Annotated in this window: 50 protein-coding genes, 2 riboswitches and 1 other annotated feature (1 of these 53 running past the window's edge); of the genes, 43 read left to right on the top strand and 7 right to left on the bottom strand. The window is 48.8% G+C overall.

Annotated elements, in window-relative coordinates; translation table 11 throughout:
- The 9 genes from B5E64_RS10725 to B5E64_RS10690 form a co-directional block, all read left to right on the top strand.
- A protein-coding gene (locus B5E64_RS10725) for a DegT/DnrJ/EryC1/StrS family aminotransferase (protein ID WP_087168515.1) crosses the window boundary here: on the top strand, positions 1–17 show its 3' portion. Its footprint begins 1117 nt before the window's first position; the window shows 17 of its 1134 coding nt (coding positions 1118–1134); its start codon lies beyond the left edge, outside the window; it ends in the stop codon at positions 15–17.
- 13 nt (positions 18–30) lie between these two features.
- A complete protein-coding gene (locus B5E64_RS10720; protein ID WP_087168514.1) occupies positions 31–1041 on the top strand; it encodes an acyltransferase in 1011 nt (336 codons plus the stop codon).
- A gap of 10 nt (positions 1042–1051) precedes the next feature.
- On the top strand, positions 1052–2098 hold the full coding sequence (locus tag B5E64_RS10715; RefSeq protein ID WP_087168513.1) for a polysaccharide biosynthesis protein: 1047 nt from the start codon (positions 1052–1054) through the stop codon (positions 2096–2098).
- On the top strand, positions 2098–3294 hold the full coding sequence (locus B5E64_RS10710; RefSeq protein ID WP_087168512.1) for a capsular polysaccharide biosynthesis protein CapF: 1197 nt from the start codon (positions 2098–2100) through the stop codon (positions 3292–3294). Before B5E64_RS10715 ends, B5E64_RS10710 begins: the two co-directional genes overlap by 1 nt.
- A 103-nt stretch (positions 3295–3397) precedes the next feature.
- Complete coding sequence (locus B5E64_RS18050; protein WP_158099232.1) at positions 3398–3571, top strand: hypothetical protein; 174 nt, start codon at positions 3398–3400, stop codon at positions 3569–3571.
- A 1-nt stretch (position 3572) separates the two neighbouring features.
- Complete coding sequence (locus B5E64_RS10705) at positions 3573–3842, top strand: hypothetical protein (RefSeq protein WP_087168511.1); 270 nt, start codon at positions 3573–3575, stop codon at positions 3840–3842.
- Between the two features lie 13 nt (positions 3843–3855).
- Positions 3856–5034 carry a UDP-N-acetylglucosamine 2-epimerase (non-hydrolyzing) gene (gene wecB, locus B5E64_RS10700; protein WP_087168510.1) on the top strand — a complete coding sequence of 393 codons (1179 nt, stop codon included), beginning with the start codon at positions 3856–3858 and terminating at the stop codon, positions 5032–5034.
- Between the two features lie 362 nt (positions 5035–5396).
- Entirely contained in the window at positions 5397–6650 is a 1254-nt protein-coding gene (locus B5E64_RS10695; RefSeq protein ID WP_087168509.1) for an ATP-binding protein, read from the top strand.
- Positions 6651–7083: 433 nt separating this feature from the next.
- Positions 7084–8703: a phosphotransferase gene (locus B5E64_RS10690; RefSeq protein ID WP_087168508.1), complete on the top strand. Its 1620-nt coding sequence runs from the start codon at positions 7084–7086 to the stop codon at positions 8701–8703.
- 80 nt (positions 8704–8783) lie between these two features.
- On the opposite strand, the gene B5E64_RS10685 is transcribed toward B5E64_RS10690, so the two are convergent.
- From B5E64_RS10685 to B5E64_RS10675, 3 genes are all read right to left on the bottom strand, one after another.
- Complete coding sequence (locus B5E64_RS10685) at positions 8784–10016, bottom strand: MFS transporter (protein ID WP_087168507.1); 1233 nt, start codon at positions 10014–10016, stop codon at positions 8784–8786.
- Positions 10013–10897: a zinc dependent phospholipase C family protein gene (locus B5E64_RS10680; RefSeq protein ID WP_087168506.1), complete on the bottom strand. Its 885-nt coding sequence runs from the start codon at positions 10895–10897 to the stop codon at positions 10013–10015. The genes B5E64_RS10685 and B5E64_RS10680 overlap by 4 nt, the downstream gene beginning before the upstream one ends.
- A gap of 92 nt (positions 10898–10989) precedes the next feature.
- On the bottom strand, positions 10990–12777 hold the full coding sequence (locus B5E64_RS10675; RefSeq protein WP_087168505.1) for an aminopeptidase P family N-terminal domain-containing protein: 1788 nt from the start codon (positions 12775–12777) through the stop codon (positions 10990–10992).
- A 154-nt stretch (positions 12778–12931) separates the two neighbouring features.
- Between B5E64_RS10675 and B5E64_RS10670 the strand changes: the two genes are divergently transcribed.
- From B5E64_RS10670 to B5E64_RS10645, 6 genes are all read left to right on the top strand, one after another.
- Complete coding sequence (locus B5E64_RS10670) at positions 12932–13750, top strand: MurR/RpiR family transcriptional regulator (RefSeq protein ID WP_087168504.1); 819 nt, start codon at positions 12932–12934, stop codon at positions 13748–13750.
- Positions 13751–13809: 59 nt separating this feature from the next.
- Positions 13810–13928: riboswitch (FMN riboswitch) on the top strand.
- Positions 13929–14019: 91 nt separating this feature from the next.
- The gene (locus B5E64_RS10665) at positions 14020–14643 is read left to right on the top strand and encodes an ECF transporter S component (protein ID WP_087168503.1); all 624 of its coding nucleotides are present in this window, start codon (positions 14020–14022) and stop codon (positions 14641–14643) included.
- Complete coding sequence (locus tag B5E64_RS10660) at positions 14633–15427, top strand: creatininase family protein (RefSeq protein ID WP_087168502.1); 795 nt, start codon at positions 14633–14635, stop codon at positions 15425–15427. Before B5E64_RS10665 ends, B5E64_RS10660 begins: the two co-directional genes overlap by 11 nt.
- Positions 15428–15490: 63 nt before the next feature.
- Positions 15491–15752 (top strand) — a binding site (T-box leader).
- Between the two features lie 69 nt (positions 15753–15821).
- Entirely contained in the window at positions 15822–16928 is a 1107-nt protein-coding gene (locus B5E64_RS10655) for an NUDIX domain-containing protein (protein WP_087168501.1), read from the top strand.
- A gap of 65 nt (positions 16929–16993) precedes the next feature.
- A complete protein-coding gene (tyrS, locus tag B5E64_RS10650) occupies positions 16994–18214 on the top strand; it encodes a tyrosine--tRNA ligase (RefSeq protein WP_087168500.1) in 1221 nt (406 codons plus the stop codon).
- A 1-nt stretch (position 18215) separates the two neighbouring features.
- Positions 18216–18971 (top strand): ZIP family metal transporter, encoded by a 756-nt coding sequence (locus B5E64_RS10645; RefSeq protein WP_087168499.1) that lies wholly within the window; start codon positions 18216–18218, stop codon positions 18969–18971.
- A 62-nt stretch (positions 18972–19033) separates the two neighbouring features.
- Here B5E64_RS10645 and B5E64_RS10640 read toward each other — a convergent pair whose 3' ends face one another.
- A complete protein-coding gene (locus tag B5E64_RS10640) occupies positions 19034–19546 on the bottom strand; it encodes a GrpB family protein (protein WP_087168498.1) in 513 nt (170 codons plus the stop codon).
- Positions 19547–19811: 265 nt separating this feature from the next.
- Here B5E64_RS10640 and nadA point away from each other — a divergent pair, with 265 nt between their 5' ends.
- From nadA to B5E64_RS18410, 10 genes are all read left to right on the top strand, one after another.
- Positions 19812–20720 carry a quinolinate synthase NadA gene (gene nadA / locus B5E64_RS10635; protein ID WP_087168497.1) on the top strand — a complete coding sequence of 303 codons (909 nt, stop codon included), beginning with the start codon at positions 19812–19814 and terminating at the stop codon, positions 20718–20720.
- A gap of 16 nt (positions 20721–20736) precedes the next feature.
- A complete protein-coding gene (locus B5E64_RS10630; protein ID WP_087168496.1) occupies positions 20737–22044 on the top strand; it encodes an L-aspartate oxidase in 1308 nt (435 codons plus the stop codon).
- The gene (gene nadC / locus B5E64_RS10625) at positions 22041–22895 is read left to right on the top strand and encodes a carboxylating nicotinate-nucleotide diphosphorylase (protein ID WP_087168495.1); all 855 of its coding nucleotides are present in this window, start codon (positions 22041–22043) and stop codon (positions 22893–22895) included. The genes B5E64_RS10630 and nadC overlap by 4 nt, the downstream gene beginning before the upstream one ends.
- Positions 22896–22925: 30 nt before the next feature.
- A complete protein-coding gene (locus tag B5E64_RS10620) occupies positions 22926–23468 on the top strand; it encodes a transcription repressor NadR (RefSeq protein ID WP_087168494.1) in 543 nt (180 codons plus the stop codon).
- Positions 23469–23514: 46 nt separating this feature from the next.
- Complete coding sequence (locus B5E64_RS10615) at positions 23515–24021, top strand: flavin reductase family protein (protein ID WP_087168493.1); 507 nt, start codon at positions 23515–23517, stop codon at positions 24019–24021.
- 104 nt (positions 24022–24125) lie between these two features.
- A riboswitch (TPP riboswitch) is annotated at positions 24126–24239 on the top strand.
- Positions 24240–24374: 135 nt separating this feature from the next.
- Positions 24375–24671 carry a thiamine-binding protein gene (locus B5E64_RS10610; protein ID WP_087168492.1) on the top strand — a complete coding sequence of 99 codons (297 nt, stop codon included), beginning with the start codon at positions 24375–24377 and terminating at the stop codon, positions 24669–24671.
- Complete coding sequence (locus tag B5E64_RS10605) at positions 24640–25413, top strand: ABC transporter permease (protein WP_087168491.1); 774 nt, start codon at positions 24640–24642, stop codon at positions 25411–25413. The genes B5E64_RS10610 and B5E64_RS10605 overlap by 32 nt, the downstream gene beginning before the upstream one ends.
- A complete protein-coding gene (locus B5E64_RS10600) occupies positions 25414–26415 on the top strand; it encodes an ABC transporter substrate-binding protein (protein WP_087168490.1) in 1002 nt (333 codons plus the stop codon). It abuts the gene before it with no gap.
- Between the two features lie 12 nt (positions 26416–26427).
- Positions 26428–27177 carry an ABC transporter ATP-binding protein gene (locus B5E64_RS10595; RefSeq protein WP_087168489.1) on the top strand — a complete coding sequence of 250 codons (750 nt, stop codon included), beginning with the start codon at positions 26428–26430 and terminating at the stop codon, positions 27175–27177.
- 446 nt (positions 27178–27623) lie between these two features.
- Positions 27624–29054: a polysaccharide deacetylase family protein gene (locus B5E64_RS18410; protein ID WP_158099233.1), complete on the top strand. Its 1431-nt coding sequence runs from the start codon at positions 27624–27626 to the stop codon at positions 29052–29054.
- 73 nt (positions 29055–29127) lie between these two features.
- Here the strand turns inward: B5E64_RS18410 and treR are convergent, their stop codons facing one another.
- Positions 29128–29853 (bottom strand): trehalose operon repressor, encoded by a 726-nt coding sequence (treR, locus tag B5E64_RS10585; RefSeq protein ID WP_087168487.1) that lies wholly within the window; start codon positions 29851–29853, stop codon positions 29128–29130.
- 164 nt (positions 29854–30017) lie between these two features.
- Between treR and treP the strand changes: the two genes are divergently transcribed.
- Together treP and treC are read left to right on the top strand one after the other, a co-directional pair.
- A complete protein-coding gene (gene treP / locus B5E64_RS10580) occupies positions 30018–31997 on the top strand; it encodes a PTS system trehalose-specific EIIBC component (protein ID WP_087168486.1) in 1980 nt (659 codons plus the stop codon).
- A gap of 15 nt (positions 31998–32012) precedes the next feature.
- On the top strand, positions 32013–33680 hold the full coding sequence (gene treC, locus B5E64_RS10575; RefSeq protein WP_242960147.1) for an alpha,alpha-phosphotrehalase: 1668 nt from the start codon (positions 32013–32015) through the stop codon (positions 33678–33680).
- Between the two features lie 132 nt (positions 33681–33812).
- Here the strand turns inward: treC and B5E64_RS18760 are convergent, their stop codons facing one another.
- A complete protein-coding gene (locus B5E64_RS18760) occupies positions 33813–35852 on the bottom strand; it encodes a Maf family nucleotide pyrophosphatase (protein ID WP_162610177.1) in 2040 nt (679 codons plus the stop codon).
- 302 nt (positions 35853–36154) lie between these two features.
- On the opposite strand from B5E64_RS18760, the gene rplM reads away from it, so the two are divergent.
- From rplM to B5E64_RS10510, 13 genes are all read left to right on the top strand, one after another.
- The gene (rplM, locus tag B5E64_RS10565) at positions 36155–36583 is read left to right on the top strand and encodes a 50S ribosomal protein L13 (RefSeq protein ID WP_087168485.1); all 429 of its coding nucleotides are present in this window, start codon (positions 36155–36157) and stop codon (positions 36581–36583) included.
- A 26-nt stretch (positions 36584–36609) separates the two neighbouring features.
- Positions 36610–37002, top strand: a complete 393-nt coding sequence (rpsI, locus tag B5E64_RS10560) for a 30S ribosomal protein S9 (protein WP_087168484.1) — start codon at positions 36610–36612, stop codon at positions 37000–37002.
- Between the two features lie 440 nt (positions 37003–37442).
- Positions 37443–37607, top strand: coding sequence for a hypothetical protein (locus tag B5E64_RS18170; RefSeq protein WP_015535538.1), 165 nt, complete (start codon positions 37443–37445; stop codon positions 37605–37607).
- A gap of 146 nt (positions 37608–37753) precedes the next feature.
- Positions 37754–38602 carry an AAA family ATPase gene (locus B5E64_RS10555; protein ID WP_087168483.1) on the top strand — a complete coding sequence of 283 codons (849 nt, stop codon included), beginning with the start codon at positions 37754–37756 and terminating at the stop codon, positions 38600–38602.
- Positions 38556–39527, top strand: coding sequence for a ParB/RepB/Spo0J family partition protein (locus B5E64_RS10550; protein ID WP_087168482.1), 972 nt, complete (start codon positions 38556–38558; stop codon positions 39525–39527). Before B5E64_RS10555 ends, B5E64_RS10550 begins: the two co-directional genes overlap by 47 nt.
- Before the next feature lie 278 nt (positions 39528–39805).
- A complete protein-coding gene (locus B5E64_RS10545) occupies positions 39806–44035 on the top strand; it encodes a SpaA isopeptide-forming pilin-related protein (RefSeq protein ID WP_087168481.1) in 4230 nt (1409 codons plus the stop codon).
- Between the two features lie 189 nt (positions 44036–44224).
- Positions 44225–44467 (top strand): hypothetical protein, encoded by a 243-nt coding sequence (locus B5E64_RS10540; RefSeq protein ID WP_087168480.1) that lies wholly within the window; start codon positions 44225–44227, stop codon positions 44465–44467.
- On the top strand, positions 44460–44696 hold the full coding sequence (locus B5E64_RS10535) for a hypothetical protein (RefSeq protein ID WP_087168479.1): 237 nt from the start codon (positions 44460–44462) through the stop codon (positions 44694–44696). Before B5E64_RS10540 ends, B5E64_RS10535 begins: the two co-directional genes overlap by 8 nt.
- Positions 44697–44698: 2 nt before the next feature.
- Positions 44699–45322 carry a hypothetical protein gene (locus B5E64_RS10530; protein WP_087168478.1) on the top strand — a complete coding sequence of 208 codons (624 nt, stop codon included), beginning with the start codon at positions 44699–44701 and terminating at the stop codon, positions 45320–45322.
- Positions 45319–45957, top strand: coding sequence for a hypothetical protein (locus tag B5E64_RS10525; RefSeq protein ID WP_087168477.1), 639 nt, complete (start codon positions 45319–45321; stop codon positions 45955–45957). The genes B5E64_RS10530 and B5E64_RS10525 overlap by 4 nt, the downstream gene beginning before the upstream one ends.
- Positions 45957–46913 (top strand): hypothetical protein, encoded by a 957-nt coding sequence (locus B5E64_RS10520; RefSeq protein WP_087168476.1) that lies wholly within the window; start codon positions 45957–45959, stop codon positions 46911–46913. Before B5E64_RS10525 ends, B5E64_RS10520 begins: the two co-directional genes overlap by 1 nt.
- On the top strand, positions 46910–47455 hold the full coding sequence (locus B5E64_RS10515) for a hypothetical protein (protein WP_087168475.1): 546 nt from the start codon (positions 46910–46912) through the stop codon (positions 47453–47455). Before B5E64_RS10520 ends, B5E64_RS10515 begins: the two co-directional genes overlap by 4 nt.
- 10 nt (positions 47456–47465) lie before the next feature.
- Positions 47466–47774, top strand: a complete 309-nt coding sequence (locus B5E64_RS10510; protein WP_015535527.1) for a hypothetical protein — start codon at positions 47466–47468, stop codon at positions 47772–47774.
- A gap of 549 nt (positions 47775–48323) precedes the next feature.
- On the opposite strand, the gene B5E64_RS18165 is transcribed toward B5E64_RS10510, so the two are convergent.
- A complete protein-coding gene (locus B5E64_RS18165) occupies positions 48324–48653 on the bottom strand; it encodes a hypothetical protein (RefSeq protein WP_204247060.1) in 330 nt (109 codons plus the stop codon).
- On the opposite strand from B5E64_RS18165, the gene B5E64_RS18160 reads away from it, so the two are divergent.
- The 3 genes from B5E64_RS18160 to B5E64_RS10495 form a co-directional block, all read left to right on the top strand.
- A complete protein-coding gene (locus B5E64_RS18160) occupies positions 48640–48993 on the top strand; it encodes a TnpV protein (RefSeq protein WP_204247059.1) in 354 nt (117 codons plus the stop codon). The genes B5E64_RS18165 and B5E64_RS18160 overlap by 14 nt on opposite strands.
- Before the next feature lie 2597 nt (positions 48994–51590).
- On the top strand, positions 51591–55496 hold the full coding sequence (locus tag B5E64_RS18755) for an LPD11 domain-containing protein (protein ID WP_343284061.1): 3906 nt from the start codon (positions 51591–51593) through the stop codon (positions 55494–55496).
- A gap of 575 nt (positions 55497–56071) precedes the next feature.
- Positions 56072–57671 (top strand): reverse transcriptase domain-containing protein (locus B5E64_RS10495; protein WP_087168554.1); only part of this gene is annotated, 1600 nt, incomplete at its 3' end.

The raw sequence follows: 57671 nt of genomic DNA, 5'->3' as shown, positions 1-57671 counted from the left end.
TAAATAAAAAGAGTTGAGGAAAAGTTTAAGATGAATCAAAAAGCTAATAGATATGCACAAATAGATGTACTAGAATTTGTGTTTGCTATTTTGATTGTATGTTTGCATATATCTGGGAATGATCAGGAAAGCATAGTATATTTAATTGGACAATATGTTGGACGAATAGGGGTTCCGTTCTTTTTTGCGGTCTCAGGGTTTTTTGCATATCAGAAAGTAAAAGATGGATCTCCGCTAGAGTATTTAAAAAGACAGGAAATAAAATTACTTCGCATATTTTTAATATGGACTTTAATTTATTTGCCTATTACTTTTCATGTTGCTTATATTAATCATGGCAGTAACGTGTTAGTTGGTATTTTAGCATATGTGAGAGAACTGGTTTTTCTGGCTCCTGCATATATGTGGTATCTGGTTGCTTTAATAATAGGTCTGATTCCATTCGTTTTATATGGAGTTTCGCATCTACCCCAATATACAATAGGGGCAAGTTTATTTTATATTTTGGGTACTCTCTTGAATGGTTACCGGACTATTACTGGTTTAGACTCTTTTGAGTTCTTTTATGATTTCTTTTTGACAAGTAGAAATGGTGTGTTTTTTACACCAATTTTTTTATCTGTTGGAGCTTGGATCAATATCGCATATAAGAAACAGATAATAAGTAAATGGAGTCTTACTTTTATAATAACATATATTATATTTGTTGTAGAAGTTACTTGCGTAATACTTCATGTTCCAAAAGGGGAAGACTGCAGTATGTATTTTTCATTGCCTTTAGTAATTGGAACGTTGCTAGGAATAGTTTTAAATATTTCTGTTATAAAAGAGAACCAGATGACTAATTTTTTGAAAAGCGCTAGTTTAATTATATATTGTTCACAATATGGCTTCATTAATGCGTATAAAAAATTAATAGGAGATATTAATGAAGTGATACTATGGATTATGGTTGTGATTTCAGGATGTATATTAGCGTACAGTATACAAAAACTAAAAAAAGAGTTGAGAAAATTAACTATAAAGCAAAAAGGGAAATAGGAGACGAATCATGACACAATTCAACAACAAAACACTTTTAATCACAGGCGGTACAGGCTCGTTTGGAAACGCAGTTCTGGACCGTTTTTTAATGACGGATATTAAAGAGATCCGCATTTTTTCAAGAGATGAATTAAAACAGGACAACATGAGACATTTCTATCAGAGGGAGTTCCCGGAATACAGCGATAAGCTGAAATTCTACATAGGCGATGTCCGGGATATCAATTCTGTGAGAAATGCGATGCATGGAGTAGACTACATTTTCCACGCGGCAGCATTAAAGCAGGTTCCGTCCTGTGAGTTCTTCCCGATCGAAGCAGTGAAGACGAATGTCCTTGGTACAGAGAATGTTCTGACCGCAGCGATCGAAGAGGGTGTGAAAAAGGTCATCTGTCTTTCTACCGATAAGGCAGCTTACCCGGTAAATGCGATGGGTACAAGTAAAGCAATGATGGAAAAAGTAATTGTAGCCAAATCCAGAACTGTTGATCCGGCTAAGACATCCATCTGCTGTACCAGATATGGAAATGTTATGTGTTCCAGAGGCTCCGTGATTCCGCTGTTTATCAGCCAGATCAAAGAAGGAAAGGACCTGACATTGACAGAGCCGACCATGACCAGATTTATCATGAGTCTGGAAGAAGCAGTAGAACTTGTTGTATTTGCTTTCCAGAATGCGGAGAGTGGAGATATCATGGTGCAGAAAGCTCCGGCCTGCACGATCGAAGTGCTTGCAAAGGCAGTTCAGGAACTGTTCCATGCGAAGAATGAGCTGAAAGTCATTGGTATCCGTCATGGTGAGAAGATGTATGAAACACTGCTGACGAATGAAGAGTGTGGACATGCCATCGACATGGGTAATTTCTACCGGGTTCCGGCGGATAAGCGTGATCTGAATTACGATAAATATTTTAAAGACGGAGATGTTGAGAGAAATCCATTAACAGAATTCAATTCCAATAATACAGAACTTTTAGGAGTGGAAGCGGTCAAAGAAAAACTGCTTTCACTTTCTTATATTCAAAATGAATTAAAAGAATGGGAGAATCAGTAATGAAGATTTTAGTTACCGGAGCAAAGGGATTTGTAGGAAAAAATCTGGTTGCTTCTCTGAAAAACATTCGTGATGGAAAAGACCGGGTACATCCGATCAAAGGACTGGAACATCCGGAAGATCTGACTATCTATGAGTACGATATCGATTCTACATTGGAAGAACTGGATGCATACTGTAAAGATGCGGATTTCGTCTTTAACCTTGCAGGAGTCAACCGTCCGAAAAATCAGGAAGACTTCATGAAAGGAAATTTTGGATTTGCTTCCACACTTCTGGACACATTAAAGAAGTATGGAAATAAAGCGCCAGTCATGCTTTCCAGCAGTATTCAGGCAAGTCTCACCGGACGTTTTGCGGGAAGCGAGTATGGAAAGAGTAAACTGGCAGGGGAAGAACTGTTTCAGAAATACAGCGGGGAGACGGGCGCGAAAGTGCTGATTTACCGTTTCCCGAACCTGTTCGGAAAGTGGTGCCGTCCGAATTATAATTCGGCAGTGGCGACATTCAGCAACAACATTGCCAATGGTCTTCCGATTACTGTCAATGACAGAAGCACGGAACTGGAGCTTTTGTACATTGATGATCTGATTGAAGAAATGATTCTGGCACTGAATGGGGAAGAGCATCGGGATGAGCAGGGATTCTGCATCTGTCCGGTGACTTTCCATGTTACACTGGGAGAAATTGTGGATCTGTTATATCAGTTCAAGGAAAGCAGAAACGATCTGTCTGTTCCGGATATGAGCGATGGGTTTACAAAACGCCTGTATGCAAACTATCTTTCCTATCTGCCGGCAGATGGATTTTCTTATAAGTTAAAGATGAACAAGGATGACAGAGGAAGTTTTACAGAGATCCTGCGGACCGCAGACCGTGGACAGGTGTCTGTCAACATCAGCAAGCCGGGGATTACGAAGGGGCAGCACTGGCATCATACAAAGAATGAAAAATTCGTAGTGGTATCGGGAAAAGGCTTGATTCAGCTCCGCAAGATCGGTGAAGATGAAAATGGAAATCCGTATCCGGTTGTCAATTATGAAGTAAACGGCGATGATATTACGGTAGTGGATATGATTCCAGGGTATACCCACAATATCATCAACCTGTCAGAAACAGAGAATCTGGTGACGGTCATGTGGGCAAATGAGCCGTTTGATCCCAAGCATCCGGACACCTTTGGCGAGACGGTATAATAAAATCATTATCACTCGGAAAGAATAAAAAAGAACAGCATCTGGAATCTTTACAATCTGTTTTACGGGTGTTATACTTGGAAAAACAGAAAGGAGGATTATCATGAATTATGCTCGCATTTCAGACCAGCCTTTTGTTACATCAAAGGATTTAACTGTCAGAAAGCCATTGTCAAAAGAGGCAAAAGCGAGAAGAGAGTATTTTAAGACTCATAAAATCTCTTTTGGTGTTAATCCTTTGACTCAGAGGCCGGAAGCAATTATTACAAAGGAGTAGTATGGCATATAATCAGATCAATGTTGTTCTTTACGATGCCAGCTATCAGAAGCTGGCATCATCTTTCCATTCAGGTAATGAATATCTCGATCAATTCTTAAAAGATTCCATTTCATTAGATAATAATTTTGGAAAAACTTATGTACTTTTAACAGATGATAATAAAAAATTTGTTGGATACTATAATTTAGGTGTTGGCTACATTGAACAGACTGAATATGGGATAAGGCGGAAGAAGGCTGTATTCCCATGTATTATGCGATTGATGTAGAATAGGAGAAAATATGAGAACAGATTATTTAGATATTCATTTTAAAGAAAATGGAAAATTAAAATTATTAATTATCGTTGGAACCCGCCCGGAGATTATCAGGCTTGGCGCGGTGATCAACAAGTGCAGGAGCTATTTTGACTGTATTCTGGCCCATACGGGACAGAACTATGATTACAACCTGAACGGCGTCTTTTTCCGTGATCTGAAACTGGATGACCCGGAAGTTTATATGGACGCAGTGGGGGATGATCTGGGAGCGACAGTTGGAAATATCATCAACTGCTCCTACAAGCTGATGAACCAGATCAAGCCGGATGCGCTTCTGATCCTTGGAGATACCAATTCCTGTCTGTCTGCGATTGCGGCGAAACGGCTGCATATCCCGATTTTCCATATGGAAGCAGGAAACCGCTGCAAGGACGAGTGTCTGCCGGAAGAGACAAACCGCCGGATCGTGGATATTATTTCCGATGTAAATCTGGCCTACAGTGAGCATGCAAGAAAATATCTGCATGAATGCGGACTGCCAAAAGAGCGTGTTTATGTAACGGGAAGCCCGATGGCAGAGGTACTGCATCAGAATCTGGAAGCAATTCAGAACTCAGACATTCTGGACCGGCTTGGACTGGAACCGGGCAAATATATGCTGCTTTCCGCCCACAGAGAGGAAAATATCGATACGGAGAAAAACTTCCGTTCATTATTTACAGCAATTAACAAACTTGCAGAAAAGTACGACATGCCGATTCTGTATTCCTGTCATCCGCGCTCCAGAAAGCGTCTGGAAGAATCAGGATTTGAACTGGATCCGCGGGTAGTACAGCATGAGCCGCTTGGATTCCACGATTATAACCACCTTCAGATGAATGCATTTGCGGTTGTATCAGATTCCGGAACTCTGCCGGAGGAGAGTTCTTTCTTTACCTCCATTGGAAATCCGTTCCCGGCAGTCTGCATCCGTACATCTACAGAACGTCCGGAGGCTCTTGATAAGGCGTGCTTTATTCTGGCTGGTATTGATGAGAATTCTCTCCTTCAGGCTGTGGACACAGCAGTTGAAATGAACCAGAACGGGGATTATGGAATTCCGGTTCCGGATTACATCGAAGAAAATGTCAGCACCAAAGTAGTCAAGATCATTCAAAGCTATACCGGTGTTGTAAACAAAATGGTCTGGAGAAAATTCTAACCTCCAGACCATCCAGCAGACTTTAGAAAATTTTCACTTCCCGGCATCTTGGCTCTGCCGATTCTTTATGTTACTTTATCATTATCCGAAAGGCAGTCTGCCTTTCGAGTTTCAACGGTGTTCGCCGAACGATTCAACTTATTTACAAACAGAATACGGCAGAGACATTTGTCAGGGAGAGTATGCAGGAAATTATTTTAGAATATTCATATTAGTTGCATCACCTGAATAAATGGAATCCTTATGGAGAAAATAAAACTTAAAATGAAATATTTAAAATGCTTGATTTGCATAAAAAATGCAAATTCGTTGACAAAAACAAAGAAAAAGGGGTATCATAAGGATATAAAGGAGGTGGCGCAATGTTATTAGAATTCAGATGTTCAAACTTTAAGTCTATTAAAGAAGAGATCAGATTTTCTATGATCGCGGGAAAAGACGACACATCAGAAGAGCTTTTGAAAGTTTATAACAATTTTCGGGTTTTACGATCGGCTGTCATATATGGAGCAAATGGATCTGGCAAAAGTAATTTTATCAACGCCCTGCTGTTTATGTGCAATCTGGTTCAGACCAGTATCTCATATCAGCCGGGGCAGAAGATCCCTCAGGCTGAACATAAATTATCTGAAAAAGAGAATCCAAGCACGTTTGACATTCAGTTTATACGTAAAAATGTCAGGTATGCGTATGGTTTCAGCATAGAGGGAGGAGCCATTACTGAAGAATATTTGTATTATTTTCCAAATGGCAGACAGGTAAAAATATTTGAGCGGGACAGAATGAACATTCAGCCGGGAAACCGCTATAAATCATCCTTTGATGTCAGTATTAGAGATGTGTTAAAAGAAAACCGTTTATTTCTTTCGTGTGCTGCCAATTATAGTAATGTGAGAGAATTGGAAGAAGCATTTCTCTTTTTTACTACAGACATTGTTGTTTACAACCCTGCCATGAATAACTGGACGGAATATTCGATTCGTCTTATGCAGGATAATCCTTCTATCAAAAAAGAATTTCTGCAGTTGCTGAATGCTTTGGATACTGGAATCCAGGATGTGAAGTTAAAGGTAGAAAAGGTAAAATTTGCTGACTTAAAGAGGGATTTACAACTTCCTGATAATTTGATGGGACTGATTCCAGAACAGGAGGGGAACCGTATAGAAGCGAAAGTCGTATATGATAAATTCGAGATAGATTTATTAAGTGAGGAATCATCCGGAATCAAGCGGCTTTTTGAAATTATTTGCCCGATGATTGACATATTGAATACGGGTAAAGTATTGATTTGTGATGAGCTGGAAGCGAGTCTGCATGAGGCTGTTATCTATAAAATTGTGCAGCTGTTTCGGAACTATAAAAAAGATATATTTGCTCAGTTGATTTTTTCAACTCATGATACGAGTCTGTTGAACAGGGAACTGTTTCGCAGAGATCAGGTCTGGTTTACACAATTGAACAAAGATCGGGCGACAGATTTATATTCCCTCGTAGAGATCAAGGATGTACGGAAATCAGAAAATCTTGCCAAGGGTTATGTGTCTGGTAAATATGGAGCAATTCCTATGCTGAATCACGTATTTTTCCAAAAAGCAGGGAAAGATGGTGAGGAATAGGACAAATATTTATGAGATAGAAATGGCCATGCGCCGGGCAGGAAAGGTGGGAGTGCATGACTAAGAAGATCATTCTGCTTCTGGTGGAAGTTTATTATGGAAAACGGGAATTCACTCAAACGGTATTCCAACATGGCAGTATTTTTTGAAAATCTGGGAGTAATACCGGAAAAACTTCTTTGATTTGTAAAGAACCTTGTAATAAAATTGCAAAGATTTTGGAAAAAGTCGTAAAGAAATTTTTGGCAAAATAAGACTTTTTACTGGAAATCTGATATAATAGATATACTTAAGGCCGGGGTGCCAGATGAAGGCCCTGGCCTTTTGCCGCCGAAGGAGCCGGGAAAGGGAGTTAGCCCGGTGGCAGAGGATATGAGTAAAATATGGAGAAAGGGAAGATAAGAGAATAGAATATCTCTTACAGAGAAATGCAATGAAGAGTTTATTGATTTTAGGTGCCGGCGGATTCGGGCACATGATTCAGGAGACAGCATGGCTTTTAGGCTATGAAGACGTTGTATTTTTGGATGATGCGGTAAAGGACAAGGACGTTGTCGGAAAGTGCTGCGATTATAAGAGTTTTCTTGAAAAGTATGACACAGCGGTAGCAGCTCTTGGTGACAATAATATGCGGCTTTTCTGGACGGAAAAGCTGATGGAAGCAGGATACAAGGTGCCGGCGATCATTCATCCGACAGCCTTTGTAAGCCAGAGCGCTGTCATTGGAAATGGTACATTTGTCATGCAGAAGGCAGTGATTAATACGCATACGGTTATCGAACACGGAGTTCTGATCAACAGTGGTGCGGTAGTCGATCATGATTCCCATGTGGCAAAGGGTGCTCATATCAGCCTGAACAGTGTGGTAAAGGCAAACTGTAATATCGGAATCAAACAGAAGGTAGAGGCTGGAGATGTGATCTTCTCTACCCACCGGAAGATTGACGGTGTGGACAATCGTGATCTGGAGGATGCGATCTATGCGTTTGGTTTTGGACCGAGATGCAGCTATGTGAAGCCGTTTGGTGCAGGCCATATCAACGAGACATATGCGGTTTACACGCCGGGGGAAAATGGAGATGAGCTTTCCTATGTTCTTCAGAGAGTTAACAGCAATGTATTTAAGGATCCGGCTGGTGTCATGGAGAATATTTTCGGCGTAACCGAATATCTGAGAAATGTGATCCGTGAGGAAGGCGGAGATCCGGATCGAGAGACCCTTGCCTATATCAAGACAAAGAGTGGAGCAAACTATTTTGAGGACAGTGAAGGGGAGCCGTGGAGATGCTACAACTTTATCCCGGATTCTGAGTGCTACCAGCTGGTGGAGAAGCCGGAGCAGTTCTATCAGTCCGGCAGCAGTTTTGGCCATTTCCTGAAACAGCTTGGCGATTATCCGGCATCCAGACTGCATGAGACGATTCCGGACTTCCACAATACGGTTAAGAGATTTGAAGCGTTTGAGGTTGCCCTGAAACGGGATCTGAAAAACCGGGAAGGCAGCTGCCGTCCGGAGATTGATTTCGTCCTGAAACGCAAGGATGACTGTGCAGTGCTTGTGAAACAGCAGGATGACGGAACGCTTCCGCTTCGTGTGACTCACAATGATACGAAGTTAAATAATATTCTTTTTGATTCCAGGACTGGAAAAGGACTGTGCATTATCGATCTGGATACGATCATGCCGGGCCTTGCAGCGAATGATTTTGGTGATTCCATTCGGTTCGGCGCGGCGACAGCGGCAGAGGATGAGAAAAACCTGGATCTGGTCCATTTTGATATTTCCCTGTACGAGCTTTATGTAAAGGGATATCTGGAGGAGACAAAGGATGTGCTTACAAAGGAAGAGATCGAAAGCCTTCCGTGGGGGGCCAGACTGATGACACTGGAGTGCGGTATCCGTTTCCTGACAGACTATCTTCAGGGAGATACCTACTTTAAGACAGAGTATCCGGAGCACAATCTGGTGCGTGCGCGGACGCAGTTTCGCCTGGTGGACGAGATGGAGCAGTGCTTTGATAAGATGCAGGAGATCGTTCGGAAATACGCATAAATAATAGCATACAGAAATAAAAAAGGATCTTTTCTGGACAGCCTTTAAATGAGGCGTGCCGGAAGAGATCCTTTTTTGTTTTAGGATAATTTTTCGGTACGAAGAAAGAAGAAAAATCCGATCAGGAACATGACGGCGAGAGAACCGACGCCAAGATTCATGTTTCCTGTGAGCTGGCTCATTGCGGAGACCAGAGTGGTTCCGAGGAAGGATGCGCCCTTTCCGCAGATGTCGTAGATTCCAAAGTATTCTCCGGAGCGTTCAGCCGGAATGATCCGGGCAAAATAGGACCGGGAGAGTGACTGGATGGCGCCCTGGAAGATTCCGACGCAGACAGCCAGAATCCAGAACTGATACTGTTCTTTTAAAGTGATGCCGTAAAGGGCGATCAGAAAATATGCTGCGATACAGATCTTGATCAGGCTTGCGTTTTTGTATTTGCCACTCAGATGCCCGAAAATCAGTGCGGCCGGGAAGGCAACGATCTGTGTCACAAGAAGTGCCAGAAGCAGTCCGGTCGTATCCAGACCCAGAGCTGTTCCGTAGGCGGTTGCCATGTCAATGATGGTGTACACGCCGTCGATGTAGAAGAAAAAGGCAATCAGGAAGAAGAGAATCTTCTTGTTTTTCTTCAATTCTCCAAACACATGGCCGAGCCGGCGAAGTCCAGAGGAGACCGCGTGATCGTGATTTTCGATACAGTGAAGCTGTTTATAGCTTCGAAGAAGCGGTACCGCAAAGCAGACCCACCAGACAGCGATGAGCAGAAATGCAATGCTCATGGCCAGGTTCATCGAGATTCCCAGTGTTTCGTAAAAGAGAACCAGAGCCAGGCTGATTAAAAATGGAACACAGCTTCCGATATATCCCCAGGCGTAGCCGCGGGAGGAGACTTCGTCCATCCGCTCTTCGGTAGTGACGTCGGTGAGCATGGAATCATAGAAGATCAGGCTCAGAGAGTACGCTGCCTTTGCAAGTACAAAAATCAGCAGAAACCAGATCCAGGAGCTTAAGAACCCAAGCACCACGCAGCCGCAGGCCCCTACCAGAAGAGAGAAGAGAAAAAGCCGCTTTTTCCATCCTCTGAAATCCGAGACTGTTCCGAGAACCGGTCCGAGGATGGCGGTGATAATCGTTGCAGCCGAAGTGGCATATCCCCAGAAAGCGAGGTAATCGACTTCCGAGACGTTGGCGCTCGATGCAAGGTAGTTAAAATAAATCGGCATAATGGTGGAAACCAGGAGAGTAAAAGCTGAGTTTCCTACGTCGTAAAAAATCCATTTCTTTTCCAGTGATGTTGTCTTCCATTTCATTGTGAAAGTTCCTCCGTGTCAGGTTTGTAACGGCGCTCTTCTTTTAAGGATAAGACCGGGATATGTTCCCAGCCTGGTTTTGGTCCGAAAGTATGGCGGAAATAAGGCGAGAGCGGTTCTCCGTGATTGAAAAATGCAACATAATTTTTCGTAAGTGAGAGGCCAAGCGGCACGCATGCCTCCATCAGTTTGTGAAGCCTGAGGTTGCTGTCCGCGCAGTGCGGATTGGCTTTTTCCTTCATCAGCAGTCCGCCGAGGCTTTTGTAGGTAAAGGTGGCGTGCATAAAGAATGTTACGAGACTGCGTGTGAGCCGGTCAGAGGTTGTAAACAGGTCATTGTACCAGATCATGGAAGAAATGGAGGACTCTACCTGCCGGACGCTCAGTGTCGGGAAAAACGCCTGGATTGCTTTTGCTCCTGCCGTTGAAGCGTGGAGGTGTGAAGTCACCTTTGCGTGAAGCGGGCGTTTATTCTGTTTCAACAGAAGATAGCGGTCAAACTCGGTTTCAATATCGGAGTGGGTAACCGGATCTTCCGTGAGTTTTTTCTCAATATAGCTGTGGCAGACGCTGTCCAGTGTGAAGTGACAGAGAAAGCCAAGAATGTAGGCTAACCGGGCATGTTTCTCGGATATGGAGGCTGCGGATAAAATCACATCTCTGGAGCGCCGGAAGAATGGTGCAGCGCTTACATCGTGCATGTGGTAGCCGGTCCGGTTGACACGGTTTTTGAGAAGTGCATGGTAATAAAAGAACAGATCCGGGCCGTGCAGTCCGATTTCAAACAGATCCTCATGGAGGGAAATCAGCTTGCGGATATCGGCCGGAAATGCTTTTTTCATCATTTCTCCGAAGGTGTAGTGTGCATAGATGGATGGCATAATATCATCTCCTGTTCATGGTAGTAACAGATACAGCTCCGGCACCTGAAGGCACCGGAGCCGTATCGCTGCATCTGAAATCAGTTTTCGGTTTAGATCTCTCTTGTGTATGTTCTGAGCCATTCTTTCTCCTCATTGTCAAGGTATGGAGAAATTTTCTCATAAACAGTCTTGTGGTAATCATTGAGCATTTTCTTTTCTTCTGCTGTCATGATTTCCGGATTGATGGCGTCAAGGTCCATCGGGATGTAAGTGATCGGTTCAAAGTACATGAACTGTCCGTATTCGTTTTTCTCACCTTCGCATATGAGAAGCTCGTTCTCCAGACGGATACCGTGGCTTCCTTCGATGTAGATACCAGGTTCGTCTGTGATGATCATACCTTTCTCAAACGGCTGAATCTCACCTGCGCGGAACTGCCATCTGAATCCTGCCGGGCCTTCGTGAATGTTCAGAAGGTATCCAACGCCGTGTCCTGTTCCGTGATTGAAGTTTAAGTTTCTGTCCCAGAACGGCTTTCTTGCAAGCATGTCCAGAGTCATTCCGGTGCAGCCTTTTAAGAAGCGTGCGTTTGCAAGGGAGAGGTTACTGATTGCGACCAGTGTAAAGTGATCTTTCATGATCTGCGGGATCTCTCCGAGGGCGTAGGTACGTGTAACGTCTGTGGAACCTTCGTAGAATCCGGCACCGGTATCAGTCAGGAACAGTCCGCCTTCTTTCAGCTCAACATCTGTTTCCGGTGAGGATGTGTAGTGTACGATGGCACCGTGCTCACCATAGGAGCTGATCGGCTCGAAGCTTGGGCGGATGAAGTTGCCCTGTTCTGCACGGAACTCGTCCAGTTTGTCAGATGCGCTCATCTCTGTGATCGTCATCTTGCCCACATTTTCCTTGAGCCATTTCATGAATTTCACATGTGCAACGCTGTCCTTGATCTGAGCCTGACGGATGTTTTCGATCTCTACTTCGTTTTTGATTGCCTTGAAGAGGATCTCCGGGTTACGCTCTTCGACTTTTGCAACACCTTCCGGGATGTTGTTGTAAAGTGCGTAGTTCAGTCTTGCCGGGTCGATCAGAAGCACTTCGTCAGTTCCGATTTTCTTGATGTCTTCGTAAATGTCATTGTACGGATGGAAGACAACACCGTCTTTTTCCAGATCCGCCTTGATTTCGCTGCTTAATTTTGCCTCGTTGATGTAGAGGTCTACTTTATCCATGGTGATCACTGCGTAGGACAGCACAAGCGGGAAGAACTCGATGTCATTTCCGCGGATGTTGAGTGTCCAGCAGATATCATCCAGTGTTGTGAGGACATGAGCAGTTGCTCCGGCATTTTTCATGTCTTCACGGATACGGGACAGCTTGGATGCAACTGTCTCACCTGTATATTTCAGATTCAGTGCGAAAACCGGTTCCTCAGAAAGTGCCGGGCGGTCTTCCCAGATCTGGTCGATGAGGTCATATTCGTAAACGATTTTTCCGTGTTTCTCGGTTGCGATGGACTCGTAATCCTGTCCCTCACCCATGGAAACTACACGTCCGTCAAATCCGAGTGTGCCGTTTTCCGGTAATGTATCAGCAAGGAACTCATGGATAGTCGGGACACCCGGCTCGCCCATTTTCATCAGTTCAACTGTAGAGCCTTCCAGCTGTTTTGCAGCCTGGATGAAATATCTTCCGTCTGTCCAGAGGTAAGCGCCTTCTTTTGTGATGACAGCTGTTCCTGCAGATCCGGAGAATCCGGTAATAAATTTTCTCGCTTTAAAATGTTCCCCAACATACTCGCTCTGATGGAAGTCAGCTGTCGGAACAACATAGATGTCAATTCCCTTTTCTTCCATAAGAGTACGCAATTTTGCGATTCTTTCAGGTACGTTCATAATAAAAACCTCCTATTTTTCCGGCAAACATGCCATTTTCAAACAATCTCATTATAACACAAAAACTATGGGAGAGTTAGTATTATTTTTGTGAAACCTGTGTTATACTCTCGGTAGTGTTATGTAAAATACAGACAGAAGAAAGGAAAAGAACATGGAGCACTACGCAAGGTCGATCATACCGGTGATTGAGTACAACTATGAGAATTTTACAGCTTTGGAGCGGACCATCGCGGATTTCTTTATCCAGAATAAAAAGAAGCGGGATTTTTCCGCAAAGGCGGTTTCTGAACGGCTTTATGTTTCCGAGGCATCTCTCTCCCGGTTTGCAAAAAAATGCGGATTCCGGGGATACAGGGAGTTTATCTATCAGTACGAGGATACATTTCGGGAGAAGAAAAGCAGACCCTTTGCAGATAATACAAGACGGGTGCTGGATACTTATCAGGAGCTTTTGAATAAGGCGTATAATCTGGCTGATGAAAAGAAATTCAAAAAGATTGCCGGGATGCTGTTTCAGGCGGAGAGAATTTTTGTCTGCGGCGTTGGAAGCTCCGGGATTGCCGCCAGAGAGACCGAGCTTCGGTTTATGCGGATCGGGCTGAATATCAATTCTCTCGTGGACCGGGACATGATCCGGATGCGGGCGGTCTTTCAAAATGAAACCTCTCTGGTCATCGGATTCAGCATGAAAGGGCAGACGGAAGAGGTTCAGTATATGCTTCAGGAGGCGAAGCGGAGAGGAGCCGGATGTGTCCTTGTGACAGCGCGGAACAACCCGGATTTCATGGAGTATTGTGACGAGGTGATTCTCGTCCCGGCACTGGACAATCTGGAGTATGGAGATGCGATTTCTCCTCAGTTTCCGATTCTGGTTATGATGGACCTGCTGTATGCCTGCTGCCTCGAACAGGATCAGGAGCGGATCGATGCGTTTTTGCAGGATACGGCCCGCGCACTTACAAATCCATAAATTGCATCAGATGTATTGCACAATGGATATAAGTGTGCTACGATAATACTGCAAATGAATAAATTCTTCGGGGCAGGGTGTAATTCCCTACCGACGGTATAGTCCGTGACCCACGTATGTGGCTGATTTGGTGAAATTCCAAAACCGACAGTGACAGTCTGGATGGGAGAAGAAACAGTGAACATAGAATCTCAGTGCCCCTGGTGCTGGGATTTTTTCTTTCGAAGGATTTACGAAATTTGTAACATCATTCGAAAGGAGAAAAGTATATGAGAACAAAAAACAAAACCTACTACTTCATCATTACGGCTATGCTTTCGGCTGTTGCCGGTATCCTGATGTCGCTGGAATTTCCGATTCCTTTGATGCCGCCGTTTTATAAGGTGGATTTCAGCGACGTCCCTTCTGTGATCGCAACATTTCTGCTGGGGCCGGTGTCCGGAATCTGTGTGGAGGTCATCAAAATTCTGATCAAGCTGATCACGATTGGGACAACGACAATGTTTGTCGGTGAATTCGCCAATCTTCTAGGGACGCTGCTGTTTGTGCTCCCGCTGTGGATCGTGTTCAAAAAGATGGGACAGACGAGAAAGGCGGCAGTGATTTCGCTTGGGATCAATCTTCCGGTCCGGATTGCGTTTTCCTGTGTCCTGAATGCGTGCATTACACTTCCGCTTTATGCATCGGCGATGGGCCTTTCTCTGGATGAAGTGGTCCGCACCGTGGGAGCAGTCAATCCTCTGATTCGAAATCTTCCGCTGTTTCTCATACTGGCGACAATCCCGTTCAATCTGATCAAGCTTTTGCTGAATTATATTGTGGGATATCTTCTGTATGACAGGCTGAAAGAAGTGGGAGTTGTCAAAGGATGGAGGGAACGGTATGATTCGTAAGTACAGAGAACTGACGCGTCTGGAAATGGAACAGGTGGATAAGGAGGAGACGATCGTCCTGATTCCGGTGGGAGCACTGGAGCAGCATGGAAATCAGGCGCCGCTTGGGACAGATGACATCATTGCGGAAGCAATGGTGGAATACCTCGGAAAAGCGTTGGAGGAAGCCGGAGAAGCAGACTTCCCGATTCTTGCGTTTCCGGTTATTCCGGTTGGCCTGAGCACAGAGCACAAGAATTTCTGCGGATCCATTACTTTAAAGCCGGATACGTACTATCATCTGCTCTATGATATCAGTGAGAGCCTTTACCGCCATGGTTTTCGGAAGATCGCATTTCTTGTATGTCACGGAGGAAATTTGCCGGTGATTCAGATCTTAAGCCGTGAGCTTCGGAGTGAACTTGGAATGTCGCCGTTTATTCTGTCATCGGGAGCATTTGGACATCCGGATGTACAGGCAACAATATCAGAAGGCAATCATTACGATTTTCATGGAGGAGAAATGGAGACATCCATGGTGATGGCGGTCGACGAGACACTGGTGAAGCTGGAGACTTCCGAGGCGGGAATACCAAGTGCGTTTGTAGGCAATCAAACGCTGAAGACCGGAGGAAATGTTACAATCGGATGGGTTTCAGAAGACTGGAAGACAGCGGAAGGGAAACCGATCGGTATCGGAGGCGATCCGGGCGGAGCTACGGCCGAAAAAGGCCGGATTATTCTGGAGACGAGTGCGAAAGTTCTGGTTCCAGGGCTTATGGAAATACGGAAATGGAAAGCGTAAACACGAAAAAGAGGCTTGACAAGCGCACGGGAATCGGTTAGTATTTGACATAAGCGTATAGGAAAACAGGCGAAGAAAAGAAGAAGTAGCAGCAGATCAGGTTCAGACAGAAAGTTACCGGTTGATGAGAGGTGCAGGAAAAGTTTGTTGTGAATACATCTTGGAGCTTCACACCGAAAGTAAGTAGGCTGTGACGTCAGGGCACACGTTATAGTGCCGGGATATTTCCGGGATTCCATGGTGAGTGGAGGAAGGAGATGTCTTACTGAGCCGGATTGATTCCGGGAAAAAAGGTGGTACCACGAGCATAACCCTCGTCCTTTCTAAGGACGGGGGATTTTTATTTAACAGGAAACTTTGTTCCAGGAAACTTTGTTCTGAGAGGTTACAGGCCATGGAGGTATGGGATTTATTTGATGAAAACCGGCAGCCGCTTGGGAAGCAGGCGGGCAGGAAAGATCTGATGGTAAAGGGAGAATTTCATATTGTTGTGGTTGCGTGTGTCGTCAATGACCAAAATGAGATCCTGCTGACGCTGCGTTCTCCGGATAAGGAGAAGTATCCGGGAACATGGGAGAATACAGGCGGAGCTCTGGAGGCCGGCGAGGAAAGCAGGGCGGCAGCGGTAAGGGAGCTGTTTGAGGAGACCGGGATCCGGGTGAGGGAAAACGAGCTTCATCTTCTGGATTCCCAGATGGAAGAGTATGCGTTTATCGATTTCTACATTGTCAGAAAAACTGTTCCTGTTGAAGAAATCCGTCTTCAGAAAGGAGAGACCGCAGATGCCAGGTGGGTGAGTCTTTCGGAGTTTGTCCGGATGGGAGAAGAAGGAAAGATTGCCCCTCCGATCTATCAGCGGTTTTGCCGACTCAGGGAAAAGATGGAAGTTTTTTTGAGGGAAGACCGGAGAAAAGAGCGATACCCGGTTTGCCGGGGAAAGAACAGACAGGAATCAAAGAAGATCGTTATTCTCGGGTGCAGCGGAAGCGGAAAGTCTACGCTGGCCGGGCAACTTGGGAAGATCATGGATCTCCCGGTTGTCTACCTGGATGCGCTGTCATGGGACAACGGGTGGAAGCGGAAGCCTTTCGATGAGTTTGACCGGCTCACCCAAAGCGAGATCCGCAAGCCGGAATGGATCATGGACGGAAATTTTCCACGGACAGTGGAGCATCGGATGGATGTGTGCGACACCGTGATTTATCTGGATTTTAAACGGTGGTTTTGCATTCTGAGCGTGCTAAGAAGGGTGATCACAAATTACGGGAAGCCAAGGCCGAGCATGAATCCGGGATGTCCGGAGAAGTTTGATCCGGGATTTCTAAAACGGATCTGGAATTTTGACCGGAGAAGCAAGGCGCATTACTATGGATATATGAAGAAACTTTCCGGCACCAAGCTGATTGTCTTAAAGACAAGAAAAGAAGTGAACCGTTTTGTGAAACAGGTGGAAAAAGAGGGGCGCTTTGTCCGGGGAAATTTCCCGGCAGGGCCGAAATAGACGCGAAAGCGGACGAATTTCACAGATCATGTTCACATAATATAAGGAAAGAAGAGGTAAGGAAGATGCAGATTTACGAGGAATTGCAAGCAAGAGGCCTGATTGCTCAGGTTACAGACGAAGAAGAGATCAGAGAGCTGATCAACAACGGAAAGGCGACTTTTTACATCGGGTTTGACCCGACAGCGGACAGCCTTCATGTAGGGCATTTCATGGCGCTCTGCCTGATGAAACGTCTTCAGATGGCAGGGAACAAGCCGATCGCCCTGGTAGGAGGCGGAACCGGATATATCGGGGATCCGTCCGGAAGAACAGATATGCGTTCCATGATGACGCCGGAGCAGATTCAGCACAACTGTGAATGCTTTAAAAAGCAGATGAGTAAATTTATTGATTTCTCAGACGGGAAAGCACTCATGGTAAATAATGCTGACTGGCTTCTTGATCTGAACTACATTGATTTTCTCCGTGAAGTGGGACCGCATTTCAGTGTCAACAACATGCTGCGTGCGGAGTGCTACAAGCAGAGAATGGAAAAGGGACTTAGTTTCCTGGAATTTAACTACATGATCATGCAGAGCTACGACTTCTACATGCTGTACCAGAAATACGGCTGCAATATGCAGTTCGGCGGGGACGATCAGTGGTCAAACATGCTTGGCGGTACCGAGTTGATCCGCCGGAAATTAGGAAAGAATGCGTGTGCCATGACAATCACACTGCTTCTGAACTCTGAAGGAAAGAAGATGGGCAAGACACAGTCCGGAGCGGTATGGCTGGATCCGAACAAGACATCTCCGTTTGAATTCTACCAGTACTGGAGAAATGTGGCGGATGCCGATGTATTAAAATGCATCCGTATGCTGACCTTCCTTCCGCTGGAAGAAATTGACAAGATGGATTCCTGGGAAGGCAGCCAGTTAAATCAGGCAAAAGAGATTCTTGCATACGAGCTGACCAAGCTGGTTCACGGAGAGGAAGAGGCGAAGAAGGCACAGGACAGCGCCCGTGCACTGTTCTCCAGCGGAAGCGCAGCTGAGATGCCGACCTGTGAGCTTACTGACGAAGACTTTACAGACGGAAAAATCGATATCCTGACTCTGCTCCATAAGAGCGGCCTGGTACCGTCCAGGTCTGAGGCAAGACGTGCAGTACAGCAGGGAGGAGCCGCAGTCAACGGCGAAAAGGTAACGGATACCTACACCGCATACACGAAGGAAGATTTTGAAGAAGATTTTGTTTTAAGGAGAGGAAAGAAAAATTTCCGTAAAATAGTGGTGAAATAATATGAAAATGCTTATTACGATTATTGTATTGACAGCATTGTCGGGAATCGGAGGAACCGGAATCGGAGCGGCGCTCAGCACGACGGTAAGGAAGGGCTCGGATAAGGCGATGAGTCTTTTGTTGAGCTTTGCGTCCGGAACCATGATCAGCATTGTCTGTCTGGATCTGTTTCACGACGCACTGGAAACCGGAATGTCCAAAGGTGGGATTGCCGTCTTTGTGATCATTGGTTTCCTGACCGTCTATCTTCTGGAACGGGTGATGGATCAGAAGGCAGAGCAGGCAAAAAGCCGTATGAGCCGGAAGATGATGACTGCCGGAGTCGCAATGATGGTTGCAGTGGCGTGTCACAATATTCCGGTGGGCATGACGATCGGTGCATCTTTGGTAAGCCACGGAAGCCTGATCGGAAGCCCGGCCCTGACTCTCGCCATCTTTATCGGGATCCACAATGTGCCGGAAGGAATGGCGATCTGCGCACCTCTTCTGGCAGCGGGAATGTCCAAAGGCAGAGCAGTCCTGCTGACCGCATTGAGCGGGGCGGCGATCATTGTCGGAGGCGTCCTTGGGTACTGGATTGGTGATATGGGTCAGATGGGACTTGCTATCAGCCTAAGCTTTGCGTCAGGAGCCATGCTCTATGTCAATTTTGGCGAGATTCTGCCGGAGGCAAACGCTCTCTATCGAGGCAAAACGCCGGCATTTTTTACGGTTCTTGGAATCCTTCTCGGCATGATGTTTATGCATGCACATTAACGATAAACAAAATAAGCGCGTAAAAAGCAGCCGGTACGAAAACGTGCCGGCTGTTTTTATACTCAAAATTTTTCACAGATATTTTGGATGAAATCCTCTTTTCCTTTTGTGTAGGCCGGACGGTTGTCCGGATATTTTTCGGCAAGATCCTTTTTTAATGCTTCATACAGCCTTGCAGCATCCGGGTGGGCGTTTAAATAGTCCCGGAAACCGACAATCCGGTCAAATTCCGGGGCGGTCTGATCGTAACAGTGGATATGCTGAAGAGAAATCTCACCGGGACCACGCAGGACAAATAAGTGGTGAAGAGGATTTCCGTGCTGGATTCCACAGTAGTCATAACCGAGTGCTTCGAGAAAAGACGGATCCAACTGCCGAACCGACCGGAGCCGGACAGCCACATCGAGAATCGGTTTGGCACAGATGAGAGGGACGGCGGTACTTCCAACGTGCTGGATATCGAGAACATTATCAGCCCACTGCTCCTGAATAGACTGCTTTACTTTTTGAAATTCTTCCTTCCACTGTTCGTTATGAGTGAGAAGACGAACGCAATAGCGCTTTACACCTTCCATTCGTTGCACCTCCTATTTATAGTAGATTATTTATGTCTCTTTTACTTCGCAGATATTGTACTTTCTGTCCGTAAGGTTTTCGCATTTCCTGAAAATTTATTGTACCACAGATTCTCTTTCCTGTATTGTCATTTCGATTGAAATCGTCCTTATTTTTCTTTGTTCTGCCAGCAGAATTTACAATTCTGAAACAGGTGTCTTGTCACCTGTAAAAAACAGGTGTATAATGCGGTGTAAATGAGTAAAGATACGGGAGGAAACCGCAATGAGTTCTTTGAGAGAAGAGATTGAGATACTGAAAAAAGAGAAACAGGCCGTGATACTGGCACACTATTATGTACCGGATGAGGTACAGGAGATTGCAGATTATACCGGGGATTCGTTTTATCTGAGCAAGGTGGCAAAGGAGACGGATGCAAAGATTCTTGTTTTTGCAGGAGTTTCTTTTATGGGAGAAAGTGCCAAGATTTTAAATCCGGAGAAAAAAGTGCTGCTTCCGGATCCGACGGCAGACTGTGCCATGGCACATATGGCCGATGTGGAAAAAATCAAAGCGATGAAGGAGAGTGATCCGGAACTGGCAGTGGTATGTTACATTAATTCGACTGCGGAACTTAAACGGTATTCCGATGTCTGCGTGACATCGGCGAATGCGGTGAAGGTGGTAAAGGCACTGCCGAATCGACGGATTTATTTTATACCGGATCAGCATCTGGGAAGTTTTGTGGCAGCTCAGGTACCGGAAAAGGAGATTATTCTCGGAGACGGGTACTGCCCGGTACATCATCAGATGACTGCCGAAGAAGTGTTAAGCGCCAAAGAAGCACATCCGGATGCCCTGGTGTTTGTTCATCCGGAATGTCCGAAAGAAGTGGTGGATCTTGCAGATTATGCAGGAAGTACCTCCGGCATTATCAAGGCGGCGGCAGAAAGCGATGCCGGAGAATTTCTGATTGGAACGGAGACCGGAGTGATGTACGAACTGAAGAAACAGAATCCGGACAAGAAGTTTTACCCGATTCAGAAGGAACAGTGCTGTCATGATATGAAAAAGGTGACACTCGAGAAAATCCGGGATTGTCTGCGGGATGAGAGTAATGAGGTGCAGGTGGATGCCGAAGTCAGTGAAAAGGCAAAACATGCCATGGAGCAGATGCTGAAGCTTGCGAAATAACAGAGGGGTGTGTAAAATGAAAACGATACAGACAGATATTTTGATCGTAGGAACCGGAGCGAGCGGACTGTTTGCCGCCCTCCATGTGCCGGAAGACAGACAGGTCCTGATGATCACGAAGGATGAGGTGGAGCACAGCGATTCCTTTCTTGCACAGGGCGGAATCTGTGTGTTAAGAGACGATACGGACTACGACAGTTTCATGGAAGATACACTGAAAGCAGGGCATTATGAGAACCGGGTAGAATCCGTGGATATTATGATCCGGTCTTCCAGAGACGTGATCCGGGAACTGGTTGATTACGGCGTGGATTTTGCGAAAAAAGACGGAGAATTCGATTATACAAGGGAAGGATGCCACTCCAAGCCGAGAATTCTGTTTCACGAGGATATTACCGGGGAGGAGATTACGAGCAAACTTCTGAAAGCAGTCCGGACAAGAAGTAATGTGACTATTCTGGAACATGTGACGATGCTGGATCTGGTGGAAAAGGACAATCGGTGTTATGGTGTCGTGGCTTCGCAGGAAGACGGGGAAGACTGTTTCCTGGAGGCGGAGTATACGATTCTGGCAACAGGCGGAATCGGAGGGCTTTATAAGCATTCGACCAATTATCCGCATTTGACCGGGGATGCGCTGGCGCTTGCCCTGCGTCATCATATCGAGCTGGAGCACATTGATTATATCCAGATTCATCCGACGACGCTTTATTCCAAAAAGCCGGGACGCCGGTTTTTGATTTCCGAGTCCGTGCGGGGTGAGGGAGCAAAGCTCTATGGCGCGGACGGAAAACGGTTTGCAAATGAGGTGCTTCCAAGGGATCTGCTTACAGCAGAAATCAGAAAGCAGATGGAGAAAGACCAGACGCCGTATGTATGGCTGGACATGACCGTTCTGGGAGAAGAAGTCATCAAAAGCCATTTCCCGCATATATATGAGCGCTGTCTGGAAGAAGGCTACGATGTGACAAAAGACTGGATTCCGGTTGTCCCGGCACAGCACTATTTCATGGGAGGAATTCATGTCGACAAACACAGTAAGACATCAATGGAGCATCTGTACGCAGTAGGGGAGACAAGCTGTAACGGTGTGCACGGAGCAAACCGTCTTGCAAGCAATTCCCTTCTGGAAAGCCTGGTGTTCGGGGCGAGAGCAGCCAGACATCTGACGGAGACCTGGGAGGAGAACGATGCAAGCCGGGAAGAGACGGCAGGACTTGCAGAAGCGGCAGAGGCGCAGATTCAAAAGGAAAAAGACAGACTTCCACAGATATACCGGGAGGAAGTGCTGGATGAGATAGAAAGGGTAAGGAAAGCAAGATGAATGAGATTACGATGAAACTGGTGGCAGATAAACTGATCATGCAGGCACTGGAGGAAGATATTACAAGCGAGGACATCACTACCAATGCGGTGATGAGAGAACGGCGTGAAGGAGAAGTAGATCTGATCTGCAAAGAAGACGGTATCATTGCAGGGCTCTGGGTGTTTGAAAGAGTGTTTACTCTGCTGGATCCATCTACGAGGGTCACCCTGTTTGTAAAAGATGGAGATGAAGTCAAAAAAGGTCAGAAGATGGGAGTTGTGGCAGGAGACATTCGTGTACTGCTCTCCGGGGAGCGCACGGCCTTAAACTATCTTCAGAGAATGAGCGGAATCGCCACCTATACAAGAAGTGTGGCAAAACTTCTGGAAGGAACGAAGACTAAACTGCTTGACACAAGAAAGACAACGCCGAACATGCGGATTTTTGAAAAATACGCCGTCCGCACAGGAGGCGGCTATAATCACCGGTACAATCTTTCCGACGGCGTACTGTTAAAAGATAATCATATCGGGGCGGCAGGCAGCGTTAAAAAGGCAGTGGAACTGGCCAGGGAGTACGCACCGTTTGTACGGAAGATCGAGGTGGAGACGGAAACTCTGGAGATGGTAAAAGAAGCGGTGGAAGCGGGTGCTGATATTATCATGCTTGACAACATGTCTCTGGAAATGATGAAAGAGGCAGTTGATTATATTGACGGCAGAGCAAGCACAGAATGTTCCGGTAACGTGACAAAAGAAAATGCTGCACAGCTTGCGGCAGCAGGTGTAGACTATATTTCCAGCGGAGCATTGACTCATTCCGCTCCGATTCTGGACATTTCGCTGAAAAACCTGCATCCGGTTGACTAGGCGAAGGACGATGAGAAAGGATGAAAAGCCATGGACGGAGAAGTTCGCAGACAGAAGATTTTAAAAGAGATTCAGGGAAGTGAAAGCCCGGTATCCGGAACTCAGCTTGCCAGAAACTTTGAAGTAAGCCGTCAGGTAATTGTGCAGGATATCGCGGTGCTTCGGGCTGCCGGAAATGAGATTGTTTCCACCTGCCGGGGATACATCTGCCAGGGAAGCCACAGAGCCAGCAGAGTCATCCGGGTGAAACATACAGACGATGAGATCATGGAAGAACTGAATACGATTGTGGATTTCGGCGGGACTGCGGAAGATGTATTTATCAGCCATAACGTGTACGGAACCCTGCGGGCCGAACTTGGCATCCGGACAAGAAAACAGGTGATGGATTTTGTAGAAGACATCAAAGCCGGGCAGTCCAGTCCGCTGAAAAACATTACAAGCGGAAGTCATTTTCACACCATCAGCGCCGAAAGCGAAGAAATCCTCGATGCCATCGAAGAAGAACTGAGAAAGAAACATTTCCTGGATGAGCAGGAGACTGTAGACGGACGAAAAGAAGAAATGGTATGATAGCGTATCATAGAAATATTGAAAGAAAAGAAAGGGGAACACTGCCATGGGATGGAAAGAAATCAAACCGGAAGAACTGAATGTGAATCCATTTACCGCCATCGGAAAAGAATGGATGCTGATTACAGCAGGAGATGAAACACACTGCAATACAATGACAGCAAGCTGGGGAGGCATGGGCGTGATCTGGGGAAAACCATCAATTACAGCCTACATCCGCCAGACCCGGTACACAAAAGAATTTGTCGATCAGGGAGAATACTTCACCATCACATTTTTTGAAGAAGCATATCGGAAAGCACTGAATTTATGCGGAACCGTATCCGGAAGAGAGCGGGACAAAATCAAAGAAGCCGGACTCACACCAGTGAACGTAGAAGGAACCGCAGCATTCGAAGAGGCAAAACTTATCATCCTCTGCAAAAAACAGTACCATCAATTCATGAGTCCGGAAGGATTCGATGTCAAAGAAAACGATGCAAAATGGTACTCCGACCGCGATTACCATACCATGTACATCGGATCAATAGAAAAGATTTATATAAAAGAATAAAGAGTGTTTATTAATCATATCATTGGGGACGTGTTCCGATGCATCGGAACACGTCCCCAATAAAGGAAATTCTTGACAACAGGCAGAAAGGTGTCGTAGACTAATACAGGACAAAGGGGAGCCGGAGACAGTCCGGCTGAGAGTAGGACCGGCATGCGTCTTTTACCCTCATACCTGATCCGGATCATACCGGCGTAGGGAGCATATTGCAGAAGTGGAGTACTGCATGGACGAAAAGACCAGTCTCGTACCCATGGACGATAAGATATCTCTGCCGGAGGCGTTCCGGCAGAGTTTTTTTGTGATTTACCCACTTTGTTTCATTATGATAAATTTACAGGAGGAAAGAGAAAATGAATGCAAGTGTAGCAATCCAGTCCTTACCGGACGCGGCAAACGATGAGGAACTGATTCGTATTGTAGACGAGGTAATTGCCTATATCAAAAGTACAGGCCTGAACTGTTACGTGGGACCTTTCGAGACAACAATAGAGGGTGATTATGATGAGCTGATGGACATTGTAAAAGAATGTCAGCACATTGCTGTGCGTGCAGGCGCGCCGCATGTAGCAGCGTATATCAAAGTCAGCTACAGACCGGAAGGAGACGTGCTGTCCATTGAAAAGAAAGTTTCAAAGCATCACGAGTAGGCTCTGGTCCGCTGCGGCCCTTGTGGTCATCATCGTCATATGGCAGGTGGCAGCTTCGGCCGGCCTGGTGCCGGGATATATGCTGCCGTCGCCGGTGGAGGTGGTACAGGCTTTAATCAGTGACTTCCCACTTTTGATGGAACATGCGAAAGTGACGCTTGCAGAGGCATTTCTCGGTCTGTTCTGCGGGGTGGTTCTGGGCTTTGTGATGGCAGTCATCATGGACCGGTTTGACCGACTGTATCAGGCTCTCTACCCGCTGATTGTCGTTACCCAGACGATTCCAACGGTAGCCATTGCCCCGCTTCTTGTGCTGTGGTTTGGATATGAGATGCTTCCAAAGGTGATTCTGATTGTCATTGTGACCTTTTTCCCGGTGACGGTGGGACTTCTGAACGGATTCCGGTCGGCGGACCGGGACATGATCAATCTTCTGCGTTCCATGGGAGCGGGAAGAGTTCAGATTTTCCGGTATATCAAGCTTCCGGGAGCCATGGGCCAGTTTTTTTCAAGCCTAAGGATTTCGGCGTCCTATTCAGTGGTAGGAGCAGTGATTTCCGAGTGGCTCGGAGGATTTAACGGTCTTGGCGTGTATATGACAAGGGTAAAAAAGGCATTTGCATTTGATAAAATGTTTGCGGTGATCCTGCTGATCTCGGTAATCAGCCTTGTTTTGATGAAGCTGGTAGATTTGCTGCAGAAAAAGTGCATGGCCTGGGAACAGACGGAGGAGAAACATTAGATGAAAAAGAAAATTGTTGCAGTATTAACCGCAGGATGTATGGCGCTCTCCCTGGCTGCCTGTGGTTCTGGTGAAACCTCGCAGGGGGAAAATGAGAAAGAAAAGATTACGTTCGTGCTCGACTGGACGCCGAATACCAACCATACCGGCCTTTATGTGGCGCAGGAAAAAGGATATTTTGAGGATGAAGGTCTGGAAGTGGAAATTGTACAGCCACCGGAGGATGGCGCGGATGCGCTGGTTGCTTCGGGAAAGGCTCAGTTCGGGATTTCCTTCCAGGATACGATGGCGCCGGGTGTTGTAGGGGAAGATGCACTTCCGACGACAGCGGTGGCAGCGGTTGTCCAGCACAATACATCAGGCATTATTTCCAGAAAGGGCGAAGGGATGGATACTCCGAAAGGCCTGGAGGGAAAGAAATATGCCACCTGGGACGCTCCGATCGAGAAAGCAATGATGGAAAATGTTGTGGAGGCAGACGGCGGTGATTTCAGTAAAGTTGAGCTGATTCCAAGTACCGTGACGGACGAAGTGTCCGCTCTGGAATCCAAATCCGTGGATGCCATCTGGATTTTCTATGCCTGGGCAGGTGTGGCAACGGAAGTTGCAGGACTGGAAACCGATTATTTCGCTTTTAAGGATATCAACCCGGCATTTGACTATTATACGCCGGTAATTATTGGAAATAACGAGTTTCTGGAAAAAGAGCCGGAGACCGCGAAGAAATTCCTGAGTGCGGTGAAGAAAGGATATGAAGATGCGATCGAAGATCCGGATGGAGCGGCGGAGATTCTGTGCGAGGCAGCACCGGAACTTGATCAGGAGCTTGTAAAGGCAAGCCAGGAATATCTGAAAGATCAGTATATCGCAGATGCGGACAGATGGGGCTATATCGATCCGGATCGCTGGAATCTGTTTTACAACTGGCTGAATGAGAATGGACTTACCGAGAACGAAATTCCGGAAAATACCGGATTTTCCAACGAATATCTTCCGGAGTAGCAAGGAGGAAAGATGGCAGATTTAGTAGTGTCAGGTGTGACAAAATCCTTTGATGGAAGGACAATTATTGAGGATATCTCCATCGAGATCCATGACAGGGAGCTGGTGAGCCTTCTTGGTGTCAGCGGAGGCGGAAAAACGACGCTGTTTAATGTGATTTCCGGACTGCTGAAGCCGGACCGGGGACAGGTGTTTCTGGACGGGGAGGAGATCACGGGAAAGCCGGGCAATGTCAGCTACATGCTTCAGAAAGATCTGCTTCTGCCGTACCGCACGGTGGAGGATAATGTTGCCCTTCCCCTTGTGATTGGCGGCATGAAGAAGAAAGAAGCAAGAAAGAAAGCGGCCCCGTATTTTGAAGAATTCGGACTTGCCGGGACTGAGAAAAAATATCCAGCACAGCTTTCCGGAGGAATGAGGCAGCGGGCGGCGCTTCTTCGGACTTACCTGTTTTCAGACAGACTGGCTCTTTTGGATGAACCGTTTTCCGCGCTGGATACGCTGACAAAACGGTCCATGCACCGGTGGTATCTGGATGTGATGGAGCAGATTCATCTGTCTACCGTATTTATCACCCATGATATTGATGAGGCGGTGCTTCTGTCGGACCGGATTTATATCCTCGGCGGGAAACCGGGACATATCATCGATGAGATCCGCATTGAAGAGCCAAAACCAAGAAGAAACGATTTTCAGCTGACAGAAGAGTTCCTTTCCTATAAAAAACGAATACTGGAAAAGATTGAAGAATCAGAGGAGTAGTTCCTCTGGTTCTTTTTTTGTATAGGACAGAAAAAGATAAGTAAACGAAGAATTTCATACAGTGACCAAGGCGGGGCTTCCACTGGTGAATTTGAAGCTCTGGAACTTCGTGACAAGGATCCGTCCCGTTATGCGGTATATCCGGGATTTGACGCATTCCATATCAAAGGATAAAGGCATTAGAATCATGAGGAGCAGAAAGGCTGTGGCTGTCAGGCAGATACAGCCTTTTATGTTCTTAAATTGAAGATAAATATTAATAATTATGTAACAAACAAGTAATATAGAGAGAAAGTTTATTAAATTAAATACAAATATGAATATAATAAATAAATTTTAAGAAATCTTAAAAAATGATTCATTGACTATGGTGGGAGGGGGTGCTATTCTGATGACTACAAAAAGCGACAACATAAGATAAGGATACAAAAAGCATGAGAAAAGTTATGAAAGAACACAGAAAGAGAAGCAACGTAAAAGAAGAAAGAAAACGGCAGTTATTTATAAGAATAGGCCTGACGGTTCTGATACTGCTTGTGTTAGCCGGCGCAGGAGGATTTTTATATACCTTCACACATCCACTGAAGCTGAAAGGCGGTGTGATCGAACATGAGATGGGAGAGGCATTTGATCCGATGGACCAGATAAAAAAGGTATGGTTTGGAAAACCGGAGGAGGTTTCTGTAAAATCCAGTGTTGATATATCGAAAGAAGGAGATTATCCGATTGTTTATACCTGGCGAAACCACAGTGAAAAAGCGGTAGTAAAGGTGAGAGATACGACTCCGCCGGATCTGGAAGTAAAGGATTATACCACTGACATGACAGAAGAAATCAAACCGGAGATGTTTGTGGAAAAGACGGAAGACCTTTCTGATGTAACGGTCCGTTTTGCGGAGGAAGGAAGCTGGAATGAAGAAGGAAATTACACGGTGGAGATCCTGGCAGAAGATGCGAGCGGCAATCAGACGGTCAAAGACGCGGTGCTGACAAGAAAAAAAGATACGCAAAAGCCGGAAATACAGGGAGTACAGGATTTGACGGTGAAGCAGGGAAAGGTACTGGATTTCTCTCAGGGGGTAACTGTGACAGATGATATGGATCCGTCACCATCCCTGGAGATTCATTCTGAAAATGTAGATCTTGCCGTGCCTGGATCTTATCAGGCGGTTTATACTGCAAAAGACCGTTCCGGAAATCAGGAGGAAATCGTGCAGAATATTACGGTGGAAGCAAATCCGGAGTGGGATGAGAAGATCGTTTATCTTACATTTGATGACGGACCATCGGATAATACGAAGAAAATTCTTGATATTCTTGAACAGTATAAAGTAAAAGGAACTTTCTTTGTTACCGGAAATAATCAGAAAAAGAATGATCTGATCCGTCTTGCTTATGAGAAGGGACATTCCATCGGTCTTCATACATATACGCATGACTATGCTTCAGTCTACGCATCGGAAGAAAATTATTTTAAAGATCTTCAGGAAATATCCGATATGGTGGAAAATGTCACCGGAGAGAAGTCCTGCCTGATCCGGTTCCCGGGAGGTTCAAGTAATACCATCAGTAAAAAGTATGTACCGGGGCTGATGACGAGACTGACAAAAGCGGTTCAGGAAAAAGGATATCAGTATTTTGACTGGAACTGTGATTCTACGGATGCCAGCGGAAATAATGTCCCGGAAGAAAAGCTTGTCGCGGAAGCAACATCATCCTGCGCAAAGCATATCAATATCCTGATGCATGATACTGATGCAAAGGATACGACAGTAAAAGCGCTCCCGAAAATTATTGAACATTACCGTAAACTTGGATATGCGTTCAAGGGTCTGACGATAGATTCCTATGCTCCACATCATCATGTGAATAACTGAATAAAAGTAAGAAATGTATCAAAAGCAAAGCCAGAGGACAAAGCCATCCGGAAACAAGGAAATCCGGATGGCTTTATTTTTTCTTTCTTGCCGCAACATCCTGGAACTGGAAATAATCCGGGCGGTGCCGCGACTGCGTGTATTCAAACTGAATACCGTTGTCATCATAGGTCTGATTGGTAATAACGGCAAGACAGTTATAGTCTTTCAGATCCAGATAGGTTTCATCCACCTGAGTCATATGTTCCACAGTCATGGTACGCTTGCTTGTTGCGATGGTCATTCCAAGTTCATTTTCCAGATAAGCATAGACGGAATGACGGGCAATCTCCGGGGTCAGACCTTTTATTTGTTCGGCATTGAAATAATTGTGGTCAAGGATCAGAGGAATTCCATCCAGATAACGCAGCCTCTGTATGTAGTAAAGCGGTGTCCCGAAAGCAAATCCTGTTTTTTTGGCGATTTTTTTATCGGCGGAAAGCTCGGAAAACTGAAGAATCCGTGTGAAAGGAACTTTGTTGTTCCGGAGAGCGGATTCCTGAAAGGATTCAATCCCGCCCACTGTAAAGGCAGCCTGTTCCACAGGCTGAAAAATGTTGCGGACACCTTTCCCGTGCATGGGTTGAACATATCCGTCAGAAGTCAGTTCGGCCAGGGCACGGCGGACAGTGTTGCGGGAACAGCCGTATGTTTTGACAAGAATGTGCTCAGAAGGGAGAAGCTCCTGATAAGGATAGGTCTCGTCTTCAATTTTCTGTTTCAGGTCATGGTAAATCATATCGTATTTCGCTTTTGGCAAATGGAGCACTTCCTTTCTTGTTTAAACATCTTAGTTACAGTATAAAGAGAAGAGATGCAGAAATCAAGAGAGAGTTATAAAAAAACGATTGACATGTTTAAACAAGTATGCTACATTCAAGTTGTTCAAACAAGTTCGTAATAAAAAGAAAAGGAGAGAGAACCATGGCGAAATACGAAAATGACGTGAAGCAGCTCTTAAAGCTGATCGGCGGCAAAGAAAACATCCAGGCTGTTTCCCATTGTATGACGAGAATGCGTTTCGTACTCGTGGATCCGAAGAAAGCGGATGAGAAGGCCATTGAAGAGATTCCGGCAGTAAAAGGAACATTCACACAGGCAGGGCAGTATCAGGTAATTATAGGAAATGATGTGTCCGTATTTTACAACGAGTTCACTTCCTACGCAGGCATCGAAGGAGTCAGCAAGGAAGCGGCAAAAGCGGCGGCCAAGACAAATCAGAATGTGGTGCAGAAGATTATGGGAGCGCTTGGCGAGATCTTTGCCCCGCTGATCCCGGCCCTGATCTGCGGAGGTTTGATTCTCGGATTCCGGAATATTATCGGAGAGATCAATTTTTTTGAAAATGGAACAAAGAGTCTTGCGGATATGTATCAGTTCTGGGAAGGAACTTACAACTTTCTGTGGCTGATCGGCGAAGCCGTTTTCCATCTGCTGCCGGTTGGTATTGTGTGGTCCATCACAAAGAAGATGGGTACGACACAGATCCTTGGTATTATCCTTGGACTTACTCTGGTATCTTCCCAGCTGTTAAATGGATTCAGCGTAGCGGACACTCCGGCAAGTGAGATTCCGGTATGGGATTTCGGATTCGCAAAGGTAGAGATGATTGGTTACCAGGGACAGGTCATTGCGGCCATGATGGCAGGCTTTGTACTTGTTTATCTGGAAAAGTTTTTTAAGAAACATTGTCCGGAAGTCATCAGTATGATTGTTGTACCGTTCTGTTCTCTCGTTCCGGCAGTAATTATTGCCCACACTGTAGTAGGACCGATCGGCTGGACAATCGGGAATGCCATCGCAGATGTCGTTTACGGCGGCCTGATGTCCAATTTCGGATGGCTGTTTGCAGGGCTGTTCGGACTGCTGTACGCACCGATTGTCATGACGGGACTTCACCACATGACAAACGCTATCGATACACAGCTTGTCAACACGTATGACGGCACGATTCTCTGGCCGATGATCGCACTTTCCAACATCGCCCAGGGATCCAGTGTACTGGCCATGTCCATTATTCAGAAGAAAAATGAAAGGGCACAGCAGGTCAATGTTCCGGCATGTATCTCCTGTTATCTCGGAGTTACAGAACCGGCCCTCTTCGGTGTCAACTTAAAATACGGATTCCCGCTGATCTGCGGTATGATCGGTTCCGCAATTGCGGCTATGATCTCCGTAGGATGCGGAGTTCAGGCGCTGAGTATCGGTGTCGGCGGACTTCCGGGCATTATCTCCATCAAGCCGGAATTCTATCTGATTTTCCTGCTTGCCATGGCAGAAGCAATCGTAGTACCGTTCCTGCTGACATTCTTCGTAGGAATGAAGAAACTTTCAGCAGAAGACAGAGGTCTCGTGGAAAAAGAAGCTCGGGAAAAAGTTTTGGCAGAAGCCCCGGAAGCAGAAGCGGTTCTGGAAACAGAAGCAAAAGAAGAAACACCGTCAGAACCGGTTACAGAAATCAAAGCAATTTTAAGCGGAAACGTGATTCCGATTGAAGAAGTAGATGACAATGTGTTTTCACAGAAAATCATGGGAGACGGTGTTGCTATTGAACCGACCGACACGACAGTGGTAGCTCCGGCAGATGCGGAAGTCAGCATCGTAATGGCCGAGACCGGACACGCATGCGGCCTGACACTTGCAAATGGTATGGAGATTCTGATCCATGTAGGCATCGATACGGTAGACATGGGAGGAGACGGATTCAAACTTCTTGTAGCTCAGGGAGATCATGTCAAATGCGGCACACCGCTGATCCAGTTTGATCCGGAGAAGATCAAGGCGGCAGGACATCCAACAACCACCATGCTGATTGTGACAGGAGAAGGAAGTGCAAAGAATATTCAGATGAAGCCGGGACAGACGGCAGAGGCAGGAAAGACAACAGTGATCTCGTTTGAATAAAAAGGAAGGGAAAGTATGATGAAAACGACAGATTTCAGGAAAAGTACGGTATATCAGATTTATCCGAAATCATTTTATGACAGCAACGGAGACGGCCTCGGGGATTTGAGAGGAGTCATCCGGAAGCTGGACTACATTCAGGAACTTGGAGTCGATTACATCTGGATGACACCGTTCTTCGTATCACCGCAGAACGATAATGGATACGATGTGGAAGATTACTACAATATCGATCCACGTTACGGCACGATGGAAGATGTAGAAGAACTGATCCGCAAAGCGGACAAGCGAGGGATCCGTCTGATGTTTGATATGGTATTCAACCACGTATCCAGCCGCCATGAATGGTTCCAAAAAGCAATGGAGGGAGATCCGTATTACAAAGACTTCTTCTTCTTCAAAAAAGGGAAAGAAAACGGGGAACCACCGACCAACTGGGAAAGTAAATTCGGCGGAAGCGCATGGGAATATGTAGAAAAGTTTGATGAATACTACCTGCATCTGTTCGATGTAACACAGCCTGATCTCAACTGGGACAACGAAAATGTACGAAAAGAAGTCCAGAAGGTAGTCCTCTTCTGGATGGGAAAAGGAGTCAAAGGATTCCGCTTTGACGTGGTCAATCTGATCAGCAAAGACCGTTTTGAGGATGATTACGAAGGAGACGGAAGAAGATTTTACACAGATGGACCAAACATCCATAAATACCTGAAAGAACTCCATGACATGACTTTCGGAACCGATACGGAGATCATCACTGTTGGGGAAATGTCCAGCACTTCCATGGAAAACTGCTTCCGGTACGCAGGGGCCGATACCGGAGAACTCTCCATGGTATTCAGCTTCCACCATCTAAAAGTTGATTTTATGGGAAATGAAAAATGGGTTCTCGTACCGGCCGATTTCGGAAAGTTAAAACAGATCCTCTTCGACTGGCAGACCGGAATGGAACAGCATAACGCATGGAATGCGGTCTTCTGGTGTAATCACGATCAGCCAAGAGTCGTATCCCGCTTCGGAGACGAAGGCCGGTACTGGAAAGAATCCGCCAAAATGCTCGGAACTATCATCCATATGCTCCGCGGAACCCCATACGTGTACCAGGGAGAAGAAATTGGAATGACCAACGCCAAATTCACCGATATCACCCAATACCGGGACGTAGAAAGCATCAACCACTACCGCATCCTGCAGGATAAAGGCCTTTCGGCATCCGATGCATTCCGCATCATACAGGTTCATTCCAGGGATAACGGACGCACACCGATGCAGTGGGATGATACACCAAACGCCGGATTCACTGACGGAACCACAGAACCATGGATCGGCGTCACACCAAATTACACAGAAATTAATGCAAAACAGCAGCTGGAAGATGAAGACTCCATCTTCCACTACTACCAGAAACTGATCCGGATTCGGAAAGAACTGGACGTAGTAGCTTATGGCGACATTACACCACTCGCCCAGGAACATCCGTCAGTATTCGCCTATAAACGACACTATCAGAACGAAAATATGATCGTCGTTAATAACTTCTACGGAAAAGAAACCGAATGGAAGACAGATATGGATCTCACAGGATACCAGTGCATCCTCGGAAACTACAAAGATGCAGCCATGCCGGAAACAGGAAAATGGACACTACGCCCGTACGAAAGCATGATCTGGTACAAAAAATAGCCCACGTCGTGTACCTGTGAAAAAATCAACAAACCTCCGCCAGCCTTTGGAATTACTGGGCTGGCGGAGGTTTTACGTTCATCGGGGACGTGTTCCGGTGCACCGGAACACGTCCCCGATAATAGTCAAAATTTAAAACCGTATCCATTTTTTGAGTTCTTGATAGATCCGTGCGATCGGGAGGCCGACGATGGTGTTGTAGTCTCCGTGTATGCCGCGGACGTAGATGGCGAATGCGCCCTGGATTCCGTATGCGCCGGCTTTATCGTATGGTTCGCCGGTGGCGAGATAGGAAGCAATTTCAGTGTTTGTCATTGGATAGACGTCCACATCGCTTTTTTCAAAGAAGGTATTTGTCTTTGTGTCTGCACCGTCATGGAAGATAAGGCTGACGCCGGTGTAGACTTGATGGGTATGATCCTGCAGAGACTGGATCATGTGTCGTGCTTCTTCTTCGCCGGATGGTTTTCCGAGAATCTTTCCGTTGTTTGATACGACCGTATCGGAGCCGATCACAAGAAATGGTTCTCCTGGATGGGAGGCAAGCCGGTCTGTGTAGACGTTCTGGGCTTTTTGTTCTGCAAGTTCCTGCACAACGTCTTCCGGGCGGGAGCTGGTGATGTGCTCTTCGCAGGAGGAAGGACAGACCACATGCGGGATTCCGGCCTGGGTCAGAAGCTCGGTGCGTCTTGGGGATGCGGATCCGAGGACGACGGTAAGGTCGGCAAGGGACAGCGTTGTGTTTTGCGCTGTGCAATCGGAAGAAGCATAAGATTCAGCTGTTTTACATTCGATGTTTCTTTCTTCCCCTTTTTGTTCCGCTTCTTTCTGAGTTACTGTATCGTATTCCGGGTGGGAATCCGGATCAAATACGAGAATCTGTACGCTGTATGGCTTCATGGTCAGCTGTCCGTTCATTGCAAAGCGTGTGTCTGCTGCAAGATCGCGGACCTCGCCCTGCAGTTCGCCGTGATTTGCTGTAAATTCGGTTCCTTCAGCATTGATGGCAACAAAAATCTGTTCCCGGTCAGTCCTGCGCTCGAAAATAAGCTGGCGGTTGGTAATCATTACATTTCGATAGGAACCGTTGCAGAGTGCATCGCTTTTCTGGCGGAACGAAATCAGCTTTTTAATATAGGAAGTCAGTTCGTTTGGTTTTGGAGCGTCAAAGCAAGGACGGAGTGCGTAATCATTGTCCGGCGCTTTCACGCCTTCCTCGCCCCACTCACTTCCATAATAAATACATGGAATTCCCGGCATAGTCATCAGCGTGCCGTAGACCGGATACAGATGTTCTTTCTGTTTCAAAATGCTGGCAATTCGCGTGACATCGTGGTTGTCCACAAAGGTCATGAGATGCTTGCCTCGGTAAATACACCATTGTTCCGGGCCGAACTGCCGATTCAGAGAATGGGCAATCTCAAACAGATTCATATCATTGAAACTGGAAAAAAGTCCTTTGTAACATTCATAATTGGTGCAGCTGTGCAGCATGTCATCGTTGACGATCTGATTGTAGTCTCCGAATAAAACTTCGCCGATCAAGGCAAAATCCGGTTTGATGCCGGAAACAAAGCTCCGGAGCCGCCGCATAAAATTGTGATCCAGGCTGTAAGCCACGTCCAGGCGCAGCCCATCGATGTCGAAGGTGTCAATCCAGTATTTGACGCAGTCCAGAAGATAGTCCACAACGGCAGGATTTTGAAGATTCAGTTTGACCAGTTCGTAGTGCCCTTCCCAGCCTTCGTACCAGAAGCCGTCATGATATCCGCTGTCCCCGTCAAAATTAATATAGAACCAGTCTTTATAAGGAGAATCCCATTTCTTTTCCTGAACATCGCGAAATGCCCAGAAACCGCGGCCGACATGGTTGAATACTCCGTCCAGTACCACACGGATTCCGTGGCTGTGGAGCGCCTGGCAGACTTCGACAAAATCATCATTGGTGCCAAGCCGGCAGTCAAGTTTACGGAAATCTCTTGTATCATATCCATGATTATCGGACTCAAAAATCGGATTCAGAAGAATGGAGTCCACTCCAAGATCCGAAAGATAATCTGTCCAGTCGAGCAGTTTGCGGATACGGGGAACGGTCTGGCCATCGTTGTGCACCGGTGCACCGCAGAACCCGATTGGATAGATCTGATAAAAAATACTATGATAAGCCCACATAAAAAGCCTCCTCATTTCTGTTAGTTTGTGCTATTCTATTTGAAAAAGAATAGTATCAGTTTAGCACGACAAAAAATAAGATTCAACGGTCCCTGCGCAGAAAAGAAAACGGGACCTGAAACTGCCGAAAAATCAAGAAAAAAAGTGAAAAAAAGGTTGACACAGAAGGGGCAGCATAATATAATAAAGCAGTATGGCGTGAGAAGAAAACAGTTTGCACCAAAGCCCCGGAGCGGACTGATTTCCCAATAGATACATGAGTTTATAGAAGAAAATAGAGATTGTAAACAGGAGGTCAACCAATGAAGACTTATATGGCTAATCCAGATAAGATTGAAAGAAAATGGTATGTAGTTGATGCAGAAGGACAGACATTAGGTCGTCTTTGCTCTGGAATTGCAAATGTTTTAAGAGGAAAAAACAAACCGGTTTATACACCGCACGTAGATACAGGAGATTACGTTATCGTAATCAACGCTGACAAAGTTAAAGTAACAGGTAAGAAGATGGATCAGAAGATCTACTACAACCACTCCGAATATGTTGGCGGAATGAAAGAGACTACTCTGAAAGAAATGATGGCAAAGAAACCGGAAAAGGTAATTGAGCTTGCTGTTAAGGGAATGCTTCCGAAGGGACCTTTAGGAAGAGCAATGATCAAGAAACTTCACGTGTACGCTGGACCAGAACATGCTCATGCAGCTCAGAAACCAGAAGTGCTGACATTTTAAGGAAAGGTTGAGAGGAGGAAATTACAGTGGCTAGTGCAAAATTCTATGGAACAGGAAGAAGAAAAAAATCCATCGCAAGAGTATATTTAGTACCGGGAACAGGTAAAATCACAATCAATAAAAGAGATATCGACGAGTATTTCGGACTTGAAACATTAAAAGTAGTAGTTCGTCAGCCGCTCGTTGCTACAGAAACAGCAGATAAATTTGACGTTTTAGTAAACGTACACGGAGGCGGATATACAGGACAGGCTGGTGCAATCCGTCATGGTATCTCAAGAGCATTACTTGAGGCAGACGCTGAATACAGACCAGTATTAAAAGCAAACGGATTCCTTACACGTGATCCACGTATGAAAGAACGTAAGAAGTACGGCCTCAAGGCTGCTCGTCGCGCGCCTCAGTTCAGCAAGAGATAACAGGCCCGACAAACCAATTCAAAAATGCTCAAAAAGCCCGGAACCATGCGGTTTTCCGGGCTTTTTCCTTTCCAAAAAGTCTGTTGTCCTTTGTCCGATTTTGGAAGGATTTGACCTTGCCTGACCCGGTTTTTCTTGATTAATAATGGGGCAACAGGCCCTTTTTGACCCCGTTATGATTAAAAAATGGGGCAACTGCGAGCCGAAATCGGGGTGTTTTAGAGGGCATTTCCCCCTTCATTTTTTCGATTCCATGACGGCCTTTGTGAACGGTTTTTCTTTTGAAGGGGATGTCCTGATTTGTCAGGATTTGACCAAACCGAATCCAGTTTATCTTGTTCTTCTGAGTTGCCGCTGTTACGTTTCAAGTGGACGAACTCGCACATTTGCGGTGCAGCGTTCTTTCTACATATAATGAAAGCGTAAAGGAGGAACGCCCTATGAAAAAACGGAAATTCAAGATATACCTCACCCCCGCCGAGAACAGTATTGTGATTCAGAGCCTTAATCACCTGCGCAATACCATGCTCCGTGAAAACCGGGACACCGGCTGCCTGGATGAACTTCTGCTCAAAGCCATGTGCGCCCCGGTGAAGAAGATGTGAAATTACATATCGCAGCTTAATGAGCCGCTTATTCTTTTCAGCAAGAGTAAGCGGCTTTTTTCATGCCCATCTTTCGGAGTTCCCCCATACATAGCCGTCCGTCTTGCCAACGGGCGGCTAAATCTAAGAAGAAGGAGGACATGAAAATGCCGGAACAGAGAAGCCGCCCCAGGGATGGCCGCGTGATCGCGCTGGCCAACCAGAAAGGCGGCACAGGCAAAACCACCACGACGATGAACCTGGGCATTGGTTTAGCACGTCTGGGGAAAAAGGTGCTGCTCATTGACGCAGACCCCCAGGGCGACCTTACCACCTGCCTGGGCTGGCAAAACCAAGACAGCCTGCCCACCACCCTGGCCACCGTCATGGAAAAGGTGATCCGGGATGAGCCATTCACCACGGATGAGGGCATTTTGCACCACAGCGAGGGCGTAGACCTTATGCCCGCCAACATCGAGCTGTCCGCGCTGGAAATGAGCCTGGTCAACGCCATGAGCCGGGAGTTTACGTTGAGAACCTATGTCAATGAAGTCAAGAAGCACTATGATGTGGTTCTCATTGACTGTATGCCTTCCCTGGGTATGATTACCATCAACGCCCTGGCTGCGGCGGACAGCGTGATTATCCCGGTGCAGGCCCACTATCTCCCTGCCAAGGGCATGACCCAGCTTATGAAAACCATCAATAAAGTGAAGCGGCAGATCAACCCGGCCCTGAAGGTGGACGGGGTGCTGCTCACTCTGGTGGATGGGCGCACAAATCTTGCCAGACAGACAGCGGATACCCTGCGGCAGAGTTACGGGAACGTATTGAAAATCTATCGTTCCGAGATTCCCGTAGCCATCAAAGCCGCAGAGATCAGCGCCGCAGGCAAGAGTATTTACGCCTACGACAAGGGGAGCAAGGTGGCCCAGGCTTACGCGGATTTTTCAAAGGAGGTGCTGGCGGATGGCGAAAAGCAGCGGGCTAAACTTCAATCTTCCCTCAGTCGATGACCTGTTTTCCACGGAGGAAGAACGGGCCGAGGCGCGGCTTGAAAAGGTTGTCAATCTTTCGCCTGCGGAGATCAGCGACTTTCCGAATCACCCCTTTAAGGTCCGTATGGATGAAGCCATGCAGGAAATGACGGAAAGCGTGAAGCAGTATGGTGTTTTGGTCCCCACCCTGGTGCGCCCCAAGCCAGAGGGCGGCTATGAGATGGTGGCCGGACACCGCAGGAAAAAGGCGGCGGATTTGGCAGGGCTTGCGGAAATCCCCTGTATTGTGCGGCAGCTCACCGATGATGAAGCCACGATTATCATGGTGGACTCCAACTTGCAGCGTGAGCAGATTTTGCCATCGGAGAAGGCATTTGCCTACAAAATGAAGCTGGACGCTATGAAAAGGCAGGCTGGGCGGCCTTCATTAGAAAATCTGACACCAGTGGTGTCAGAAAAAAGATTACGAACTAATGAGGAGTTAGGACTGCAGGTGGGAGAAAGTCGAGAACAGATACGACGTTATATCCGCCTTACCCATCTTATCCCGGAAATTCTGGAACTGGTAGATAATTCAGTCCTGAAAGACCAGGAAATGCTCCAGATTGCTATGCGCCCAGCGGTGGAGCTGTCCTACCTGCGAAAAGAAGAACAGGCCGACTTGTTCGCTATCATGGACGAGATGGACTGCACCCCGTCCCACGCCCAGGCCATCAAAATGCGCCAGATGTCCGAAGCCAAGACTGGAGGGGAACGGCTGGCCAAAGACGCCCTTGTTTCTATTATGAAGGAGGAAAAGCCTAATCAAAAAGAACAGTTCAAAATCCCAAAAGAAAAAATCAGCCGGTTTTTTGCGCCGGGGACGCCCACGCAGAAGATCGAGGACACCATTGTTAAGGCGCTGGAACTCTACCGCAAGCGCCAGCGCAGTTTAGAAAGATAGTCCACTACCAAGGGAGCAGTGCGCCCATTTGCAGGGAACTGGCGTTTTCGCTGTTCCCCCTCTCCACACCTCACCCCCTCGTACCACCTAAACAGCCTAAAAAAGAAGATATTTGGGGAGGCTGGTTTTTTCAAGAATCCACAGGGTTGCAGACAAAACGGATGAGGTGGAGAACGCCTGGCGCGCCTCTCTTTTTTAGAACGTAAACAGAATCCAGCCGTAAGCAGCACATCCAGAGCGATGTGCTTTTTTTGCGGCCATTTCAAGGAGGTAACACGATGAAAGCATTGAGAAAGCCTCTGTCCCTGTTCATGGCCCTGCTCATGTGCCTGGGCGTGTTCGTAGGGACAGGAACCACGGCTTTTGCCGCAGGCGAAACCATGACGACGTATATGATCGACCTGCCCCGTGCCAGCGACCCCAACAAGGCCGGATGGGGCCATCCCGCCCTGAATTTCCTGGGTGGCTGGTCCACCGGAGAGAACGACAGCTTTTCCGTCCACACCCAGGACGCCTTCAATGGCAGGGCCATCTACTGCATTGAGCCGGGTGTGGGTGTGAATACCGGCGACCAGTACACGGGCCGGGGCGAAGATTTCTGGGATAACTACCCGTCCAACTTAAACCCCACCATCCCACCGGATACCATCAAGGAATATATCGGGCGGATTATGACCTATGGCTGGCAGGGCAACGCCAGCACCTCATGGATGAGTGGGAACCCGGAGGACGCCAGCAAGATCGCGGGATATATCGCTACCCAGCTTCTTGTTTGGGAAACCGTCGTGGGTGAGCGCGACAGCCAGTTTAACCATGTGGACGCCAATGCCCAGGGCAAAAACAACGTGACGGAATATATCAGCGCCGATCATCCCCTATACAGCGAGATTTTCAGCCATTATTCCGCCATTGAGAGCGCGGTCAAGCGCCACACTATGCTCCCCAGCTTTTTCAGCAGCACCGCAGACGCCGGTGCCTATGAGCTGAAATGGGACGGCCAGCAGTATTCCCTCACTCTCACGGATACCAACGGTGTGCTGGGCGACTACACCTTCTCCAGCAGCACCACCGGGCTGAATTTCTCTGTGGACGGCAATCAGCTCACCATCACTTCCGCCCAGGCCATCAAAGGCTCTGTGACCATTAAGGCGGAAAAAGTGACTGCCCAGCGCAGCGGTGTTGTGGTTTGGACAGACGGCGTTACTGGCGGCGGCAAGCAGGACTTTGCCACCTACGGGGAAACCGTTTCCGACCAGATGGTAGGCTATCTGAATCTGGAAGTGAAAACCGGCAATATGAAGCTGATTAAGACTTCCGAGGACGGACAGGTAGCCGGGATCAACTTCACTATCACTGGCGAGGGGTACAGCGCCACCAAGACCACCAATGAGGCGGGCGAGATTGACATCACCGACCTCAATCCCGGCGTTTATACCGTAACCGAGCAGTCGATTGATAAGTATGAACCCCAGGAAACCCAGCGCGTGACCATCGTCAGCGGCCAGACTGCTACCGTGAATTTCAACAACAAGCTGAAGCGTGGCAGCCTGGAAGTGACGAAAACCAGCGAAGACGGGCTGGTGGAGGGTATGACCTTCCACTTGTACGGCACATCCCTCTCCGGGCAGCCGGTGGATGAGTATGCTGTGACGGATTCCAGCGGTGTGGCGCGTTTTGAAAACGTGCTCATCGGCACAGGCTATGTATTGGAGGAGGTGGATACCCCCATCCGTTATGTGGTGCCGGATTCCCAGACAGCCACCATCGAGTGGAACGCAGTTACTCACAAGAGCGTGAATAACGTGCTGAAGAAGTTCCGCGTCACCGTCACCAAGAGCGATGTGGAAACGGGCGCACCCCAGGGCGATGGTTCCCTGGCCGGTGCTGTGTATGGGCTGTATAAGGGAGACACCCTTATCGACAGCTTCACCACGGACGAGAACGGCCAGTTCACCACCGGGTATTACGTCTGCGATTCGGACTGGACAATCCGTGAAATCAGCCCCAGCGAGGGCTACCTGCTGGATTCCACCATCCACAAGGTAGGCGCGGAACCGGAGCTGTATGAGATTGAGCTGAACGATACCGCCAACGACGTGACGGAACAGGTCATCAAGGGCGACATCGCCATCATCAAGCATACCGACGACGGGGAAACCCAGATCGAAACCCCGGAATCCGGCGCAGAGTTCCAGGTGTTTTTGAAATCAGCCGGCAGCTATGAAAATGCCAAGGAATCCGAGCGCGATGTTCTCATCTGCGATGAAAACGGTTTTGCACAGTCGAAGAAGCTGCCCTATGGCACCTATATCGTCCGCCAGACCAAGGGCTGGGAAGGCCGTGAGCTGATGGACGATTTTGAAGTGTATATCGCTCAGGACGGGCAGACCTACCGCTACCTTATCAACAACGCCAATTTTGAGAGCTTCATCAAGGTGGTCAAGGTGGACGCAGAAACCGGCGTCACCATTCCCTATGCGGGGGCCGGGTTCCAGATTTACCGCCCGGATGGCAGCAAGGTGGAAATGACCTTCACCTATCCGACGCCCACCACGATTGATACGTTCTACACCAATTCCGAGGGCTATCTTGTCACCCCGGAAAAGCTGGAGTACGGCACGGGATATTCCCTGGTCGAAGTCCAGGCCCCCTACGGCTATGTACTGGACAGCACCCCGGTTTACTTTGATGTGACCGAGGACAATTCCAGCGAAGAAGGCGGCGTGACGGTGATCGAAGTCACCAAGCCCAACATGGCCCAAAAAGGAATCATCAAGGTCAGCAAAACCGGTGAGGTGTTCTCCTCTGTGGCAGAAAGCGAAGGCGTTTACCAGCCGGTGTACGAGGTGCAGGGCCTGCCCGGTGCGGTGTTTGAAATCACCGCCCTGGAGGACGTCTACACCCTGGACGGGACCCTGCGCTACTCTGCGGGCGAGGTAGTGGACACCATCACCACCGGCGAGGACGGGACGGCCCAGAGCCAGCCCCTTTACCTGGGCAAATTCCAGGTGAAGGAAATCCAGTTCCCCCACGGCATGGTGGATACCGGCGAGAACGTCACCAACGTAGAGCTGGTGTACGCAGGCCAGGAGGTGGAAGTCACCGAAACCTCTGCCAGCTTCTACAACCTGCGCCAAAAAGCCCTTGTGACGCTTGACAAGGTGCTGGAGCAGGATGAAACCTTTGGCATTGGCATGAATGGAGAAATCTCCGCCGTGACCTTTGGCCTCTATGCCCAGGAGGACATCACCGCAGCAGACGGTTCCGTGATCCCGGCAGACGGGCTTCTGGAAATCGTTTCTGTGAATGAGAACGGCCAGGCCATTTGCAGCACCGACTTGCCTTTCGGCAGCTTCTACCTGAAAGAGCTGTCCACCGACAGTCATTATCTGCTGAACGGCGAAACCTTCCCGTTCACCTTTGAGTACGGCGGGCCTTCCATTGCTGTGGTAGAGATTTCTGCCAATGATGGCGAGGCTGTCACCAACGAGCTGCTCCGCGGCGAAATCAAGGGCCTCAAAACTGACGAAAACGGCACGGGCCTGGGCGGGGCTGTCATCGGCCTCTTTAAGAGCGACGAAACCGAGTTTACCGCAGAAAATGCCCTTGCCACCGCCACCTCAGCGGAGGATGGCAGCTTCTCTTTCGCGGGTGTGCCTTACGGAAATTGGGTGCTGAAAGAGCTGGAAAGCCCGGAAGGGTTCATTCTCTCCGATGAAGTGCTCCCCGTTACCGTGGAGGAAGATGGGCAGGTTGTGGAAATCTCCCTTGCCAATGAGCGCGTGTACGGTGACCTGCGTTTGACGAAGGTGGATAAGGATTATCCCGACAACAAGCTCACTGGGGCCGAGTTCGAGGTGTACCGCGACACCAACGGCAACAAAGAACTGGACGAGGGCGATGAGCTGCTGGGCAAGCTGGAGGAAACCAGCACCGGCATTTACGAGATGTCCCACATCCTCTACGGCGGCGTGTTCGTAAAGGAAACCAAAGCGCCGGAGGGCTTCTTGCTGGATGAAAACGCCTACTATGTGGAGATCACCGAGAACGGCAAGATTTACGATGTAGAGAACGAGGCAGGGATTGGCTTCACTAACATGGCCCAGACAGGTTCCCTGCGGATTGAAAAGACATCCAGCGATGGAAATGTGGAGGGCTTCTCCTTCCGCGTGACCGGGGCCAACGGTTACGACCAGACCTTCAAAACCGATAAAAACGGTGAAATCTTCATCGAGGGCCTGCGCGTGGGCGATTACACCGTGTCCGAGGTGGCGGATGGGGCCAGCGCCAACTATGTGCTGCCTGCGGATAAGACGGTGACGATTTTTGCGGATAAGACCACCGTGGCGGAAATGCACAACGAGCTGCGCGACACCCCGAAAACCGGCGATGACAGCAAGCCCTGGCTGTGGGCGGCCCTGATGGGCGTGTCCGCTATGGGCGCTGCCGCCCTGGGCGTTGCGGCCTATGTGGGTAAGCGCAAGAAGGGCAAAAGCACCGTGAAATAACTGCGGCTTGATTCTGTGTTAGGAGGAATGATTTTATGGAATTGAAAACGATCATTGCCATTGCGCTGGTGGTATTCATCATCGGCGGCCTGATTTTCCTGAAAGTCAGAAGCCGGAAGAAGTAACCAGCCGGGGGCGGCCATGCGGGGCCACCCCTTTTACATACCAAAAAAGAAAGGAGCATTGCAAATGAGAGAACGATTTGAACAACGGCTGTTCCGCATATTCGCCCAGGCTGGTTATTCCCCGGTGCAGCTTCTCACCATCACCCCGGAGGAGATGGTGGAGATCCCCGGCATTACCGTCCCCAACATCCGGGCGGTGCTGTGCGTCCAGAACAAGGTGCTGGCAGACCGGAATAAAGTCCGCAGCGGCAGGCTGGTGGAGGAATTGCTGAAAGAAGCCGAAGAAAGCAGGTGCGGCCATGAGTGAACTGCACCTGCTGGACATACTGGCGGCCCGGCATGGCTGTTTCATCTCCGACTTAAATCTTTCGCCCATCCTGCGGCGGACGGCCCTTTTGGAGCTGTTCCGGATGGATGAGAACAGCTATCCGTTGTCTCAATGGCAGGACGCGGTGCGCTACCTTACCGGGGATGAACGGGATTTTGCCAGTGTAAAGGAAATCAAAGCATTTATCAAACAGGATATGGAGGCGTAGGGATGAACGATGATTCCACAGAAAAACGCATGGCTGGTGATTATGAGGTTATCCAAGCGGTGCAGATTGGCGACCGCGAGGTTGTTCTGGGGGAAAATCCACAGGATGAAACCGGCATGAAGTATATGTGCGCCTTTTGCCGGCAGAACGCTTTGTTTGCAGAATACAGCGAAGTGATGGCCAGTGATGATTTCCCGGAGATTGTGGAGTTGTTTGGCCAGCGGATTGCCGAGCAAGCGCAGAAAACCCACATAGAGCTGAACAAGCCCCGCATACAGGGCATAGATGACCGTCCCATCACGGCGGAAGGCTGTACCCCCATTTCTCATGAGGATGATCTGCACGGGAAAATCGTGGTGATAAAGCCGGAGGTGCTGCGCCGGGAATACCGCAGAGCCACCCGTCAGCTCAAGCTCTGTATGGGAGGCTTTGGGGCTTCTCCGCACAGCAGGGGGTCAGCCTGTTACTGCGTTGACCTTTATACTGGCAAAGAGAGCCGCTATGAACGCATGGACGTGCTGGGAACGATACAGCCGGAGGACCTTCCCGGCTGGGCCAAGCATGGACTTACCTCGATTCAGCAGGAACAGGCTCAAAAGAAAACCACGAAGGAGCGTGAACGATGATGGATTACAGAGAAAATGCCGGATATATCATTACGGATTCCTGTCATGTGGGTGACAGCGAATTTGTCTTGGGCGTTCATTTGACAGCGCCCCAGCAGTTTGTCACCTGGAAATGCAGTAACCGGACGGACTACGATTGGGGCCACTATTTCAGCGACCTGTTTTCTGCGCAGAAGGATTTGGTGGCGCGGGCGCAGGAGGAGGTGCAGTGCCTGGAGGAGCAGCGGCAAAACACCATTGTGCCGGAGGTCCCTTCCTATTCCCCATGGGGCAAAGTCCAGGAATGTGAAACGCTCTGCCCTGGCGTTTATTCCGTTTCCACCCCAGGGCATGGCGGAATTATGGTGCGCCGGGAATTGGCGGAAAAGATATTCCGAAAAGAAGCGATGGGCTGCGCCTTTGTTAAGGGCGGCTACCTCTGCTTTGAGGAGGACTGCGACGCGCAGGTGGCTCTCCGGGAGCTGATGGATAAAAAGATGATTCAGGCTCCGGTGAACGAGCACTTTGGCCCAGGCGCGTATGAGGCTGTCATCAATAGCAGCGTGCAAATTCACCACCCCGAATATTGGCAGGCACGGGAAAAGGCCATATCGGAGCAAAAACGACAAGCGAAAAAGAAAGGACGTGAGCGATAATGGAGCTGAAAATCACCAGCATGACCCCGGCGGATCGCCTGTATGCGTACAACCAGAGCAGCCAGCTTGAAGGGCAAACCGGCTGTATCGGCCATCTGCGCGGGGATTTTGGCAGCGGCCAGGAGTTTTACACTTCCTGGTTCGACCACCGAAGTGAATACAAGACTGATGAATTTAAGGCGGAGTTTGATGAAGTGGTCAACACTCTGCGGGAGAAGGACGGGCTGCTCTGCACCCGTGACAGCATGACCAGGTTTTGCTATCAGAACCCGGAGACTGAGTTTGAGGGAAACTACTGCGCCGAGTACGGTTTTAAGGTGCAGACGCCCCAGCACACCTATATGCTCCGGTGCAATCCCAATTATGGAGACTACAACTTTTATCTCTACGCCTACGTTGCCCGATTTCTGGAACACCACATGGAAAAGGCCAAACAGGGCATCCGGTTTATCACGCCCGGCTACAAGGAGCTGTTCCGCATTCCCGATGGCGACCATATCCGCATTTTCACGGGCGGCGGAGAAACCCGCGACCGCACCTGCCGGTTCATCGACGAAACCCATTTTGAAACCAGCGGAGGGTATTCCAGCGCCCTTTATCATATCTGCGAATTTGCGGAGCGATTGGAGCAAACTCACGGGAGCGTGATCCCGCTGCGTTCTTCTCTGCCGGTGCAGTGTTTTAGTGTACTGCCCTCATCCGGGGAGCTGATTCTTCTGACCAGGGGCGAAAAAGGCTACAGCCCTTGCTATGATTTTTCAACTCCTGACGCTCAACAGAACCGAGAGTTTGCAGATGACCGCAATGTGAAGAACGGCGTTACCAAGGCGCAGGAGGCCGCCATGCTTGCCGGCTCCATGTTTGGCTGGCAGACCCCCGCCGCCGATCCCAGAAACTATGACGAGCAGGGGCAGCCTATCAAGCCCAGGCAGAAAGACCGGGGTGGAGCCCGATGAAGGAGGAAAGACACGTCATCTGGAGCAATTATGGCCTGGACTATGAGGATTGGCGGGACGATCTGGAGGCAGAATACCCGGATTTATCCGAAAATGAGCGCATTTCTTTGATGTATGAAATCAATGGGGATTACCTGGATGATGAGTGCGCTAACCTCAATGTGCAGCTCTCCCAGCCGATTTTAGTCGTAGGCGACCTGGGCCTGTGGAATGGTCGGCGCATGGGATATAAGGAAATCCCCAGCGGCAACATCCGGGACTGCCTGTATTCCGACACAGATTATTCCACCTGGTATGTGGACCGGCTGGGCGATCTGCGGTGCGACGCCATCCACCACGATGGCACGAACTTTTACCTCTACCGCGTTTACAAGGACAGCGCCAGCCCTTCTCAAATTGAACTGCTGAAAGAAAAACTATATCGCGGCATTGCAACCCGCGCCGATATTACGAGAGTGACCCGCAGGCTGGGCGATGACATCGCCAAAGTCTACGGGTTTTCCATTCCCCGGCAGCGGCAGGCCGCCGCCATGGAAAGATGAGGTGATAAAAATGGCGTCTTTACCGCCCGTAAAACTGGATACGCATGAGGACTGGTTCAACTTGCTGATGACGGTTCTCCATCAGCAGGCGGAACAGAACCCCTATGAAGAATACCGGGAGATGGCTCAAAAGCTGATCGACCAGTTTATGCGCTACGGGAGGCCCTTTGTTGACAGCGACCATGCGCCCTGCGTGGCACTTCGGATGTACCCAAAGGAGGCCGGAAATACCATCTGGCTGTTGCTGCTCTCCCTGTGCAATCAATATGACCCTGATAAGGATTACAGCGCAGAACTGAAAGCTGCGAAAAAAGAATAAGAAAAGGAGGGGCAACCGATGGCGATACGATATAAAGCCTTGACGGAGCTGTACCAGGAAACGCAGCGCAGCGTGACAGCTCCCGACCAGTGGCGGGCGTTTCTGGCTTCTGCCTGCCGTAACTACCGGCTTTCTTTCGATGAACAACTGCTTGTCTACGCCCAGCGCCCAGACGCCACCGCCGTCCTGGAGATCGAGCGATGGAACCGGCAATTTGGGCGCTGGGTAAACCGGGGCGCAAACGGCATTGCTGTTTTTGACGGTGAACACAATGGCAAGCCCCGGCTGAAGTATTACTTTGATATTTCCGATACCCATGAAGCCCGGTTCCCACGGCCCGTCCCCCTTTGGACGGTGCGGGAGGAATACGCGCCGGACATCATCGAAACGCTGGAAAACAGCTTTGGAGAACTGGAGCACAAGGAGGATTTGGGCGAAGCCCTGCTCTCTGCGGCAAAGAACGCCGTGGAGGACAATATGCCCGACTATTTTTCTGAATTGAAAACCCTGACGGAAGGCAGCTTTCTGGAAGAACTGGACGAGCTGAACCTAGAGGTGGAATACCGCAGGGCGGTGCAAAACAGCATTGGATATATGCTGCTGGTGCGCTGCGGCCTCGACCCGTCTGAATACTTTGAGGATGAGGATTTTCGAGATGTGCTGAATTTCAACACCCCGCAGACCCTGAACGCTTTGGGCGTGGCCACCGGGGACATCTCCCAGATGTGCCTTTCCGCCATTTCCCGCACGGTCCTTGCCCTGCAAAGACAGCCCCAAAAAGAAAATCGCACATTTGAACCTCAGCAGAAAAACCAGTATGCTGTAACTGAACAGGAAAATACGCAGCCGGAAAGGAGTTTTGAATATGACCGAGATCACTTACACCAGGCAGGGCGACTACAATCTGCCGAACCTTCTGCCGCCCCAGGAGGAGCCGGTTCCCCATGGGAAATACGCATTGCTTCGGAAGAAGTTCCTCAAGGAGCACCGCAGGGTGACGTACACCAACCTGCTGACCAGCGGCAAGCTGAACAGCCATCTGGCGGAGATCCAGCAGACCGCCCAGCGCCGGATGGAGCAGATCGTGGCGCAGATGGCCAAGGCTCAGGGCGTGACGGAGGAACTGAAAGCCAGCGACCAGATGAAATGGGTGCAGATGATGAACAATCTGCAGAACGCGGCGGAGGAAACGGTGCTGGCAGAACTGATTTACAGCTAACGACCCAAGAGCCGGAACCGGAAGAAAGCGCAGGTGGCGAACAGCTCCCTGCGCTTTTGGATGAAAAGCAGATCATGGCCATCATCGCCAACAAGGACGATGACCTGAAATATAATAAAAATCAGATCGAGCTTTTCTTCTCTGTTCACAGCGACGTTCAGGAACGGGCAGAATATCTGAAATCCGCTTATCAGGACCGGTACACCGAGATCATCGCTGACGGGCAGCGCCTGGGATATAAGCCCCAGGAGAATGGCCTGCTCATGTGGGAAGGCTCTTACCCATCCCGCACCAAGGAATCCGTTTTTTCCTGGGATATTGTGGCCCAGTGGATTGCCCAGCTCATTGACAAAAAAGAATATTTCATTCAGACGGACATCCCGCAGCTCCCCGATCAGGAGAGCCAGCAGATGTCCCTTTTTGATTTTGCGGCGTTCAACCAGCCAGCCCAGGCCGAGGGTACAGCCCAGCCATCCATTTTCCCTCATCCGGCTCTGCCCCAGCAGGTGATCGACGAGGCGCTGTGCATTGGTGCCAACGACCAGAACAGCCGCCTCATCATCTGCGCCTATTTCAAAAAGGATAAGCCGGACAATGCCCGGTTTCTGGCGGAACACTATGGCGAGAACGGCGCGGGCTTTTATTTGGATGGCCGACAGTATGCCATCTGGTACAACGCCGAGGGAATCCGCATTGCCCAGGGCGAAAGTGCCCAGCGTTCCAGCGCCACCCTCATCTCCTGGGAACAGGCGGCGGCCCGTATCCGGGAACTGCTGGACTTGGGCCGGTATATGCCCCAGAGCGAACTGGACCGGGTGGACGAGTACGAGCGCCAGCAACGGGCCGCGCAGCTATGGTATCTCCGGCAGGATTTTGCAGAAGGCACCGCTGACGCGGGTTATCTTCTCGCGGTGAATGCCATTTACGGCAAAAATCATGGATTTCCAGAGGAAAGCGCCGCCATAAGCGATTTGTTAGGCCATCCGGAGGGGTTGCAGAACCTGCGGGATGAGCTGGAGCAGTTTGTCACAGCATACGGAGAAAACCGGGAACTGTTGCGGTTCCATTTCCACCGTCCGCAAAGACTGCTGGAACAGCTTTCTGACCTGCAGAGAGAACCGCTGCACTTTACCGTCGCAGAGGGGTATGACCCCCAGCGGCGGTTTTTTATCTCCGGGGACGAGATCGACAATCTTCTGCGTGGTGGAAAAGGCAGCACCGATTACCGGCTGGCCGTGTATTCATTCTACCGCAACCACACAGAGCGCAAGGAACGGGAGAATTTCTTAAAGCACTACCACGGTGAGTATAGCGGCTACTCTGGCGGGAACGACGATGTAACCTACCAGCGCAGCAAGGGCGTCTCCTTCAGCCACGGCAGCATTACTGCACCCTACGCCAAGGTGGAACTGAAATGGAACGCTGTGGAAAAGCGCATCAGCGCCATGATCGCCCAATGCCGGTTTCTCACCGATGAAGATCGGGCCGCAATGCCGCAGTATGAGAAGCACCAGCTTGCCCAGAATATCCGCACTTTCTTTGAGAACGTGCCCCAGGAGCAGCCCCACCCCTATCCCTTTGGCTTTGACTATTGGGACGCGGTGAAGCTCATTGAGCCGCAGCTTGACGACCCGGCCCGTGTGGAAGAAATCTATCAGATGATGGTCCCCATTTGGGAGGCCACCCCACAGGATGACAGGATGTATGCCCTGCTCCAGCAGGCATTTGGAAACCTCACCGCCTTTCGGCAGGGAACCTTCACGCTCTTTGCAGAGCATAAGGAGCCTGTGGCTCCTGTCGTGCCGCAGGCCAAAGCCTACGACCTGGGCTATGGTCATCTGGGAAATGGCATTACTGTGTGGAACCGGCTGGAGGAAGAACACGGGGATTATAAAATGGTTGCCCACATTGCCTCAGACCGCACAGTGCAGATTTACGATAAGGAAATGCCCCAGGCAGTGCGGGAGGAAATCCAGCGGATTGCTGACACTTCGGAAATGACCATTTCCGCCACCCAGGACGCGCCGGTGTTCACCGTGCCGCCCAAAGTACAGGAATCGCCTCAAAAAGAAGAACTGGCAGACCCCTACCCGGAGCTGGCCGCCCAGGTGCTGCGCTTTGTGGGAGAGTTTGACGGTTCCCGCATGGGCTATGGCGAAGATGACGCCCAAGCGGTGGAAAATATCGCCCAGCAGCTCCATGACCTTGTTCAGAGAGAGGAAATCCGCAGACTGCTTCAATCCTTCCTGGACCATGCGGACCCGGAAGAAGAAATCGCGGTGGACATCACCCTCTGTATGGAGCAGATCGCGGAGTTGCCCCAGGCCCTTACCCCGGAACAGGCGCAGATAGAAGAAATCGCCGGTTATCTGGAGGAGGCCGGATATGCGGCTTCCAACGAACTAATCGAAGAAGGCTTGATGGATTACCGTGCTCATGGCGGCAAAGGTAACAGCCAGGATGTTGCCGACTTCATTGAGCGCGAGTTTTTGTCTGAGGAGCCGGAACCTGCTTCTCTGGATGTTGCCAAAGAGTTTATCAACGATTTCTGCGAGGCCAAGTATGGCAGCCCAGCCGATTTCAGTGATCTGGAAAAGGTGGGCATTGCTTACACCACTGTCACGGATGAGGAAATCCACATCCAGGTCAATGCCGATCTGGTCCATTACCGCATTGAGCGTTACCTGGACGGACGGTTTTTGGAGCGCAGGCAGTATGAGAGCCTGGACGAACTCATCCAAAACGAATTGGCCGAACTGGACTTTGACGACCTCGTTTCCGTTTCTGATGAAGAATTAGAATCCATCGGTGCCACGCCGGAGCATGGTTCAGATGACTACCGCTTACTCAGCCGCCTGAAAGCCGACTGCGACTACTTCCTGGGCGCTGGCGGTCGGGCGGAAAAGCACCTGTGGGCCGGGAACGTGCGGGAGCAGATCGCCAAAATGCGGGAACTCTACGCCGCCCTGCCGGAAAAACCGGAATGGCTCACACAGGAGGACATCGACCACTACGCCCAGCGCATGGAGCCGCCTTTTGAGGTGGTGGTATACCATCACTTTGAAAATGGCGTTGATGAACGACTGGATTACCAAACGCTGGCGGAGGCGGAACAGGCGGCGCAGAAATATGTGGCCGGCACCATGGAGGGCGAGGATGGCTTTGCCTATGATGGAGCTGGTATCTATGACCTTCAGGAGAACAGATGGCTGCGTGTCTACGGGAACTTCCCGGATGAACGGTCCATGGAACAGGCGAAACAAGCCCCTGCCACAGAAGAACCGTCAGCCAGCTCAGAGCAGGCCGATTTACAGCCCCAAAAAGAAGAATCACTCCCACCGCCGCCGAAGCGCCCCCGGCGTGAGCGCATTACTTTCACGACTCTGCACCCGGAGGTCCCCAGGGACCAGCGCCATGATTTTCACATCACCGATGACGCCCTGGGCCATGGCACCCCCAGCGAGAAATACGCGGCCAATGCTGCCGCCATCCGCACGTTGAAGCAGATCGAAGCGGAAGAACGGCTGGCCACGCCCGAAGAACAGGAAATCCTATCCCGCTATGTGGGCTGGGGCGGCCTTGCGGACTGCTTTGAGGAAACCAGCCCCCACTATGAGGAGCTGAAATCTCTGCTGGATTCGGAGGAATACGCAGCGGCCAGGGCCAGCACCCTCACCGCCTTTTACACGCCGCCCGTGGTCATCCAGGGAATCTACAAGGCTCTCGCTCAGATGGGCTTTACCCAGGGCAACATCCTGGAGCCATCTTGCGGCACCGGCAATTTCCTGGGCCTGCTCCCTGCGGATATGGCGGGCAGCAAAGCCTACGGCGTGGAGCTGGATTCCATTTCCGGGCGGATTGCGGGGCAGCTTTACCAAAACGCCAGCATTTCCGTAAACGGCTTTGAAACCGTGCAAATGCCCGACAGCTTTTTTGATGTGGCCGTGGGCAACGTCCCCTTTGGGGATTTCAAGGTGCTGGATAAGCGGTATGACAAGCACCACTGGCTCATCCATGACTATTTCTTCGGAAAGACGCTGGACAAGGTGCGCCCTGGTGGTATCGTGGCGTTCATCACGTCGAAAGGCACGCTGGATAAGGAAAACTCCGCCGTCCGTAAATACCTGGCCCAGCGCGCCGACCTCATCGGGGCCATCCGCCTGCCGGATAACACCTTCAAGCGGAACGCCGGAACGGAAGTGACCAGCGACATCATTTTCCTGCAAAAGCGCGACCACATCACCGACTTAGACCAGGATTGGGTGCATTTGGACACAGATGAAAACGGAATCCGCATGAACCGCTATTTCGTGCAGCACCCGGAGATGATTCTGGGCGACATGGTGATGGAATCCACCCGGTTCGGGCCGGACAGCGCCTGCAAAGCCCGCGAGGGGGAAGATTTATCCGAACAGCTTGCCAATGCCATCCAGTTTTTGCAGGCGGAAATCAAGCCCTACGAGCTGGAGGAACTGGACGAGGAGGAAGATCACTCCATCCCCGCCGACCCCACTGTGAAGAATTTCAGCTATACGATTGCAGACGGGCAGGTGTACTACCGGGAAAACAGCCTCATGCACCCGGTGGAGGTCTCTATCACGGCGGAAAACCGTATCCGTGGCATGATCGAGCTGCGGGAATGTGTCCGCAGGCTCATTGAGTACCAGACCGAAGGCTACCCGGATGAGGATATTGCAGCCGAGCAGCAAAAGCTCAATGTTCTTTACGACAACTTTACCGCCAAGTACGGCCTGATTAACAGCCGGGGCAACAAGCTGGCCTTTTCGGAGGACTCCAGCTACTGCCTGCTCTGCTCTTTGGAGGTGTTGGATGAGCAGGGCAACCTAAAAAGAAAAGCCGATATGTTCTCCAAGCGCACCATCCGTCCCCATGTGGCTGTCACCAGCGTGGACACGGCCAGTGAAGCGTTGGCGGTGTCCATCTCGGAAAAAGCCCGTGTGGATATGGACTATATGGCAGAGCTGTCGGGGAAATCCCCGGAGGAACTGGAACAGGAACTTGCCGGGGTGATTTACCGGGATATTCGCTGCGCGGAGAACCCGGAGGACATCCTGTCTTCTTTGGCCGATCTGAGCCGCTATCCTCTTGTCACAGCGGACGAGTACCTTTCCGGGAAAGTGCGCCAAAAGCTGCGGATGGCAAAAGCCTTTCTGGAAGTGGCCCCCGATCATCAGAAAGAAGCCGCTCGCAGAAATGTGGAGGCTTTGGAGGCTGTCCAGCCCCAGGACCTGGGCGCTGGCGAAATTGGCGTACGCATTGGCGCGAACTGGGTGCCCGTCGAAGTGTACCAGCAGTTCATGGTGGAGCTGCTCACCCCCAATTACTATGTGCGGGACCGTATCAGAATCCTGCGCTCCGAAGCCACCGGCCAGTGGAGTATTCGGGAGAAAAACGCCGACCGCAGCAATGTAAAGGCCAACACCACCTACGGCACCAAGCGGATGAGCGCCTACCACATCCTGGAGCAGACCCTGAATCAGAAGGATGTGCGGGTATTTGACTATATTGAGGACGAGAACGGCAAGAAAAAGCCCGTCCTCAACAAGAAAGAAACCGCCATTGCCCAGGACCGGCAGGAACTCATCAAGCAGAAGTTTGCCGAGTGGATTTGGAAAGATATTGATCGCCGGGAACTGCTGTGCCGCATTTACAACGAAACCTTCAACGGTATCCGTCCCCGTGAGTACGATGGGCGGCACATCCGGTTTGAGGGCATGAACCCGGAAATATCCTTACGGCCCCATCAGATCAACGCCATCGCGCACATTTTGTATGGTGGGAACACGTTGCTGGCCCACGAAGTAGGGGCTGGCAAAACCTACGAGATGGTGGCCGCCGCTATGGAGATGAAGCGCCTGGGCCTTTGCACCAAGTCGCTGATTGTGGTGCCTAACCACATCACCGAGCAGTGGGCGGCGGAATGGCTCCAACTCTATCCTTCTGCCAACATCCTGGTAGCGACAAAGAAAGATTTTGAAACCCAGAACCGGAAGAAGTTTTGCAGCCGCATTGCCACCGGGGACTATGACGCCATCATCATCGGACATTCGCAGTTTGAGAAAATCCCCATGAGCGTAGAGCGCCAGCAGGCCATTTTGGAGCGCCAGATCGAGGAGATTCTGTTTGGCATTGAGCAGGCCAAGGCGCAGAAGGCGGAACGCTACACGGTCAAGCAGATGGAGCGCACCCGGAAATCGCTGGAGACAAGGCTGGCCAAGCTCAACGACCAGAGCCGCAAGGATGATGTCGTCACTTTTGAACAGCTTGGCGTGGACAGGCTTTTTATTGATGAGAGCCATTATTTTAAGAACTTGTTTTTGGCGACAAAAATGCGGAATGTGGGAGGCATTGCCCAGACCGAGGCTCAGAAAAGTTCTGACCTCTTTATGAAGTGTCAGTACCTGGACGAGCTGACTGGTGGGCGCGGCGTGATCTTTGCCACCGGCACCCCCATTTCCAACTCCATGGTAGTGCGCCCGTAAGGGGCTGTAATAATCTTACCTTGAGCAAGTAATAGGGCAAGGTATCAAAGCGGAATAATCCGCACCCTATCGTCACCCGACTTATCCAAAAGGGGAAACCCGATGGGGAGTGTAGCATGTCGGAGGGCACGAAACACGGAAACTTCCAAAGTGTTTGCGTGGTAGTGGCGAAAAGTTATGAATAAGGATGAAAGCTAAACTGCCTGAATGACAGTCGGAGATTGGGCAAAATGTTGCTCCATGCGTAAGGAAGTTATACTCGCATGTACTCTGGTGGATATGAGTCGGCCATGCGTATCCACAAGATACCCAGAGTAAATCAGCCATAGGATAATGGAAAACGACGAACGTCACATCCGAAATCATAACAGGCTTATGTTATTACAGTTCTAAACGGGGATTGCCTAAGGTAAAATGCCGAAAATCGGCTATGAGTGCTATGAGAAAAGTGACTCTGAATATTTACTATGGCAACAGAGTCTCCGTAGTAGTCCGAGGACGGGAAAGCCGTCCACATGGCGAAGGGAGACAGTCTTTCTTCAATACAAATAATAAGGAAAGGTGCGTGAGGCATTATGAGAAGTCCCGAAAATGTATTGAAAAGTTTAAGTGAAAAAGCAAAAAACAAAGAGTACAGGTACGAGAGATTATACCGTAACCTGTACAACCCAGAGTTCTATCTGCTTGCATACCAGAATATTGCGACCTCTCAGGGGAGCATGACGGCAGGTGCAGACGGATTCACTCTTGACGGTATGAGCATGGAGCGCATTGAAAAGCTCATTCAGAAGCTGAGAGACCACTCATACCAGCCGAACCCTGCAAGGCGTGTTTATATTGCGAAGAAAAACAGCAGTAAAAAGCGCCCATTGGGGATTCCGTCAACGGACGATAAACTGTTACAGGAAGTTGTCCGTATGATACTTGAAGCAATCTATGAGCCGACATTCTCTGATAATTCACATGGTTTCAGACCGAAAAGAAGTTGCCACACAGCGTTAAAAGAAATCGTAACGCTGTTCACTGGTGCAAAGTGGATAATCGAAGGAGACATTAAGGCTTGTTTTGACAGCTTCGACCACCATATCACAATACAGCTTTTGAGAAAGCGCATAAAAGATGAAGCGTTCATATCGCTGATGTGGAAGTTTCTAAGGGCAGGATATATGGAACAGTGGACATACCATGAAACGTACTCCGGCAGTCCACAAGGCTCCGGTGTCAGTCCGATACTTGCCAACATCTATCTGAATGAACTTGATGAGTTCATGGCAAGGATGAAAAAGAGTTTTGACAAAGGCGATACAAGAAGCCGTAAAGTCCACAAAGACCATGATAAGGTACGCTGGGCTTATCGGAAAGCGCAGAAAAATCTGGAAATAGAGCGCACAGAAGCAAACCTAGCAGCATTTAAAGAAGCAAGGAAAGTGATGTTGTCCACACCACATTTAGACGAGATGGATGAGAATTACAAAAGACTTCAATACAACCGTTACGCTGACGATTTCCTGATTTCAATAACAGGTTCAAAGCAGGATGCTGAAAATATCAAGGAACAGGTAAAGATATTTCTAAAAGACAAGCTAAATCTCACAATGTCGGAGGAGAAAACTCACGTTACCCATTCCTCTGAAAAGGTGCGGTATCTTGGATACGACATAAGAATATCAAGAAGTCAGGACACAAAGCGGACGAAAAAAGGTCTGCAACGGGTGTGGTATGGAAAAGTGCAGTTATATATGCCGAAAGAAAAATGGATTGCGAAACTGCACGAATACGGTGCGTTTAAAATCAAAAAAGACGAAAACGGCAAAGAGATTTGGAAGCCACTCCACAGAGGGGCGCTTATGCCATTAGACGATGTGGCAATCATCAGTAAATATAATTCTGAAATCAGAGGATTGTACAATTATTACAGGTTAGCAATCAATGTATGCAATCTGGGGAAATTTCATTCTATCATGCGTGGAAGCTGTTTAAAGACGTTGGCGGCAAAATATAATTCTTCTGTTATGAAGATGTATAAGAAATACCGTAGCGTAAAGGGCGACTTTGGCGCAGATTACAAAACCAAGAGTGGAACAAAGCGGTGTGAGTTTTACAATGAAGGATTTAGGCGTAATAACAATATCGCACCTGAATTTGTAGACATTATGCCGAAATACAGAGGGCAGA

This window comes from Drancourtella sp. An12 (assembly GCF_002160935.1).
Lineage (GTDB): Bacteria > Bacillota > Clostridia > Lachnospirales > Lachnospiraceae > Sellimonas > Sellimonas catena.
Note: the sequence above shows the minus strand (reverse complement) of the source record. Positions and strands in the feature narration are given on the sequence as shown.

Coding starts and splice junctions, on each gene's coding strand:
- B5E64_RS10660 (WP_087168502.1), top strand. CDS start 14,633: ATGATTCGTAAGTACAGAGAACTGACGCGTCTGGAAATGGAACAGGTG.
- B5E64_RS10720 (WP_087168514.1), top strand. CDS start 31: ATGAATCAAAAAGCTAATAGATATGCACAAATAGATGTACTAGAATTT.
- B5E64_RS10655 (WP_087168501.1), top strand. CDS start 15,822: ATGGAGGTATGGGATTTATTTGATGAAAACCGGCAGCCGCTTGGGAAG.
- B5E64_RS18050 (WP_158099232.1), top strand. CDS start 3,398: ATGAATTATGCTCGCATTTCAGACCAGCCTTTTGTTACATCAAAGGAT.
- tyrS (WP_087168500.1), top strand. CDS start 16,994: ATGCAGATTTACGAGGAATTGCAAGCAAGAGGCCTGATTGCTCAGGTT.
- B5E64_RS10610 (WP_087168492.1), top strand. CDS start 24,375: ATGAATGCAAGTGTAGCAATCCAGTCCTTACCGGACGCGGCAAACGAT.
- B5E64_RS10545 (WP_087168481.1), top strand. CDS start 39,806: ATGAAAGCATTGAGAAAGCCTCTGTCCCTGTTCATGGCCCTGCTCATG.
- B5E64_RS18160 (WP_204247059.1), top strand. CDS start 48,640: ATGACCGAGATCACTTACACCAGGCAGGGCGACTACAATCTGCCGAAC.
- B5E64_RS10715 (WP_087168513.1), top strand. CDS start 1,052: ATGACACAATTCAACAACAAAACACTTTTAATCACAGGCGGTACAGGC.
- B5E64_RS10535 (WP_087168479.1), top strand. CDS start 44,460: ATGAGTGAACTGCACCTGCTGGACATACTGGCGGCCCGGCATGGCTGT.
- B5E64_RS10705 (WP_087168511.1), top strand. CDS start 3,573: ATGGCATATAATCAGATCAATGTTGTTCTTTACGATGCCAGCTATCAG.
- B5E64_RS10685 (WP_087168507.1), bottom strand. CDS start 10,016: ATGAAATGGAAGACAACATCACTGGAAAAGAAATGGATTTTTTACGAC.
- B5E64_RS10515 (WP_087168475.1), top strand. CDS start 46,910: ATGAAGGAGGAAAGACACGTCATCTGGAGCAATTATGGCCTGGACTAT.
- B5E64_RS18410 (WP_158099233.1), top strand. CDS start 27,624: ATGAAAGAACACAGAAAGAGAAGCAACGTAAAAGAAGAAAGAAAACGG.
- B5E64_RS10620 (WP_087168494.1), top strand. CDS start 22,926: ATGGACGGAGAAGTTCGCAGACAGAAGATTTTAAAAGAGATTCAGGGA.
- B5E64_RS10640 (WP_087168498.1), bottom strand. CDS start 19,546: ATGGAAGGTGTAAAGCGCTATTGCGTTCGTCTTCTCACTCATAACGAA.
- treP (WP_087168486.1), top strand. CDS start 30,018: ATGGCGAAATACGAAAATGACGTGAAGCAGCTCTTAAAGCTGATCGGC.
- B5E64_RS10525 (WP_087168477.1), top strand. CDS start 45,319: ATGATGGATTACAGAGAAAATGCCGGATATATCATTACGGATTCCTGT.
- B5E64_RS10695 (WP_087168509.1), top strand. CDS start 5,397: ATGTTATTAGAATTCAGATGTTCAAACTTTAAGTCTATTAAAGAAGAG.
- B5E64_RS10595 (WP_087168489.1), top strand. CDS start 26,428: ATGGCAGATTTAGTAGTGTCAGGTGTGACAAAATCCTTTGATGGAAGG.
- B5E64_RS10530 (WP_087168478.1), top strand. CDS start 44,699: ATGAACGATGATTCCACAGAAAAACGCATGGCTGGTGATTATGAGGTT.
- B5E64_RS10665 (WP_087168503.1), top strand. CDS start 14,020: ATGAGAACAAAAAACAAAACCTACTACTTCATCATTACGGCTATGCTT.
- B5E64_RS10555 (WP_087168483.1), top strand. CDS start 37,754: ATGCCGGAACAGAGAAGCCGCCCCAGGGATGGCCGCGTGATCGCGCTG.
- B5E64_RS10520 (WP_087168476.1), top strand. CDS start 45,957: ATGGAGCTGAAAATCACCAGCATGACCCCGGCGGATCGCCTGTATGCG.
- treC (WP_242960147.1), top strand. CDS start 32,013: ATGATGAAAACGACAGATTTCAGGAAAAGTACGGTATATCAGATTTAT.
- nadA (WP_087168497.1), top strand. CDS start 19,812: ATGAGTTCTTTGAGAGAAGAGATTGAGATACTGAAAAAAGAGAAACAG.
- B5E64_RS10645 (WP_087168499.1), top strand. CDS start 18,216: ATGAAAATGCTTATTACGATTATTGTATTGACAGCATTGTCGGGAATC.
- B5E64_RS10630 (WP_087168496.1), top strand. CDS start 20,737: ATGAAAACGATACAGACAGATATTTTGATCGTAGGAACCGGAGCGAGC.
- B5E64_RS10670 (WP_087168504.1), top strand. CDS start 12,932: ATGGAGCACTACGCAAGGTCGATCATACCGGTGATTGAGTACAACTAT.
- B5E64_RS10690 (WP_087168508.1), top strand. CDS start 7,084: ATGAAGAGTTTATTGATTTTAGGTGCCGGCGGATTCGGGCACATGATT.
- B5E64_RS10550 (WP_087168482.1), top strand. CDS start 38,556: ATGGCGAAAAGCAGCGGGCTAAACTTCAATCTTCCCTCAGTCGATGAC.
- B5E64_RS10680 (WP_087168506.1), bottom strand. CDS start 10,897: ATGCCATCCATCTATGCACACTACACCTTCGGAGAAATGATGAAAAAA.
- nadC (WP_087168495.1), top strand. CDS start 22,041: ATGAATGAGATTACGATGAAACTGGTGGCAGATAAACTGATCATGCAG.
- wecB (WP_087168510.1), top strand. CDS start 3,856: ATGAGAACAGATTATTTAGATATTCATTTTAAAGAAAATGGAAAATTA.
- B5E64_RS10510 (WP_015535527.1), top strand. CDS start 47,466: ATGGCGTCTTTACCGCCCGTAAAACTGGATACGCATGAGGACTGGTTC.
- rplM (WP_087168485.1), top strand. CDS start 36,155: ATGAAGACTTATATGGCTAATCCAGATAAGATTGAAAGAAAATGGTAT.
- B5E64_RS10540 (WP_087168480.1), top strand. CDS start 44,225: ATGAGAGAACGATTTGAACAACGGCTGTTCCGCATATTCGCCCAGGCT.
- B5E64_RS10615 (WP_087168493.1), top strand. CDS start 23,515: ATGGGATGGAAAGAAATCAAACCGGAAGAACTGAATGTGAATCCATTT.
- B5E64_RS18760 (WP_162610177.1), bottom strand. CDS start 35,852: ATGTGGGCTTATCATAGTATTTTTTATCAGATCTATCCAATCGGGTTC.
- B5E64_RS18170 (WP_015535538.1), top strand. CDS start 37,443: ATGAAAAAACGGAAATTCAAGATATACCTCACCCCCGCCGAGAACAGT.
- B5E64_RS10600 (WP_087168490.1), top strand. CDS start 25,414: ATGAAAAAGAAAATTGTTGCAGTATTAACCGCAGGATGTATGGCGCTC.
- B5E64_RS10675 (WP_087168505.1), bottom strand. CDS start 12,777: ATGAACGTACCTGAAAGAATCGCAAAATTGCGTACTCTTATGGAAGAA.
- B5E64_RS10710 (WP_087168512.1), top strand. CDS start 2,098: ATGAAGATTTTAGTTACCGGAGCAAAGGGATTTGTAGGAAAAAATCTG.